Genomic DNA, 57,531 nt, shown 5'->3' with positions numbered 1-57,531 from the left:
GTAGAGGAAGGGGAGAGTGGACAGGCCCAGCAGGAAGGAGCCGATGGTCGAGACCGTGTTCAGCGCGGTGAAGCCGTCCTGGGCGAGGTAGTCGGCGTAGCGCCTGGGCATTCCCTCGGCTCCCAGCCAGTGCTGCACGAGGAAGGTGGTGTGGAAGCCGATGAAGAGGGTCCAGAAGTGGATGCGGCCCAGTCGCTCGTCGAGTAGCTTCCCGGTGAACTTGGGCCACCAGAAGGAGAAGCCCGCGAAGGTGGCGAAGACGACCGTGCCGAAGACGACGTAGTGGAAGTGCGCGACCACGAAGTAGGAGTCGGTGACGTGGAAGTCCAGCGGGGGAGAGGCCAGGATCACCCCTGTCAGTCCGCCGAGCAGGAAGGTCACGAGGAAGCCCACCGACCACAGCATCGGTGTTTCGAAGCTGAGCGAGCCGCGCAACATGGTGCCGGACCAGTTGAAGAACTTCACGCCGGTGGGCACCGCGATGAGGAAGGAGAGCAGGGAGAAGTACGGCAGGAGGACGGCGCCGGTGGCGAACATGTGGTGCGCCCAGACCACCACGGACAGCCCGGTGATGGTCATGGTGGCGCCGATCAAGGTGACGTAGCCGAAGACGGGTTTGCGTGCGAAGACGGGCAGGATCTCGGTGACGATCCCGAAGAACGGCAGCGCGATGATGTACACCTCGGGGTGCCCGAAGAACCAGAAGAGGTGTTGCCACAGCAGCGCTCCGCCGTTCTCGGCGTGGAAGACCGTGGAGCCGAAGCGGCGGTCGGATTCCAGTACCAGTAGGGCGGCGGCCAGTACGGGGAAGGCGAAGAGCACCAGAACCGAGGTGAAGAGCACGTTCCAGGTGAACACCGGCATCCGGAACATGGTCATCCCCGGAGCTCGCAGTCCGATGATCGTGGTCACGAAGTTCACCGCGCCGAGGATGGTGCCGAAGCCAGCCAGGGCGAGGCCCATGATCCACATGTCCGCGCCGAGTCCGGGACTGCGTTCGGTGCTGTTGAGCGGGGCGTAGGCGAACCAGCCGAAGTCGGCCGCGCCGTCCGGGGTGAGCAGCGAGCCGAGCACGATCAGGCCGCCGAAGAGGAACAGCCAGTACGAGAGCATGTTCAGCCGGGGGAAGGCCACGTCCGGTGCACCGATCTGCAGGGGCATGATCTCGTTGGCGAAGCCCGCGAAGGTGGGGGTGGCGAAGAGCAGCAGCATGATCGTGCCGTGCAGGGTGAAGGCCTGGTTGAACTGCTCGTTCGACACGATCTGGAGGCCTGGGCGGGCGAGCTCGGCTCGCATCACGAGGGCGAGGACCCCGCCGATCAGGAAGAAGCCGAAGGCGGTCACCAGGTACAGGTGGCCGATCCTCTTGTGGTCGGTGGTGGTCAACCATGCCACCATCACCCTTCCCGGCGTCCGGATGGGCCCCGGCTTCCCGGGCCTCGTGAAGCTCGTGGTGGTGTGCGTCCCCATCGGCTTCCCCTTCTCCACGGCCGCCCGCTCGGGTCCTTGCGGTGCCGATGCTCCCAGTCCGTTGGTGTGGAGTCGGCGTGGACGCGCCCGGATACCGCTGGACCGGGCTGATCTCGATGCGTGCTCGGATGTGTGGAAGGCGTGGAGGACGGGTGAAATGCCCGACGGTTGTGGGGGTCTTCTGTAGGCCGTGCCAGGATGCGCGGGTCGCCGAATTCCATGGCGAAACGTTCCTGGTTTTCAGGAGGTATTACCGTGCGGATTTCTCTGTGGGGCGAGGCGTGAAATACCTCTCCCGCAAGGCGGTCACAGGGCGTCAGGAGTTCTGGCGCGGGCAGGTCGAACCGAGCCCAGGACTGTCGACGTCCTGTGACACAAGCGTGATCGTTCGGGGACATTCATCGGGGTCGCCACTGCGCCGGCGGACATGGAGCGGGCCGGTGACGGTTGCGGGGGAGCGGGTGTGCGTACCGTTCCCCACGGCCGTCACCGGCCCGGAATGAGAGGTTGCGTCAGCTTCCGGTGACTGGCCGGACAGACGGGTTGCGTGCCGTGCGTTCACCGTGCGCTGGGCGTCGCCCGCCCGCCGCGGTGAGCGGGGGGCGCTCGCCGCGGACCTCGCCGCGGAGGTCGGCACGCACCAGGTGCGAGCGCGAGACGATGTGGACGCCGGGCCTCGGCCCAGCCGCCCGGCTGGTGCCGGAGGAACCGGCCGCTACCACCGCGACCTCTTCGGTGGAGAGAGTGCTCGGCCGCCGGACGTAGACCACGGGCGGTGCGGAAGTGGGCAGTACGGGCGCGCCGGGGGAGGCTCCGGTGGCACGCATCCGGGCGACCAGGGCGTCCCGGCGGCTGAGCACCAGCGCCTCGGTTCGGGTGATGAGAGGCTCGAACCAGGGCAGGGCCAGCAGGATCAGCAGGCCGGCGGCCCAGCCGAGCAGCACGTCACTGAGCCAGTGCGTGCCGAGGTAGACGGTCGTTGCCCCCACGCCCAGGGCCACCACGGCGGAGAGCACCGACAGGTTGCGTCGGGTGCGCGCAGTCGAGGCGAGGTAGGCCAGTATCCCCCAGGTCACCACGGCATTGGCGGTGTGTCCGGAAGGGAATATATCGCCGCCGCCGAAGAGTTCGGCCGAGCCGATCTGCGTGGCGTAGTGCGGTCCGAGCCGGCCGAGGCCGAGCTTGACGGCACCCACGGTCACGTTGAGCAACAGCAGGGCCACGCCCAGCGCCAGGAGCGGGCGCAGTGTGTGCTGACGCCAGGAGCGCCAGCCGAGCCACGCCGCCACCATCACCGCGGTCGGGCCGCGCTGGCCGAGTACCACGAAGTAGTCGAGGAAGGCGTGCAGTTGGGGCCACTGCTCGTAGGGCCGGAAGAACATCACCTGCCAGTCCAGCCGGACCAGCTGCGAGGTGGTCAGCACCGCTACGACGATGGCGAGGTAGAAGGCCAGGGTCGCCCCGAAGAGCACGACCCGGTGCCGACTCATCTGCGGTACTTGCAGATGGGTCGGTCGTTCCGGTTCACGGTCCAGGCGGGCGAACACCCGCTCCAGACGGGTGAAGATTTGATCGGTACGCACCCAATGGACGTTACAGCGCGTGAGTGCGCGACCCGCTCCAATCGGTCTCTTTGTGATGACGATGTGATGTGGAGTTGGTCTCAGCTGGGCCTTATTTCCAGCTGCGCGGCAATTCGTTCGAAATTGCTTGATCGACTTTTCGGGGGAGTGAAGGACTGTTTATAGGCTATTTCCTTGGAGCTTTATTTCTGTTGTTCGGCGAGGCTCCTGGAATTAATAATTCCGTCACGGTGGGCCGGAGCCGTTCAGCCAGAAGGCCCCGTACGCGGCGGAGCCGGCGACCAGGGGGGCCAAAACCGCCAGCGTCCGCCTCACCCGCCACCGGGCCAGGGCCAGGGCCACCGGTAGCAGGAGCGGGAAGGCGGGCATCAGCAGGCGGGGTTTGGAGCCGAAGTAGGCCGCGGAGCACAGGGCCAGGAGTACCACCACGGCGGTGTAGAGGAGCAGGGGGGCGGGCTGGCCCTGGCGCACTGCGAGCCGGTAGAGCCACAGCACCAACAGCACGCCCACGAGCAGGGCGATTCCGGCCGGGAAGGCCGAAGAGGTGAGCTTGTCCCCGATGAAGCCGGCGAAGGCCAGACCGAAGTCGAAGCCGTTGCCCCAACCGGCCTGCACCCGCAGGTAGCCCAACGGTCCCGCCCCGGTGTGCCACCCCACCCACAGCACATATCCGGCCGCGCCCAGCGGGGCCAGCAGTACACCCGTCACCAGTGCGGCCCGTGGCCTGCGCGGGTTCGCGGATATCCGCTGGGCCTGCCAGGCCGCGACCCAGACAGCCGCCACCACGGCCGCGCCCACCGGCCTGGTCAGCCCGGCGCACGCGGCCAGCGCACCGGCGGTCACCCAGCGCCCGGTCAGGCTGGCGTGCAGCGACCAGGCGGCCAGGGCCGTGAACAGGGACTCGCTGTAGGCCATCGACTGGACGACGCCGACCGGCAGTGCGGCCCACAACAGCACCAGGAGTGTCGCGGCTCGCCTTCCGTACAGGTGGTCGCCGACCGCGAAGATCCCCCAGGCGGCGGCCAGCGAGGCGGCCCAGGCCACCGCCAGCCCCGCGTCGGCGTGCGACAGCGGGGTCAGGGCCGCCAGGGCGCGTTCGCTCCAGGGCAGTAGGGGGAAGAAAGCCAGGTTGGAATGGACGTCGCCGTTCGGGAGCACCACCGCGTAGCCGTAGCCCGACTCGGCGACCCGCGTGTACCAGAGGGAGTCCCAGCGTCGGGCCAGCAAGGTGTGTGCGCTGCTGCCCGCGAGGGTCCCCCACAGAACGAGGGTGCTCACCCCCAGGAGCCGGATCGCCGCGTAGCCGAGCAGTGCGGGCGCGGCCCGCCGGGGAACAAGATCAGTCACGGCATGATTATCGGTGTCGGTCCGGCACCACAGGTGGTCACCATCCGTGCACGCGCGGGAAGTCGAGTGGCGTACGCCACACCGGGGGGTCGGGGCCGTGAGAGCTTGACCACGCAACGACGCCCCGAACTCGCGTACGCTGACCGTTCGCTCGCCTGTCGGTGTCGGACCCCGATCGGACGTCCTGGGAGTACGAGGAGTCAGACGTCAGCGCTGGTCCGCCGAGTGCGAGGGATCATCTGGGAGGTACGTACATGTCAGGGACGAACACGGCTGGCGACCGCCGGACCCCTTCCCCCTGGCACCCGCCAACGCTGCGGGCCCGGCTGATGACCGCGGCCGGCGGTGCGAACCGATGGGTGGTCCTGACGGTCCTGTGCGTCAGCCTGGTGCTCGTCGCGCTCGACGCCACGATCTTGCACGTGGCCGTTCCGGCCGTGACGGCCGATCTGCGGCCAGGCCCCATCGAGCTGCTCTGGATCGTGGACGCGTACCCGCTGGTCTGCGCCTCGCTGCTGATCCTCTTCGGCACCCTGGGCGACCGCGTCGGTCGTCGCCGGGTCCTGCTCCTTGGCTACGCGCTCTTCGGGGCGGCGTCGGCGGTCGCAGCGCTCGCCGACAACGCACAGGTGTTGATCGCTGCTCGGGCGCTGCTCGGGGTCGGCGGCGCAATGATCATGCCGGCCACCCTTTCCATCCTGCGGCAGGTCTTCCCCGACCGCCGGGAACGCGCCATGGCCATCGGCATCTGGACGGCCGTCGCCGCGGTCGGCGCCGCTACCGGGCCGGTCCTCGGAGGATTCCTCGTCGAGCACTTCTGGTGGGGCTCGGTCTTCCTCATCAACATTCCGCTGATGGCGCTGATCCTGCCGCTCGGCCGCTGGCTGCTGCCGGAATCCAAGGGGACGGGCGACGGGCCGTGGGACGTGGTCGGCGCCCTGATGGCCGCGGCCGGCGTCCTCGGTGTGGTCCTCGGCGTCAAGCGAGCCGGGGCCGACCAGTCGCTGCTCGACCCGCGTGCGCTGGCGCCGCTGGTGATCGGCGTCGCCTTGCTGACCCTCTTCGTACGTCGGCAACGCAACCGCCGGTACCCGCTGATCGACGTGCGGATGTTCGCTCGGCCAGCCTTCTCCACCTCGGTCGGCTGCATCGTGCTCGCCATGCTGGCTCTCGTCGGCCTGGAGCTGATCGCGGTCCAGTACCTCCAGCTGGTGCTCGGCCTGGGTCCCTTGGAGACCGGGCTGAGGCTGCTGCCGCTGACGTTCGCGGCGATGGCCGCTGGCGCCACCGGCTCGTGGACCTTGCACCGACTCGGTCCGCGCCTGATGGTTTCGCTCGGCTTCGCCCTGACCGCTGGCGCCGTCCTCTTGCTGACCCTGATGGGGATGCACGACCGCCCCCTGCTGCTCACCTCGGGTTTCGTGCTACTGGGCTTCGGTCTGCAGACGACGCTGTTCGCCGCCTACGAGTCGATGCTCAGCGAAGCGCCGGCACGCTCGGCCGGAGGCGCCGCCGCCATCGGCGAGACTTCCTACCAACTGGGCGCCGGCATGGGCATCGCGCTGTTGGGCAGTGTCATGAACGCCGCCTACGCGCCGGGCGTCGCCACGGTCGCGGGGGTCTCGGCGGCTGATCGAGCTGGCGCCGCGAACTCGCTGGGCGAGGCCTATGAGATCGCGCACCGGCTCGGTGGCACCGCCGGTGAGGCGCTCCAGGGCGCGGCTCGGCACTCCTTCGTGCAGGGACTGCACCTCACGCTGTTCGTCAGCGCGGGCCTCTTGCTGGCCGGTGCGGTGGCAGCGCTGCGGCTGCCTCGGGTGATGGAGTGCTCGACGGTGCAGGAGCCGGCCGTGGGGGCCCGGGAAGCGGAGTCCGAGGCCGCTTTGGCCGTGTCGGGGCGGCCCGCGGCGGTGGCTAAGGCAGGGGTGGCGGTACGGGGTGTGGCGGTGCCCGCGCCAGCGCGCCGGGGAGCGGCCGAGCCGGCCGCGTCTGGACGCGCGGGACACTGAGTCGTACCGTCCCGACAGGGAAAAACTGGCGCTGCTAGTTTTTGTCCCGCTGGTATTCCTGTGCCGCTCGTTCTCTCCACCGGGAGGCTCCACTGATGTCCGCCGTCAAGCCGCCGCCGTTCGATCCCGCAGATCCGCTCGGCATCGACGATCTGCTCAGCCCCGAGGACCTCGCGGTCCGCCACACGGTCCGTACCTGGGCCACCGACCGTGTCCTGCCGCAGATCGCCGAATGGTACGAAAACGGCGAACTGCCCGTCATCCGTGAGCTCACCCGGGAGCTCGGTGCGCTCGGCGCACTCGGGATGTCCCTCGAAGGGTATGGCTGCGCGGGCGCCAGCAACGTCCAGTACGGACTCGCCTGTCTGGAACTGGAGGCCGCCGACTCCGGCATCCGTTCCCTGGTCTCGGTCCAGGGCTCGCTCGCCATGTACGCCATCCACCGCTACGGCTCCGAGGAGCAGAAGCAGCGCTGGCTGCCGGGCATGGCCGCGGGTGAACTCATCGGCTGCTTCGGTCTGACCGAACCCGACCACGGGTCCGACCCGGCGGGCATGCGCACCTATGCCAAGAAGGACGGCACCGACTGGGTGCTGACCGGGCGCAAGATGTGGATCACAAACGGCTCGGTGGCGGCCGTGGCCGTCATCTGGGCGCAGACCGACGAGGGCATCCGGGGCTTTGCCGTCCCCACGGACACCCCTGGTTTCTCGGCTCCCGACATCAAGCACAAATGGTCCTTGCGCGCCTCGGTGACCAGCGAACTCGTCATGGACGAGGTGCGCCTGCCGGCAGACGCGGTGCTTCCGGGCGTCGTGGGCCTCAAGGGGCCTCTCAGCTGCCTGAGTCACGCCCGGTACGGGATCGTCTGGGGTTCGATGGGGGCGGCCCGGGCCAGCTTTGAGGCTGCGCTCGGCTACGCCAGGACACGTGAGCAGTTCGGCCGGCCCATCGGTGGCTTCCAGCTCACCCAGGCCAAACTCTCCGACATGGCGCTCGAACTACACAAGGGGATCCTGCTGGCCCACCATCTGGGCGTGCGCATGGATGCCGGGCGGTTGCGTCCGGAGCAGGTCAGCTTCGGCAAGCTCAACAACGTCCGCGAGGCCATCGAGATCTGCCGCACCGCGCGCACGGTCCTCGGCGCCAACGGGATCTCCCTGGAGTACCCGGTCATGCGGCACGCGACCAACCTCGAATCCGTACTCACCTACGAGGGAACGGTCGAGATGCACCAGTTGGTGCTGGGCAAGGCGCTCACCGGCCTCGATGCCTTCCGGTAGGCCGCCGGGGCGGTCCGGGGCCTGTCGGTGAGCGCCCTGCTCAGCTCTGGTTGAAGAAGCCGTCGACCGGTTGGCCGCCGGATTCGTTGACGATCTGGGTGTCGGCCGGGGTCAGGAGGAAGACCCTGGTCGCCACCCGCTCGATCGACCCGCGCAGGCCGAAGGTCAGACCGGCCGCGAAGTCGACGACCCGCTTGGCGTCGGTCGGATCCATGGACGAGAGGTTGACGATCACCGGCACGCCGTCCCGGAACAGCTCGCCGATGCTGCGCGCGTCCCGGAAGCCGTCAGGGGTGACCGTGGCGATCCGGCGTCCGTGATCGTTGGCGGTCTGGGAGGCAACCTTCACGCGCGGGTCGGTCACCCACTGGTCGCCTGCCCGGGATCCGTGCGGAGCCTCCGCGTACTCATCGTCGTAGTACCGCTCGTCGTCGTTGTCCTCGACGAGTCCCAGCCAGGCACTCGCCTTGCGCACCGAACCCATGGACGCCTCCTCTCACCGCGGTCTGTCTTCTGTTCCGCTGCCCCTATGGTCGACCATGATGCTGACAACGCGCCAAGTGGATAGTCGCCGCGCAGGGGTTTCGTGACGTGACTGGTGCAGAACTTCCGGTTATCCGTCAAGGTTCCGCATGGGTACGACTGCTGACTGAGTGAAAATACGATCAGCGCTGCCAAGCGGGTGATGTGACCGTCGTATGGGTGAACGAGATGGCCGGATACGAGCCCGAGCAATCGGTGAAATGTCACGGCGGGCTTTTTGTTCGGAATCATCGGGCCGTGTCGGCACGGCCTGGGAGGCCAGCTCGCCACGGATTGGATTGCCCATCTCTGCGGGCTTTGCCTGGCACTTCGCAAGGACCACGGCCAGTTCGCCTGGATCGTCACCCACTACGACGGCCTACTGGTATCGGTCCTGACGGAGGCTCAAATCAAGCGCACTCCCGCGGACCGGCGTACGGCCGGACCCTGCCCCCTGCGTGGCATGCGTACCGCGCCGGTCGCGCAGGGCAGGGGGCTCGGTTGGCCGCCGCCGTGTCGCTGGTGCTCGCCTCCTCGAAGATCCGTGACCACGTCACCGACCAGGACGGCCTGTTGGCCCGGGCGCCCCTGGCGATGGCGGCCCGGCGGATCGCCACCGCCTGGGACCGGGCCGGGGCGAAGGCGGGGGCTTCCCTGGGCTTCGACGCCGCCGCAGTCGTCGACGCCGTCGAGCGACAGCCGGACATTGAGGCTCTGGCCGGCCCCGGCGCCCCGCTGACCACCGTCACCGGTCCCACCGAGGCGGCCACCGCCGCGGCCTTCGCGCACACCGCCCTGCTCGCCGGCCGGCCCGCGAACATCGCGCCGCTCGCCGAGGTCGGAGGGCTCTTCGGGCGGCTCGCTCACCTGCTCGGCGCCGTGCAGGACCAGCGAGCTGACGCCGCGTCGGGTGCCTGGAACCGGTTGACGGCAACCGGCGCGGACCGGGGTGAGGCACACCGGCTCGCGGAGGACGCTGTACGGGATGCGGCTGGCCCTGCGGGAGGTCGAGTTCGTCGACGGCCGCCTGGCCCACCGGCTCCTGGTGCACGAACTGACGAATGGGCCCGATACGGACCCCGGCCGGGTGGAGGGGCGGGGGTTCCTGGCGGGCTGTGTCGCGGCGATCGGCCTCTTGTGTACCTGTCGGATGTGCTGCGCCGAGCAGTACGAGGGGCCCTGGTCGCGCAGGAGACGCGAAGGTATCTGCCGCGGCGGCACGGCCGGGCCGGCCGCACCGCACGGCTGACCACCACATCTGACGCCACGTGCCGGACCACCGGGTGTCATGGGACGGCCCTGGCCTGGCGGCGCTGCCGTACGGAGTACCGCGAGATGCCGGTTCGGGGCGATATGGAAGGCTTTGCGGTCATGAGTGAGGACGCGTCGGCCGCCGGGTGGCGGCGGCGAAGGTGGCGTGAACAGAACGCGGTGACGGCCCGGGGGTGTTGGTCCCTGACCCGTGGCCAGAGCTTCTGTGGTCATCCGGAAGAGCGAATTCCAGACCATCCGGGTCGGAGGCGCGCGGCCCGCGTCCTGACGTCCGTGAGGTCGTGGGCGGCCCGGTCGAACCCGAACCGCTCGCCATGCAGCGGCCGACCCCGCCTCGTCACCCGCGACCCCTGCCGTGCCCTCGCGGCACCCCCCGCCACCGGCCGCGCCGTGGCGACCCCCTACGCCTCGACCTCCTTCAGCCCCGGCGTCGGCTGAAAGATGCCCTTGTCGAGGGGTACTTGAAGACGTCAACATCCCGAGCAGCGCTTGTCAGGAGCACGGCCAGGACATCCGACTCCGCCCGGTCGGCGTCCCGCCCGTTCGCCTGGCTGCGCCTCACCCCGGCCCGACCCCACGAGGCCACCGATTCCCCCTGGGAGGAACGAGAAGTGAGGATCAAGCGCATCACCCCCCACACGGCCGCCGGCGGGCGCACCGCCTCCGGCCGTATTCGCCTGATCGCCGTATCCGCTGGCTTGCTGGCCGTGGCCGCGTTCACAGTTCCTGCGGCGAGCGCCGACGACCCCGCCCCCGCCGGTGACAGTGTCACCCGGCTCGCCCAGGCGCGAGCCTCCGTGCTGGAAGCGGACGTGGCAGGCACTGCCTGGCACGTCGACACCGACAGCGGAACCCTCGTCGTCACTGCGGACAGCACCGTTTCCAGCAGCGATCTCGCCCACATCAAAAAGACCGTGGGCACGAACGTCGGGGCCCTGCGCATCGAGCGCACGCCCGGCAAGCTCACCCGGCTGATCTCCGGCGGTGACGCCATCTACGCGGCCGACTGGCGCTGCTCCCTCGGTTTCAACGTACGCAGCGGGAGTACGTACTACATGCTCACGGCCGGCCACTGCACCGACGGCGCGGGCACCTGGTACACCAATTCCTCGCGCACCAACGCAGTCGGTCCCACCGTCGGCTCCAACTTCCCGGTCAACGACTACGGGCTGGTCCGCTACACCAACACCTCGGTCAGTCATCCCGGCACGGTCGGGAGCCAGGACATCACCAGTGCGGTGAACGCCACGATCGGCATGTCCGTCAGCCGTCGGGGCTCCACCACCGGTACCCACAGCGGCTCGGTCACCGGGCTCAACGCGACGGTGAACTACGGCGGCGGGGACGTGGTCTACGGAATGATCCGTACGAACGTCTGCGCCGAGCCAGGGGACAGCGGCGGCCCGCTCTACTCCGGCAGTCGGGCGGTCGGGCTGACCTCCGGTGGCAGTGGAAACTGCTCCGTGGGCGGAGTGACCTTCTTCCAGCCGGTCGTGGAGGCGCTCAACGCCTACGGCGTCGCCGTCTACTGATCCCGACGGCGCTCACGCTCCTCGCCGTGACCGCCGGTCCACCTCGCACTACCGCGAGGTGCGAGCGTCTGCCGTCTTCGGGCGGGCGCTCGCACCCGTGGTGGGCGGCCTTCTTCCCGCGCCGCCCCGGTCCTGGTCGGTCAGTCGCTCGGTTGGGGGGCCGCATCAGCGGCGGGGGCGGTCGCCCCGTCTGCGTTTCCGCGCCGGAAGGTGGCGCAGAGCAGGGTGATCGCGGCGCCCACCACGGCCCATGCGGCCAACACCAGCATCGGGCCGCCAGCGCCGTTGCCCCGGAAGTAGGCGATCGACCGGGCGGTGTAGGTGCCGGCGCCTGGTGGGAGGGCAGGGCCGATGGCCCGCCAGAACGGTGGCAGCAGCGGGTAGGGGTAGGCGCCGCCGGCGCTGGGGTTTCCGAAGACGACGACCAGCAAGATCGCCAGACCGATGCCCACCACACCCGCCAGTCCCTGGAGGGCGAGGGTCAGGGCTCCGACGGCGAAGACCAGGAGCGCGCCCAAGCCCCACAGGGCCCAGATGCTGCCCGGCAGGGCGCTCAGGATGGGGCCTGCGATCACGGCACCGAGGAGCCCGGCCACGATCGAGTAGGCGAGCAGTACGCCCAGCCGGATCACCGCGCGGGCGGGATTGGCCGGCCGCGCGCCGGCGCTGATGGCGAGGGCCGCGGCGCACAGGTATCCGCCCACGCACCAGCCGACGGCCAGGTAGAAGGACGAGAGGCCACGGGCGTCCCCCGGCGCTGACGGCGCCACGTCGATGATGCGCAGGGAGCGTTGCTGAGCGGCTTCCACCCGCCCGACGACCACTTCGAGTGCCTGGGAGAGCGCGGCACCCTCGCCGCTGGCCACCAGGAGCCGGTCGGTACTGCCGCGCGCGTTGACGATTAGTGCGCCATCCACCTCGCGGTTCCTGATCTGCTGGAGGGCCTCCTGTTCCCCGCTGACCGCCCTGGGGGACAGCGGGTCGCCGGGGAGCGTGGCGAGCTGCTCGACGGTCCGTTGGGCCAGCGGTTCGGTGGGGGCCACCACCGCCAACGGGATCTCGTGAGGGCTCGGCTGGTGGAACGCGCCGATGTACGAGGTGATGAAGGCCAGCTGGAGCGCCAGTACCCCGATGACCAGCAGTGCGGCCCGGGTGGTGACGGCGTCCTTGACCTCGGCGAGGAAGCTCATGCCCCCACGCTCGGCGCGTCGTGGAGCCGGCGCAGCGGGATTGGGCCGAACGGCCGAGTGGGCGGACGGTCCCGCTCGGCCCAGGGGAGTGGCTGGCGGCCCCGGCGGGCTGTTCGGGTGACGAAGCTCATTCCGCGGGGCGGATTCACCATGTTCTTCGTCTTGCCCGGCCAACTCCACCGCCAGGTGGGGCGGGTGACGGAGGGGCGGCTGACCGGACCTGCCTCGCCGACCACGAAGAGCAGATCGGGCGTTCGAATCGGCTCGCTGATCGGATGGGGTGAGGTTAAGGTATTCGAACTGGCGTACGATGAAGGTATCGGGCAAAAGGTTGAAAAGGGGTGGAGTGATGGAGGTGCGGCATGACGGGCTTTGTGCATGTGCACGTCGCGTCCGGTTACTCCATCCGCTACGGCGCAGCCCACCCCGAGCACCTTGTCCGGCGGGCGGCTGAGCGGGGCGCAACGGCGCTCGCGCTGACCGACCGGGACACGGTGACCGGAGTGGTCCGGTTCGCTCGCGCCTGCACCGCAGCAGACATCAGGCCGATCCTCGGCGTCGACCTGGCGGTGGGGGCGGTCTCACCCCAACCACCACGACAACGGGTTCGCACCCCGGTTCGCGGGGGCGCGCACGTGATCGAGCCGCCCCTACGGGTCGTGCTGCTCGCCCAGGACCGGGAAGGGTGGTCCCGGCTCTGCCGGATCACCTCGGCCGCCCATGCCGGTACCACCACCGGTACGGCACCGGAGGTCCCGTGGGAAGCGCTCCACGCGTACGGCGGCCCCGGCCTGACGGTGCTGCTCGGACCACTCTCGGAGCCGGTGCGAGCGCTGTCGACGGGCCGTGAGGAAGCGGCCACCAAGCTGCTCGCCCCCTGGCGGGAGGTCTTCGGGGAAGGGGTCCGGCTGGAAGCCGTCGCACACCGGCCTTCCGGTACGGGACCGGGGTCGCTCCGCCTCGCGGCCCGCACCCTCTCCCTGGCCGACCGCAGCGGCATCACCGCCGTGCTCTCCAACGCCGTCCGCTACGCCGACCCCGACCAGCACCGTGTCGCCGACGTCCTCGACGCGGCACGGTTGCTGCGCCCCATCGACCGCCGGAGCCTCGACGGCGGACACCGCTGGCTCAAGGACGGGGGGAAGATGGCGGGTATCGCCCGGAGCATCGCGGCATGCGCCGGAGTCGAGGGGCAGCGAGCGGACCGCCTCCTGAGGGACACCCTCACCACCGCGGCCGAGTGCGTCGTCGATCCCGTAGCCGACCTCGGGCTGGGCACACCGCACCTACCCGAACCCGAGGTACTCGGCGCCGGGCGCGGGGCCGGCGACGCGACGCGACTGCTGCGCATGCGGTGCGAGGACGGGATGTCCCGGCGCGGCCTGGCACGCGACCGGGCCGCGCTGGACCGGCTGGACGAAGAGCTCACCGTGATCTCCACGCTGAACTACGACCCCTACTTCCTCGCCGTCGGTCAGGTCGTCGCCGATATCCGGGCCAAGGGCATTCGGGTCGCGGCCCGCGGTTCCGGCGCCGGGTCGATGGTCTGTCACGCGCTGGGCATCGCCACGGCCAACCCCCTCGACCACCGTCTGCTGTTCGAACGCTTCCTCAGCGTACGGCGGGCCTCCCTGCCCGACATCGACATCGACGTGGAGTCCGCCAGGCGCCTGGAGTGCTACGACACCATCTTCGAGCGGTTCGGCAGGGAGCGGGTGGCCGTCACCGCGATGCCCGAGACCTACCGGGCGCGCCGCGCCCTGCGCGATACGGGTCTTGCGCTGGGGATCGCGCCGGCGGAGATCGACCGGATCGCCAAGAGCTTTCCGCACCTGCGGGCCTCGGACATCACCAGCGCCCTCACCGAACTGCCCGAGCTGCGGCAACTGGCGGCCGAGGCGCACCGGTACGGGGCGCTGTGGGAGCTCGCCGAAGGACTCGACTCCCTGGTCCACGGCATGGCCATGCACCCCTGCGGCGTGGTCATCAGCGATGCGACCCTCCTGGACCGGCTGCCGGTGCAGCCGACCCCGCAGGGGCAGTACCCCATGGCCATGGCAGCCAAGGAGGAGATCGAGGCACTGGGAAACATCAAGCTCGACGTCCTGGGCGTGCGCATGCAGTCCGCGATGGCCCACGCCGTCACCGAGATCGAACGGATGACTGGAAACCATCTCGACCTGGACGATCCGCAGCAGGTGCCGCTCGATGACATCCTCGCGTTCAAACTGATCCAGGAGAGCCGGACCCTGGGGCTGTTCCAGCTGGAGTCGCCCGGACAACAAGACCTACTGTCCCGGCTGCAACCCCGTGACCCTCAAGACGTCATCGCCGACATCAGCCTCTTCCGCCCCGGCCCGGTCGCCGGCGGCATGCCCGAGCGCTATATCGCCGCCCGCCACGGTGGCGCGCCGTCCTATGCCCACCCGGACCTCGAACCCGTGCTCGCCGACACCTACGGCGTGACCATCTGGCACGAGCAGATCATCGAGACGCTCTCGGTGATGACCGGTTGTGACCGGTCTCTCTCGGAAATCGCCCGGCGGGCGCTCGGTGACAAGAGCAGGCTGCCCGGGATCAAGGACTGGTTCCACCGCCAGGCGCGCGCCCGCGGCTACCACGCGGCCGTGCGGGACGAGGTCTGGAAGACCATCGAGGCCTTCGGCGCCTACGGATTCTGCCGGGCCCATGCGGTCGCCTTCGCCGTACCCGCCCTGCAAAGTGCCTGGCTCAAGGCGTACTACCCGGCCTTCCTGTTGGCCGGCCTCCTCGAACACGACCCCGGAATGTGGCCCAAGCGAGTACTCGTCGCCGACGCCCGCCGCCACGGCGTGCCAGTGCTGTCCGTCGACGTCAACTGCTCCAAGGCGGGGCACACGGTGGAACGGACCGACACCGGGCGATGGGGAGTGCGCCTGGCGTTGTCCGCGGTGCATGGCATCAGCGAGGAGGAGTGTGCCCGGATCGAGGTGGGGCAGCCCTACGGGTCGCTGTCGGACTTCTGGCAGCGGGCCAGCCCCGGCCGACCGGTGGCCGAACGCCTCGCGGAAATCGGAGCGCTGCAACCCCTCCATGACGGTCGCCTCACGCGGCGCGACCTGCTGCTACAGATCGCAGAACTCCACCGGACCTCCCGTACCCGGTCCGCGGGCAAGGGGCAGCTCCCCATCGACGCGGGCACCGCCGGCACGGTCGAGTCGAGCGGTTTGCCGGAAATGACCGGACGTGAAGCGCTGAACGCGGAACTGAGCACCCTCGGCATCGACGTCTCCAAGCATCTGATGGAGCATCACCACCGGCTTCTGCGGGAAATCGGCGCCACCGACGCGGCGCACCTGGCCGGCCTGCGGGCGGGGCAGCAGGTGCTCGTCGCTGGGGTCCGGGCCTCCACCCAGACCCCGCCGATCGCCAGCGGCAAACGTGTCATCTTCGTCACCCTGGAGGATGGTTCAGGCCTGGTGGACCTTGCGTTCTTCGAGGACTCCCACCCGGCGTGCGCCCACACGGTCTTCCACAGCGGACTGTTGCTGGTGCGCGGCACGGTCCAGGTGCGCGGCGCCCGCCGTACCGTGGTCGGCTCCGCGGCCTGGGACCTGGAGGAGATCGCCGCCGCCCGCCGTGACGAAGGCCCAGAGGCGGCACTGGCCCTCCTGGGCGCCGTCCGCCCGCACCCCACCCCCGCCCAGCCGCAGCGCACCCTGGTCAACGGGACCACCGGCGCCCGCCTGCACCCGTACGCCGACTTGCGGCCCGCCGGCAGTCGTTTTGCCGACCTGAAGAAGTTCGGCTACAGCAGCCCGGGGAGCGCGGGATGACAGTACGCCAACAACGCCACGTCGCCTGCCTCTACCTGCACGCCGAACTGACCGAGGAGCAACGCGAGGAGGCGGGTGAGCTGCTGGCTGGAATCACACCGCATGTGCGGGTACTCCCGCCCAACGTCGTGCAACTCGACCTGACCTCGGCGCTCCGGTACTTCGGCCTGTCCTCCTATGACGTGCTCCAACTGGCGAAGCTCCGGCTGAAGGCCCTGTACGGCATCGACAGCAGCGCAGGCCTCGCGAGCAACCTGATGCTGGCCGAAATGGCGGCCGACGCGTCCGCACCGGGTGAGACCACCTGGGTCCCTGCCGAGCGGGCGCCCGGCTGGCTTCGCCCCCGGCCGGTTGCCGCACTGCCCGGCGTCGGCCGCGCCACGGTGTCCGCGCTCAGCTCGTACGGCCTGCACACCATAGGCCAGGTCGCCGACCTGCCCGCGGTCACCTTGCAGCGGCTTCTCGGCGTTGGGCAGGCCAGGGTGTTGGCCGAACGTGCCCGTGGTCACGATCCGCGTCCGGTCAGCTCCGCGGAACCGGTGGCGCAACTGGTTGCCGACCTGGTGATGGAGCGGGACTGCCTCGACCCGACTCGCCACCATGGAGCCGTGTTGGGGCTCGCCCACCAGATCGGCGGGCGTCTGCGTGCCCAAGGTCAGGTCACCGGCCGCATCGCGCTCACGGTGCGGTACGCGGACCGGAGCTCCACCACCCGCACCCGGAGGCTGGCAGAACCCAGTGACCATTCGCCGGCTCTCGCCGCCGCAGCATTGGGGATGTTGATCGGCCTCGGTCTTCAACGGGCCCGCGTCCGAGCCTTCGTCGTTCGTGCCGATGACCTGATCCCCGTGGGAGCGGCTTACCACCAGCTCTCCCTGGATCCGGGTGAGGCTCGTGGGCGTGCCGCCGAAGCCGCCGCAGACCGAGCCCGTATACGTTTCGGAGCGAAGGCCGTGCGGCCCGCCGCCCTAGCGGGCGGCCGGCGGGAGGCAGGCCCCGAACGCGGCTGAGGGGCGGCCTCGCCGCTACCGACCGGACATGCCAGCCGACCTGGGACTCTCACCGCCGGACGCAAGCGCGAACCGAAGGCGGGATATCCAGCACCCTGTCAGTTGATGGTGCGATATCAGATGTCATAGCGGCGCGTGACATAACGCCCCAATACTCGTTCTGCAGTGGTGTCCCGCATTTTTTACTGACGCGTAACTTCCCACCGGTTGCTACTCACCCGTAATTTGGCGGGAACGCAGCGACCTTGTGATCCGGATCACGGGCCATCCCCTCATCGCATTCCCCTTGAGCCGCAAGGAGATCACCCGATGCTGCCCTGGAGACGACTACTGCTCCGCCCCCTCGCAGCCCTGGCCCTAGCCCTGGCCGCACTCACCCCCACCACCGCACATGCCGCGTCCGGCCCCACCAGCGGCTGGAACAACTACGCCTGCAAGCCCACCACGGCGCACCCGCGCCCCGTCGTGCTGGTTCACGGAACCCTCGGCAACTCCATCGACAACTGGCTCGGGTTCGCCCCGTACCTGGTCAACCGTGGGTACTGCGTCTTCTCGCTCGACTACGGCCAACTCCCCGGTGTGCCCTTCTTCCACGGCCTCGGACCGATCGACAAGTCGGCTGAACAGCTCGATGCCTTCGTCGACAAGGTGTTGAACGCAACCGGTGCAGCCAAGGCGGACCTGGTCGGCCACTCCCAAGGCGGCATGATGCCGCGCTACTACCTGAAGTTCCTGGGAGGCGCGCAGAAGGTGAACACCCTGGTCGGGCTGGCGCCCGACAACCACGGCACGACCCTGATGGGGTTGACCAAGCTCCTGCCTTACTTCCCCGGGGCCAAGGATCTGATCAGCGCAGCCACCCCGGGGCTGGCCGACCAAATCGCCGGCTCGGACTTCCTGACCAAGCTCAACGCCGGCGGGGACACGGTGCCCGGCGTCAACTACACGGTGATCTCCACCAAGTACGACCAGGTGGTCACTCCGTACCGGAGCCAGTTCCTAAGCGGCTCGAACGTACGCAATGTGGTGCTGCAGGACCTGTGCGCGGTGGACCTCTCCGAACACGTCCTGATCGGACTGACCGACCGCATCGCCTTCCATGAGGCGGCGAACGCCCTTGACCCGGCGCACGCGAAGCGGACCACCTGCGCGTCGGTGTTCGGCTGACGCGCGAGCGGTCCGCTGCGCGGGCCGCGCCTTCGGCCGTCAGCGGGCCCGGCTTCCGCCACCGCTGGCGGCCTTGCGGCGCGCGGTCGCGAACAGGACGGCCGCGCCGGCCGCGAGGGCTCCCGCGCCACCGAGAGCCATCATCGGGGTGGTACTGCTGCCCCCGGTCTCGGCGAGCCCGTCCCCACTCGCGAGGGGGCTGGAACTTCCATTGGGTTCCGGCTCGTTGGGAGCAGCGGCTTCGCTCGGCTCCGTGGTGGGTACGTCTGTGGCGTCGTCCAGGCCACCGGAACCGCCCGTGTTGCCGCCATCTCGCTCCGTGTCCTGGTCCGCGTCCTGCTCCGGTGACGGTCGGTCGGTCGGCGCTGCCGTGGTCGGCGTATGGTCGCCGCCGGTGCCGCCGGCGGTACCGGCACCGCCCGTACCGCCGCCGGTGCCGCCGGCGGTACCGGCACCGCCCGTACCGCCGGCGCCGTCGCCCTTGCCGAACACCACGTCCGAGCAGGTGTAGAAGGCCTCGGGGCTGTCGGAGCGTTGCCACACGCTGTATATGAGGTGGCGTCCGGCCCTGCGCGGGACGGTTCCGCTGAAGACGTAGTCGCCGCCCTCCATCTTGGGGTCGGTGACCTTCACGAAGGGCTGGGACTCCAGGTCCGACCACTTCAGGGGCTTCTTGGGGTCGTATCCCTCCTTGGTGAGGTACAGCTCGAAGGAGCCCCTGTGCGGGGCCGTGCCCTTGTACCGGAAGGTGTGCGTCCCGGCGGACATACGTGAGGCGGGCCAGTCGGCGCGGGGGAGGTCCAGTCCCTTGTACTTGGCTCTGCCCGCCGAGCAGAGTTTTCCGTCCGGGATCAGTTTCCGGTGCTTGCCTGCGGCGTCGGCGATGTTCACCTCGTTCCAGTCGTAGAACGCCTGGGTGCCGCTGGCTGCCACGGCCGCCTTGCAGGCCGCCGACTTCGGCGATTCCGGTCCCTCCGCATGGCAGGCGGCCACCCGGCTGACGGGATCGGTCATGGAGCCGTGTGCGAGGGCGCCTCCGGCAGCGAACGTGACGAGTGCGCAGGGCCCGGCTACGAAGGCGGTGAGGGCGACGGCCTTGCGACGAGCGGTCATCGGGGATCTCCTCAGGGCAAACGGATGGTTCGATTCCCCGTTCGGGGTGCTGGCTGTCGGGGGCGGGTGCGACGGGTCCGCCCCCGACAGCCAGCAAACTATCCGCTGGAATTGAGGAAAAGGCCTGGTTGGAGGGGGGGAACGCGATCTTTAGGGTGCTCTTAAGGCCGGCCTAAACCTCCGGTACGGGTGCACCGCGACAGGTCACGGTGCGAGCCGGGGCGAGAGCCCTGCCGCCCCGTGGAGACAGCCGGAAGAGCTCAGCCCCCACCGGGCGCATCTGCTGGAAAGGGCATCCCGTTCGAGCTGGGAGACTGCTCTGATGCACCCGGATACGACCACAGTCACGGCAGCCGGTTCCGGCACCTGGAAGCTCGGTGATCTCACCGTCAACCGGATGGGGCTCGGCGCGATGCGCCTGACGGGCAGCGGAACCTTCGACCAGGGCGAGCCCAGCGAGCGGGCCCGGGCCATCGCGGTGCTGCGCCGCGCGGTTGCGCTGGGTGTGAACCACATCGACACCGCAGCCTTCTACTTCTCCCCACTGCGTTCGGCCAACGAACTGATCAACCGGGCGCTGGCGCCGTACCCGCAAGACCTGGTCATCGCCACCAAGGTCTGGCCGGGCCGGGATTCCTCGGGGTCCTGGTGGTGGGCCGGTCCCGAGCAACTTCGCGGCCAGGTGGAGGAGAACATCCGTCAACTCGGCGTCGAGCACCTGGACGTCGTGTCCCTGCGCGTTCCACCGAGCATGAAGAACGAACCGATCGCTGACCACTTCGGTGCTCTGGTCGAGCTTCGGGAGGCTGGACTCATCCGTCACCTGGGTCTGTCACATGTCACTCCCGAGCAACTCGACGAAGCCCGGGCCATCGCACCGGTGGTCTGCGTGCAGAATCCATTCGGACTCGAATCGCCCACACAGGAGAGGGACTTCCTGCACTCCTGCGGCGAGAAGGGCATCGCCTACGTGCCGTTCTTCGCGATCGCCGGCGCGGGACGGGAGGCGGGTGCCGTTGCCGCGCCGCGTCCCGAAGTGCTCGCCGTGGCGGGGGAGCACGGGGCCACGCCGGCGCAGGTGCGGCTGGCATGGAGTCTTCACCAGGGGCCACACGTGCTGGCCATCCCCGGTACGGGCAACCCCGACCACCTGGTGGAGAACGTGGCCGCCGGCGCCCTGCGCTTGTCGGAGCGGGACCTCGTGCGCCTCGATACTCCGGCTGAAGGCGTCACGCCGGCCGAGCGCCCAGGTCCTTGACATGGCGGACCTCGGTCGCGCAGATCTCGTAGCCGAACCAGCGATTGACGGCAAACATCGGGGCGTTCTGCGCGTCATTGCTGGTGAAGGACTCCCATTGGCATCCTCCCCGGTCTAAAGGTCGGGGATTCGCGCCTGCTTCCACCGGATGGGTGAGGGCTTCGGGTGCCGCTGTCGTACGCAAGGCCGATACTGGCGGTGCCGATCGCCACCCCGTCCTCCTCGACCAGCAGCACGCAGTGTCGTCCGGCCGGGTTGGCGCTCTTCAGCGCGAAGGCGATTGCGGACGCGGTGGAGACCATGAAGGGGAGGGCGGCGTGCCGGATGTGCGCCACGCGGTGGTGGTCCTCGGGGCGCTCGGGAGCGCCCGGCGTACTTGGAGGGTCAGCCGTGTGACGCTACGTGGACACAGGGGTGGGCGCTCGTGGATTTCTTCCGGGAGAATCGGGGACGTGAACGCGATGAACCCCACTCTCGACCTCGACCTCGACGCTGCCGGGTCGGTGCCCGTCTACGAGCAGCTGCGGGCGCAGATCGCCGACCAGGCCCGGGGCGGGGGCCTTCCGGTCGGATTTCGACTTCCCACCGTTCGGGGGCTCGCCGAGGAACTCGGCATCGCTGCCAACACCGTGGCCAAGGCCTACCGTGCGCTGGAGGTGGACGGGGTGATCGAGACCCGTGGTCGTCACGGCACGTTCATCGCCGCGGTCGGAGGTTCGGCCATGCGTGAGGCGGCCGGCGCTGCCCAGGCCTACGCGGAGCGGGTGCGCCGGCTCGGCCTGGACCGTGAGGCGGCCCTCTCCCTGGTGGAGGACGCATTCCGGGCGCAGGGCGCCCCCTGAGGGCGCTCCCGCAGTCCTCGGCGGGCCCACGACGACAGCCGCGGCGCCTCGCCGGGCGTCGGATCACCCGCGTACTCCCGGCATGAGGACGCAGTTCCGCCTTGCGAGGTATCTCATCTGACGCCGCGCGCTGATCCACCGCGGACCACGGGAGGGCCCTCGGGGGCGCCATCGACGTGTAGGAACCGTTGCCGGGTGCTGACGGGTGACACGCCTATGTCATCCGTCAGACCTCAGTTGTCTATGTGCCTCGTGATGGGCGCGGTTCGCCGATCAGAACATCACAGATAGAGGCCGGAGTCCGCCGTGGAGGGCTGGGCGGGTACGGCGGCCGGACCGGTTCCGCGCCGTAGGGCGAACAACTCGGCCAAGGTGGCGCCCTCCCTGGCCACTGCCTCCTCGGTCCCGAGCCACTCCACGGACTCCTGGTAGGTCAGCTTGCCGACCTCGATCCGGGCCAGGCAACGCCCCGGCCGGACCACCGCGGGATGCAGTCGCTCCAGGTCCTCGTTGGTGGTCACGGCGACCAGGACGTTGCGGCCCTGGCCCAGCAGGCCGTCGGTCAGGTTCAGCAGCCGTGACAGAGCCTGGCCGGCGGTGTGGCGGGCTTCCCCGCGGATCAGTTCGTCGCAGTCCTCAAGGAGAAGGAGTCGCCAACGGCCCTTTGCGGAACCTTCGTCCTCGCCGATCGCGATGTCCATCAGGTAACCCACGTCGTTGAACAGGCGCTCCGGGTCCAGGACGCAGTCCACTTGGCACCAATCCCGCCAGGACCGTGCGAGGGTGCGCAGCGCGGAGGTCTTTCCGGTGCCCGGGGGACCGTGTAGGAGGAGCAGCCGTCCCGCGATGTCGTCCGGGGTGATCTTCATCAGCCGGTCCATGGCCTGGGCGACGGGGGCGGTGTAGTTGGGCCGTACCTCGGACCAGGTTCCTGCTGAGATCTGTCGGGTGGTCCGGTGGGGACCGCGGCGTGGGGAGACGTACCAGAATCCCATTGTCACGTTGTCGGGTTGGGGTTCGGGTTCGTCCTGGGCTCCTTCGGTGGCCTGGCCCAGTACGGACTCCGCGAGATCGGCGCTGACCGCGGTGACCGTGACGTCGGCGCCCCGGCTCCAGCGGGAGACGAGCAGGGTCCAGCCCTCGCCTTCGGCGAGGGTGGCGCTGCGGTCCTCGTCCCGGGCGCTGCGCAGGACCTTCGAGGACTGCGGTAGGAGGGTCGCGCCCGGTTTGACGCGTTCGATCGAAGCACTGTGTGAATAGGGCTGCTCGCCCGTGGCGAACCGCCCGAGGAACAGCGCATCGACGACATCGGCGGGGGAGTCGCTGTCGTCGACGTTGAGCCGGACCGGCAGTGCGTCTTCAGGCTTGGCGGACATGGCGCCCATGATCCGGCAAGGGGGCGCCCTTTGCACCCGTGTTTCGCCGGATCGTCCTGCGCGGCGGGACTCTGTTCGGCCGGCGCGCCGGGCACGTTGTCGACGGAGCCTCGCGTCGGGTGCAGGAACTGCCGTGCGACTGGTCGAACAAGCCCTCTGAGCAGCCGAGTTCGTTGAATTTTCTTGGCATGGACACTTCCAGATGTCCCGGGAGCTTGCTACGACGGTGAATGAGAAGGATTCAGCCTTCTTCCTGCTAAGGGAGGTTCCATGAAACGATCCCGCCTGGCCGTTCTCTCCTCCTCCTTACTCCTCGCCGCCTGCGCCGCCCTCTTCGGCGCAGCCCCAGCTCATTCGAGTGGGAACGCCCTCGCCGTCGACTACGTGGCGCTCGGAGACTCCTACTCCTCAGGGGTGGGCGCCGGAAGCTACGAGAGTTCGAGCGGCGGCTGCAAGCGCAGCACCAAGGCCTATCCACGCCTGTGGGCCAACGCCAACGCCCCGTCGTCCTTCAGTTTCACGGCATGCTCGGGTGCCCGAACGGGTGATGTTCTCTCCGGACAACTCGCACCCGTCAACTCCGGCACCGACCTCATCAGCATCACCATCGGCGGAAACGACGCGGGCTTCGCAGACGTGATGACAACCTGCGTGCTGTACTCCGAGTCGACGTGCCTGAACCGGATCGCCCAAGCCCGCTCCTACGTGGACACCACCCTCCCCGGCAAGCTCGACCAGGTGTACGCAGCCATCGACTCACGGGCTCCCCACGCCGAAGTCGTGGTCCTCGGATACCCCCGGTTCTACCGGCTGGGCGGAACCTGCGTGGCCGGCCTCAGCGAGCGCGAGCGCGCCGCCATCAACGACGCGGCGGACTACCTCAACGCGGCGACTGCCAAGCGAGCCGCAGACTTCGGCTTCACCTTCGCATCCGTCGTTCCCGCCTTCACCGGCCACGAGATCTGCGCCAGCGGGACGGCCTGGCTGCACAGCGTCAACTGGTGGAACATCGGGGAGTCCTACCACCCGACCGCTTCCGGGCAGTCGGGAGGCTACCTACCCACCTTCCGCAACGCCGTTTGATCCCTCGGGCTCCGTCCTCTCGGACACGTCCGCCTGCGTGCCCGAAGGTGAGGGGGAGGCTCCGCTCGACGGCTCCTCCCCCTCGCACGTCACCCAGAACTCCGCCCATCCCGAAGTCCCCCTCGCCGCCCCGCGCACCTGGAGGCTCATGGCGTCGTGGACGCTCTCACCGACGCGGTGGTACGACTCGGTGTGCTCCACCCGCACGGAAGTCGTGCCACCCGCCGGGAAGGTGTAGCTCGTCCAGCCGGCGGCGGAGGACCGGCCGCTGCGCGTCCACCAGCGGTACTCGATCGTCGCCGGCAGTCCGCCCACGGTGATGGTTCCGGCGAAATGTGGCGCGGCGTACCCCGGCGGCGGACAGGCGCCGGTGTAGCCGTCCCGTACTGCCTGGATGTGCACGCGGACCGTCTGGGCGGGCATCGTGGTGCCGTATCCAGCTGCAGGGGCGGTGGAATGGCTGGGGCTGGTACCGCTGGACGGTGACACCGCGGTATCACCTGCCGCAGTGTCACCCGTTGTGGTGTTCCCGGCGTTTGGCTGCACCGAGTTTCCAGGGCCGCTTGGGCTGGTCGCTGCCACCGGGGCACCCCCCTTGTCGTCGCCGGACTTCCCCCACAGCGCCCAGGCCAGCGCCCCGAATACCAGGACAAGCGCCAGGGCGCCCGCCACGAGCACCGCGGTCGCCCGCCCCCGCTTGGCCTCCCGGGCCTCCGGTAGCGGCTGGGCTCGCGTGGTCGGCGGCTGTGCGGCCATGCCAGCGGTCTGGATCGACGGTTCCGTCGCCGGGTGCGGCGCCATGACTGCTGGGCCGCCCATAAGGCCACCGGTGCCGGTACGGGGGTGTGCGGGACCACCCGCGGCGACCACCCTCAACAGGCGTTCCGTCTCCTCGGCGGCCATCCGCTGCGAAGGCTCCTTGCGGAGCAGGCCTTCGAGCACGGGGGAGAGGGAGCCGGCCCGCCGCGGCTCCGGCAGTTCCTGGTCGACCACCGCGCGCAAGGTGCTGAGCAGGGTGTCACGGCGAAAGGGGGAGCTGCCTTCCACTGCTGCGTAGAGCAACACCCCCAGGGACCAGAGGTCCGACTCGGGCCCGGGATCGCGTCCAAGTGCCAGCTCCGGTGCCAGGAACTCCGGGGAGCCGACCACTTCGCCGGTCATGGTCAGTGCGGAGCTGCCTTCCAGTCGGGCGATGCCGAAATCACTGAGAACCACACGGCCGTCATTGGCGATCAGGACGTTGCCGGGCTTCACGTCGCGGTGCAGGACCCCGGCCTCGTGGGCGCTGCGCAGTGCTGCGAGCACCTCACAACCGATCCGTGCCGTTCGCTGTGGAGACAGTGGCCCCTCGGCCTCCAGGGTTTCCGCGAGGGAGAGGCCGCGGACGAGCTCCATGACGATCCACGGGCGGCCGTCCTCGGTCACCACGTCGAACACGGTCACCACGCTGCGGTGCGAGATCCGGGCAGCTGCCCAGGCCTCCCGTTCCAGGCGTGTGTACATCCGGCGCACTTCCGCTTCGTCCAGCCCGGCGGGAGCGCGTACCTCCTTGACGGCGACTTCGCGCCCGAGGACTTCGTCCCGGGCCTGCCAGACCACCCCCATACCCCCTTGGCCGAGCGGTCCCAGGAGCCGGTACCGACCGGCCACGACCCGCTCCCCGTTGCCCTGTTGCCCATCCGGAATCCGTGTCACGCAGGCCTCCCCGTCCGTATCTGGGCGACTACTCCAAGTTAGCCGAGGTGGGCTGAATTGCGCCCCCGTGCGTTGCAACTCTCAAGCTGACCAAGCGTCTTGGAGTTGTCTACGCAGAGTAGTTGGCGGCTGCGTTGAGTGACCGTCAATTCCGTTGAATGGAAGGTCAATCACTCGAACCGGGATACCGGAGTGTGACGTAGGGGCGGTAGGGTTACCCTGCCCGGGCCGGGTGCGTCGAACGGGTGGGGAGAGTCATGGAACAGATAGCGATGCGCAGCAGGGCGCGAGTGCCTGCCATCACGTGCGGAAACACCGCGACGAGTAGACGTCTTGACCGCCATCTCGCGGTTCTTGGCGGTCCTGCTATGCCGCAGCGCGACGTGGCGGAGGCCACGTCGTTGATGCGTGAGCTCACCACGCGTGACACTGCTCACCCGCGCACCAGTAAGAGTGCCCGCGTTTCGCTCTTCGCCCCCCTGCGGCGCCTGCGCCGCTCCCTGTTCGGGAGTCGCGGCTAGTCCCGACGTGTCGTCGCCGGCCCGGCGCGTCCTCCTCAGCTCACCACACCTTTCTGACGCAGTGTGCTGATCCGTGCGTCCGTCATCCCCAGGGCGTGTAGTAGCTCGTTGGTGTGTTCGCCGAGCGCCGGGATCGCGCCCATGCGCGCCTGTGCGCCTCCCGGCAGTGTGATGGGGGGAAGGAGCGCCCGCAGCGGACCGACCGGTGAGTCGATTTCCCGCCACCGGTCACGTGCGGTGAGCTGCGGGTGGGTCGCCAGTTCGGCGACCCCGTTCAGTCGGGCGCAAGCGATCCCGGCCGATTCCAGTCGCTCGATCGCTTCGTCCGCGCTTAGTTGCAGCAGCACCCGGCCGACCGCCTCGTCGGTCTCCTTGCGGTTCTCCGTGCGTGCCGTGTTCGTCGCGAACCTCGGATCGTAGGACAGTTCTCCCTGCTCCAGGACCTGGTCCGCGAGCCTTCGCCACTCTCGGTCGTTCTGGACGGAGAGCAGCACCTGCCCACCGTCCGCGGTGTCGAAGGCGTCGTACGGGGCGATGACGGCGTGTGCCACACCCGTGCGCCGAGGAGGTGTTCCGCCGTGCATCGTCAAGTGGAGGGGGTGGCCCATCCACTCGGCCAGGGAGTCGAGCATCGAGATTTCCACGGGGCCTCCGCGGCCAGTCACCCCGCGGCGCACCAGAGCTGCGAGTACGCCGGAGTAGGCGTACATCGCCGCGGCGATGTCGGCGGCCGGGATTCCCGCCTTCGCGGGCTGTTCCGGGGTTCCGGTGACCGAGGTGAGGCCCGCTTCGCACTGCACGAGCATGTCGTAGGCGCGCTTGTGGGCGTACGGCCCGTGCGCGCCGTAACCGGAGATGTCCACGGCGATGAGGCGGGGGTGGTTGGCGCAGAGCGAGGCGGCGTCCAGGCCCAGGCGGGCCGCTGAGCCCTGGGCGAGGTTCTGGACGAACACGTCCGCCTCGGCGATCAGGCGCCTTACGATCTCCAACCCCTGTGGGTGCTTCAGATCCACGGCGATCGATTCCTTGCCGCGGTTGGCCCAGACGAAGTGGGAGGCGAGCCCGCCGGCCGCGGTGTCGTAGCCGCGGGCGAAGTCCCCGCCGTCCGGCCGCTCGATCTTGATCACCCGGGCTCCCAGGTCGGCGAGCTGCCGGGTGGCGAACGGTGCGGAGACCGCCTGTTCGACGGCGACCACAGTGATCCCCGAAAGGGGAGGGGGGTCGGTGGGGCGATGCTGGTTGTCCACGGACTCTGCCTATCTGATGTGGTGTGCTCCTGTCACCCTCCGGTGCCGGGTCGGGGCCGGTTGCGGGGTGTTCGAACCCCATGGCCGTCCCCGCTGGAGGTCGCGGGCCCGTCGACTCTGCTGCGCAATTGGGGCGGGTGAGCGTCGAGGGTGCGGCATGATCGCTTCTGTGGTCCTGGTCGCGTCGTGGGCCACAGAGGGGGAGCCCGTGTCGTTACAGCCGAAGGAGTTCCACGAGACCTCGGCCGATGCCCCGGCCGAGCAGGCCACGAAGACGTGAAAGACCAAATACGCACTCCGCGCCGGAATCGAGGGCATCATCAAGCAGGCCCTCGACGTCACGGGCCTCCGCCGGGCCCGCTACCCGGGGCCTGCCCAAGGTCCGCCTAAACCACGCCTTCTCCGCCACCGCCGTCAACGTCATCCGCCTCGACGCCCACTGGAACCCAACCACCTTTCACACCCCGGACCAACAGACTCACCCGGCTCAGCCACCAACTCACGGCCCGAACCCGAAAGGCGCAGCTCCGGCTCAGCGGCAGGCCGCGGAATAATCGGCTGCAACCGAGGCTGGCCCGCCCATATGATCCCCGTTCGAGGCGTCGGCATGGCGCCCAGCCGACAGCTAGCACTCAACGGACCGAGGATGCGTGGCGCAATGAGCAGCCGACTCTTCGCAATCTACTTCGACGCGCACCAGCCCGAGCGCCTAGCGTGTTTCTGGTCCGGTGTCCTGGGCTTGGAGAGAGCCGACGACTCTTACGACGGCGTCGCCCTGCTGTCCGGGAACGACGCCGGCTACCACCTCGGCTTCCGTTCCTCGCAGGCGCACAAGCTCGCCCAGAACCGGCTGCACTTCGACCTGACCAGTTCCTCTCTGGAGAACCAGCAGGAGATCGTGGTCAGGGCGCTCGACCTCGGCGCGCAGCATGCTGACATCGGCCAGGGACCGGACGTGTCCCATGTGGTGCTCGCCGACCCCGAAGGCAACGAATTCTGTGTCCTTGAGCCGGGCAACAATTTCCTTGCCGGCTGCGGCCCCATCGGAGCGCTCGCCTGCGATGGTTCGCAGGCCGTGGGCTATTTCTGGAGCGAGGTGCTGGGCTGGCCGTTGGTCTGGGACCAGGACAAGGAGACCGCCGTCCAGTCACCGAACGGCGGTACGAAGATCACGTGGGGCGGGCCGCCGCTCATGCCGGACCCCGGCAAGGACCTGCACTTGGACCTCGTCCCGGACGGCGATCAACAAGCAGAGGTCGAGCGTCTGCTCTCCCTCGGGGCGAAGCATCTCGGCTCCGCCCACGGCAGGGACGGCGCGGTGCTGCTGGCCGACCCAGACGGTAACAAGTTCCGCGTGCTCACGCGCCGGTGAATCCGGAATCAAGGGAGCCGCAGTAGGCGGTTGTTGCAGGAAGCGCAGCTGAGAGTCGACAGGCCCCCCGTCGCCAAACGGACAGCTCAACGCGTCCCGCGAGGGGAGAGCCACACCCAACCTCGAGAATCAAGCAGCAGAGTCCCCGTCCCGTTCAAAGCAGCGCGAACTGGCCGTCCGGTCCCTCTTCCCGGTGGTCCAGTACTGAGGCCGGGCGGCGGGCGGTTTGCGGTGTGGGCAGCAGGCCGGCCTTGTGTAGCTCCTCGGCCGTGATGCCGGGCTCATCTGTCAACTCTGCTTGTTTAGGTGCTAGTTCGGCCAGAAGGGTCAAGGTCGAGATGAGATTGAGGAGCTGTGAGGTCCATTCCTGTGGCCACTGTGCGGGGGCGATCGCGGCGAGTCCGTCGGCCCGCCGGTGGGCGGTTCGCGAAGCGAACCAACGTTCCAGCACCCGCACTCCGGACACCTGGAAGTCCCAGGCCGCCGCCGCTACGGGGGAGACGCGGCCGGAGCCGAGGTGGAGCGTCTCCTCCGCGGCTACGTAGTGCAGGCCCTCGGGGTGGGCCGGGACGGCCTCCCGGACGTAGGGCCGTCGACCGCCCGGCAGTCGGGGGCGCTCCTCTCCGGCTGCTCCGCCGAGGTGGACGGCGAGCAGTCGGTGGCCCAGGACCACCCCCTGGCGCCAGTGCTCGGAACGGCGTGGCAAGGGGACGGCACAGCCCGCCGGGCCGAAGCGGGCGGCAGCGAGCACCCATGACATCACAGCAGCGGGTGTGACATCGCAGCCGTACCTCGCACTGAGCCAAGGCATCAGTCCTGGCAACACATTGGGCTCCACGCCGCCCGGCCGCCGGAAAAGGGGTCGGATGCGCCCGGGGCGCCCGCCCGGCGATGCCCCTTGCGGTAGCAGCGCACTGGCGGCGACGGCGGGCCCTGTCGGCCCGCGGCCAAGTCCGTGCTCGATCAGGAACACCTGTTGCTCGCCCCGCACCCGCCACAGCTCGGGCCTGGCCTGGTCGATCACCCGGTGGTCCGGCAGGATCCACTGTTCGTCGAAGGGCTCGTGCAGCACCCGCACGGGTTCCGGGCAGGGCCCGGATAGCTGGGCGAAGCCTCGGGTGACGGTGGACTGGCCAGGAAGGGCCACCACCGCTGTGTGCGGCGTCCTACTGCGCGAGGGGGCGAAGAGACGGTCGCGTTCCGCTGGTTGCGCCCCCGCCAGAGCTGCCCAGCGGGCCCGTAGCGTTCCCGGTTCTGGAGCCACTACCCAGGGGCGACCCAGCCTCAGCGCGGGCACTGACCACGGCATCAGATCGTCGAGCAGCGGCATCTGCTCGGTGGGCATGTCCTCGATCCGCGATGTCTCGCTCACCGTACGCATGCTAACGGCGCGAGTCGAAGGTCGGGCTCGACGGGCTGCCAGGGCTGCGGGGAGCCCTTGCTCGGCGGTGAGCGGGCGCCGGGATCGGGGTCCTCAGCCGTCCGCGTCCACCGTCACGGTGAAGGAGAAGCGATCGCCCCGGTACCGGATCCGGGCGACGTCCGCCACCCGCCCTTCGGTGTCATAGGTGACACCCGTGTAGTGCAGGATCGGGCTGAGGAGCGGGACGTCCAAGAGGTCCGCGGTGACCGGATCGGCCAGGCGCGCTTCCACGGTGTCCGTGATGCGACTGATCTTGACGCCCACCACGTCGCGCAGCACCTTGGTCATCGGCCAGCGCTCCAGATCGCGTGGATCGAGGACGTCGGCCAACTCCGGTCGGACCGCGTTCTCCGCCCAGTTCGTGGGTTCGCCCGTTTCCTTGTCCCGTCTCAGGCGCCGATAGGTGACCACTTCGGTCAAGCCGTGGAAGTAGTCGGCGAGTTCTCCGGCCACCGGCCCGCGTTCGCATCCCAGCACCGTCGTCGGTTCGCCCGACTGCTGGGCGACGATGGCGTCCACCGAGCCCAGCAGCCGCACCGGTGAACCGCGCCGCGCTCCCGGCTCGATGAAGGTGCCGCGACGTCGGTGTCTGGTGATCAGGCCCTCCTGCTCCAGTTCCTTGAGGGCTTGGCGCATGGTGAGCACGCTGACCCCGTAGTGCTCGGCCAGTTGCTCCTCGGTGGGTAGTCGCAACGAGGTTTCCGGGGAGCGGCCCAGTATGGAGGCCCGCAGTGACTGGGACACCTGGTACCACAGCGGCAACTTCCGGTTCAGTACCAGTGAATCGGGGGCGAAGGCGGTCACGCGGGATCTCCGTACATGGTTGCTACGGGCGGAAGTGGCGCTGGAGACCCTGCCATACGTCGTCGTAGCCGCGTTGCAGGTGGTCCGCCGAAGCGGCCTGCGAGGTGGCCGTGACGGGCCAGCGAGTTTCGAACATGAAGGCCAGGCCGTCGTCGATCCTCTGCGGGACCAGCTCCGCCGCACTCGCCCGGTCGAAGGTCTCCCGGTCCGGTCCGTGCGCGGACATCATGTTGTGTAGGGACCCGCCTCCCGGGACGAACCCTTCCGCCTTCGCGTCGTAGGCGCCCTCGATCAGCCCCATGTACTCGCTCATCACGTTGCGGTGGAAGTACGGCGGGCGGAAGGTGTCCTCGCCCACCAGCCAGCGCGGTGCGAAGACCACGAAGTCGACGCCGGCGAGGCCGGGCGTGTCGGAAGGGGAAGTGAGCACGGTGAAGATCGACGGATCGGGGTGGTCGTAGCTGATCGAGCCGATGACGTTGAAGCGGCGCAGGTCGTAGACGTAGGGGACGTGGTTGCCGTGCCAGGCGACGACGTCCAGCGGGGAGTGGTCGTAGAGGGCGGACCAGAGGTTCCCGCAGAACTTGTTGACCACCTCGACGGGGGCCTCGACGTCCTCGTACGCCGCGACCGGGGCTAGGAAGTCCCGGGCCGCGGCGAGTCCGTTGGCGCCGATCGGGCCGAGGTCGGGGAGGACGAAGGGCTGCCCGTAGTTCTCGCAGACGTAGCCGCGGGCCGTGTCGTCGAGCAGCTCGACCCGGAACCGGACGCCGCGCGGAATGAGCGCGACATGGCCCGGTTCGGCACGCAGCAGGCCGAGTTCGGTGCGCAGCAGGAGGCCGCCGCGTTCGGGGACGATGAGCAGTTCGCCGTCGGAGTTGCTGAACACCCTTCGGGTCATGGAGGCATTGGCCGTGTACAGGTGGATGGCCATGCCGGTGCGCTGGGTCGTGTCGCCGTTGCCGCCGAGGGTCCACAGGCCGGCCAGGAAGTCCGTGCCGGGTGCCGGCTCGGGCCGTGGGTTCCAGCGCAGCCGGTTGGGGTCCGGTACGGACTCGGTGAAGGGGGCGCTGCGCAGGGCGCCGTTGTCGATTCGGGTGAACGGCGGGTGTGCGGCGGAGGGGCGGATGCGGTAGAGCCAGCTGCGTCGGTTGTGTGCCCGGGGCTCGGTGAAGGCGCTGCCGCTCAGCTGTTCGGCGTACAGGCCGAGAGGGGCGCGCTGCGGGGAGTTCCGGCCGGACGGCAGGGCCCCGGGGATGGCCTCCGAGCCGTGTTCGTTGCCGAAGCCGGTCAGGTACTCCAAGCCCTGTGCCGTCTTCCTCGCCTGCTCGACGCCATTTTGGCCGCTCATCTGCCTGCTCCTGGTCTACCGAAGAAATCCTATGGTCGACAGTAGGATTCTCTGGCTTCCGAGTCAACGAAACATTTGGCCGTCCCGGGGGCTCTCAAAAGATGAACATTGCTCTACTCTCTCGCGCATGTCGTGGATCCGCAGGTTCCCTGCCGTGCCCGTGGCGCTGGCTGCCGTACTGACGGCCTGCCTCGTCGTCCTCCTGTTCGCGCCGGCTGCCCAGGCCCATGAGGAGCGGCCCGTCACCTTCCCCGACGGCTCGGGGTCGGTTCCGACCTACCGGAGCGGGGAACCCGATCTGCTGGTCTGCAAGAGAGATCGCGCTGCCTTCGAGCGACGCATCGCCGGCTTCCCCGAACCCCTGCGCACCCGGAACCTGGCGCTCTTCGAACGCTGCGCCGAGAACGGTTTCCGCCACCTCCAACAAGCCGTCGACGCCGTTGACCGGCCCGGAATGAACATCGCGATCCTGCCCGGCCTCTACGAGGAGGAGCCCTCCTTGCCCGAACCGGCCGGCGCCTGCGCCGACCTCAAGGCACCCCGGTCCGCGCTCGGCTACCAGATCCTCACCTACGAGCAGCAACGCCAGTGCCCGCACAACCAGAACCTGATCGCCATCCTGGGCAAGGAAGACCTCCAGATCGAGGGCACCGGAGCCACCCGCACCGACGTGGTCATCGACGCCCGCTACCGCAAGCTCAACGCACTACGGGCGGACGGTTCCGACGGGGTCTACTTCCGCAACTTCACCGCCCAGCGCACCACCTTCAACTCGCTGTACGTACTGGCCGTCGACGGATTCGTCATCGACGACGTGCTGACCCGGTGGAACGACGAGTACGGCTTCCTGACCTTCGCCAGCGACCACGGCCTCTACAAGGACTGCGAGTCCTACGGAAACGGCGATTCGGGCATCTATCCCGGCAGCGCGTCGAACATCAACGACGGGCGCGGCTACCAGGTCCCGCGCTACTCGATCGAGATCACCGGCTGCCGCAGCCACCACAACATGGTCGGCTACTCCGGCACCGCCGGCGACTCCGTCTGGGCGCACGACAACGAGTTCGACCACAACATGGGTGGCGCCTCCATGGACAGCGCCTTCCCCGGCCACCCCGGGCTTCCACAGAACCACGCCCGCTTCGAACGAAACCTCATCCACGACAACAACGCCGACTACTACCGCTACGTCGCTGACGGCACCTGTGCCAAACCCCCCATCGAGCGCGGCTACGAACGGGGCGTCGTCTGCCCCCAGATCTCCATGCCGCCCGGCACCGGCATCATCACCGCCGGCGGGAACTGGAACGTCTACGAGGACAACTGGGTGTACGGGCACCAGCGCGCCGCGTTCTTCCTCAGCGCCGTGCCCGCCTTCATCCGCGGCGAGGACTCCTGGGCGAAGCAGGCGGACACCTCCCACCACAACCGCTACGCCAACAACCACCTGGGGACCGACAAGTCGGGAACGCCCCGGCCCAACGCCATGGACGTGTGGTGGGACGGGCAGGGCAAGCAGAACTGCTGGCAGGACGGTACGGGCGGTTCCACACCGCGCGTACTGCCGCGGTGCGGCCGGGCCCCCGGAGCGGTCCTTGGTGCCTCCGCACGGTGGGTGGGGGAGCCGGTCAAGCTGGTGCAACTGCTCGTCTGCGCCGACTACAGCGTTCAGGCCCGCCGCCTCCCCGCGGGCTGCGACTGGTACGGGGCACGCGGGATAGAGCGGGTGGAGACGCAGCTGGCACTGGCCGTGGCGCTGGTCCTGGGCCTGGTGGGATCGCTGTTGTGGTGGCGCAGGCTGCGGCACCACCGGCTGGCGACGGCGGCTTCGGCACTGGGGCTCGCCGGGCTCGCGCTGGACGTCGCCGGATCGACCACCGCCCTGGTGTCCACCCATGTGCCGGCCCTGGCGCTGCTGTTGACCGGGCTCTGGTGGACCGGAGTGGGACTCGCGCTGCGCCCCACCCGTCGCTGGCTGGCCTGGACCACCGTGGCGCTGGGCGCGCTGACCCTGCTCGACGCCTTCGACAAGGCAGTTGTGATGATCCCCTGGATCCCGCTCAGCCCGGCCTGGGTGCGCGGTCTCCTGGCCGTGGGCTGGGTGCTGTGGGCGGTGGTCGCTGCCGCCGGCACGGGACGGTCCGACAGCGAACCCGCGCACCCGGGTCAAGACGACCGCGCGGACCGGGACCCCGGCGCCGGCGATCCCTCGACCACAGTGGCCGGCGGGGGTGCCGCGTGAAGGGGAGCCGACGCGCAGCCGGCCGTGGCCATCTTCCCCCCGTCGCGGGCGGCCGGTGGCCGGGCGATCGCGCCGGAGGGCCCGGCCCCTGGCCACTCCTCCTGCTGACGGTGTTGCTGATCGGTGGCGGAGCCGGCTGTGGTGGGCGCGCCACCACCCACCACAAGCCGGGTACCGGTCACGAACAGGCCAGCGGCGGCGCGGGCACCCTGCTCGCCACCGAAGACGAAGGCGGACACCGGTTGCGTCAGGTACCCGCGGCGGACGCCCCGCAGGTTCACCTGGCCCTCAGGCCCGACACCGAGGACGGCTGGAACCTGGAACTTGAGGTGCAGAACTTCCGGTTCACCCCCGACAGCACCGGCGGTGCAGCCGTCGAGGGCGCTGGCCACGTGCACCTGCTCCTCGACGGGCGCAAACTCGCCCGCGTCTACGGCCCCTGGTTCCACCTGCCCTCCGCACAGGTGCCCCGCGGCCCACACACCCTCACGGCCAGGTTGTACGCCGACGACCACACCGCCTGGGCCGTCGAAGGCAAACCGGTGCAGGACCAGTCGTCACTGACCGCCACCGCGGCCCCGCCCCACAGCGAGGACCACGGCCACGGTGAGCAGCCTCCCGCCGGCCGGCCCATCACGCCGACCCCGAGCGGTACAGGTCCCCAAGGCACGCAGCCCGCGGCGGATTGCACCTTGACCCTCGGCATCAGCCGGGGCCAGGTGGACCCCCCGCTGCGACGGTACGAGTGCGGGCGCGGCGGACGCATCACCCTGCGCGTCACCAGCGACCGGGCGGACACCCTGCACGTCCACGGCTACGACCGGGAGGTCGCCCTGTCCACCGGGAAGGCCACCACCTTGACCTTCACCGCAGACCGGGTCGGCCTGTTCGACGTCGAAACACACCGTTCCGCACTGGTCCTCGCCCAGCTTCTGGTCCGCTGAGCCGGCCGCCGATGGCCACGCTCGCCCACGGCATCGGGTCCGTACATGACCTGCCGGTCTCCGCCTTCTACGCCTTCGCCGGAGCGTTCACCGCGCTGTTCGTCTCCTTCCTTGCCCTCGGCCTGCTGTGGTCGACCTCCCAACTCCGCGGAGACCGAGCCGGCCACCCCCTCCCCGCGGTGCTGCAGAGGTTCGCCGACGCCCGAGTCACCCGACGGGCGCTGTCCGCTGCCGGACTGGCCGCCACCGTCCTGGTGCTGCTGCACGCCCTCCTCGGACCCGACGACCCCGACCGAAACCCCGCTCCCGGGGCGTTCTACGTCCTGCTCTGGGTCGGCCTGGTCCCCGCCTCGCTGCTCCTCGGCCCGCTCTGGCGGCTGCTCAACCCACTGCGGACCGTGTACCGCGCCTTCCGCCGCTGGCTCCCCTCTCCTGCCCGAACGCCCCCGGCCCGGCTCGGCCTCTGGCCGGCCGCCGCCGGACTGCTCGGCTTCACCTGGCTCGAACTCGTGGTGCCCGAGCCCGCGGCCACGGCCACCGTGCTGTGGGCGCTTGTGCTCTACGGCACGCTCCAACTGTGCTGCGCCATCCGGTACGGCGAGGGCTGGTTCGCCCAGGGGGACGCCTTCGAGGTGTACTCGACCCTGTTGGCCAGACTGTCCCCGCTGGGCCGCCGCGCCGACGGCAGGCTCGTGCTCCGCGCCCCCCTCCACGGGCTGGACGGCACCCCTGCCGTGCCCGGGCTGGTCGCCACCGTCTGCGTCCTGCTCGGCTCCACGGCCTACGACGGCTTCTCCGGCGCCCCCTCCTGGATCGGCCTCCTCCAGACGAACCCGCTCGGGCGCGTCCCGGCGGCCACCCTCGGGCTGCTGGGCTCCGTCGCGCTCGTCGCGGCCCTGTACTGTCTCTGCGCGGCTGCCACCCGCCTGCTATCCGGCCCCCTGCCGCACCCTCTGGCCGCCTTCGCGCACACCCTTGTCCCGATCGCCCTCGGCTACCTCACTGCGCACTACTTCTCACTACTGGTCACCGAGGGACCGCGGACCTTCGCCATGGCGGTCGGTGTCGAGGATCCGCCCGCCCCCGCCCCGCTGCTCGGTCCCGGCGCTCTGGCGGTGCTCCAGGTGTCCGCCGTCGTGCTTGGCCACGTGCTCGCAGTGTTCGCCGCCCACGACCGTTCGGTGCGTCTCTTCCCTCCGTCCAAGGCAGTGGTGGGGCAGCTGCCGATGCTGGTGTTGATGGTCACCTACACCGTTGGCGGGCTCAGTCTGCTCCTGACCTGAGGAGGTCCGGTGGCTGCCCGCCTCCGGCCCGTGAACCCTCCGGCACCGGCGGTCCAGCGATCTCCGGGAGCGGCATGATGGACCCCGTGTCTCCTGCCAACTCACTTCGCCGCACGCCGGTCCAGCAGCGCAGCGCCGAGCGGCTCACCCGCATCCTCGACGCCTGTGCCGAAGTACTCGACGAGAGCGGATACGAGCAACTGAGCACCCGCGCGGTCGCGCAGCGCGCCGGTGTCCCCATCGGCTCCGTCTACCGGTTCTTCGGCAACAAGCGCGCCATGGCCGACGCCCTCGCCCGCCGCAACCTCGACCAGTACGCGCGAGTCGTCTCGGAGCGTTTCGCGGCCCTGCCGGCCGGCGACTGGAGGCTCGCCGTGGACGTCGTGCTGGACGAGTACATCGCGATGAAGCGCAGCCTCCCGGGCTTCGGGCTGGTCGACTTCGGTGTTCCCGCCCCGCCGCAGAGCCCCGGCGCCGATACCAACCTGGTGGTCGCAGCGCGCCTCGCCGAGCTCCTGTGCCGTCATCTGGGCCGCGCGGGGGACGCCCGGCTCAGCCGAGCGGTCCTGGTCGCGGTCGAGGCGACCGACGCGCTGCTGCAACTCGCCTTCCGCAGCGATCCCGACGGTGACCCCGCTCTGATCGGGGAGACCCGCTCCCTGCTGCACGCCTACCTGGCCCGCACCCTCGACTGAACTCCGCGTCTTCGGGAGCTCTCCTGCCTGGTCTCCCTCACCCCTGCCGCAACGTGCCTACCGGTCGGTATGCTCGCCCTGCCCAGCGAGTCGCAGCTCACCGCCGTCGCCCGCCGCCCCGGGGAGGACCCGTGTCCACAACGCCCGTACCCGCATCCCGCACCGCACTGCGCATCTGCCCGCTCTGCGAGGCCACCTGCGGGCTCAGTCTCACTCTCCAGGGAAACCGGATCACCGCAGTGCGCGGGGACCGTGCGGATGTCTTCAGCAAGGGGTTCATCTGCCCCAAGGGAGCGGCCTTCGGCGAAGTCGACGCCGACCCCGACCGGCTGCGCGGCCCGCTGGTGCGCGAGGCGGGCGTGCTGCACGAAGCCACATGGGAAGAGGCCTTCGAGACGGTCGCCGCCGGCCTGCGCCCCCTGATCGAGCGGTACGGGCCGCACTCTGTGGGCGTCGCGCTGGGCAACCCCAACGTGCACACCGTGGCGGGCGCCTTGTACCCACCCCTGTTGCTCCGGGCCCTGGGAACCCACAACTTGTTCAGCGCCAGCACCCTGGACCAGATGCCCAAGCACGTTTCCAGCGGTCTGCTCTACGGGGACCCGCTGGCCATCGCGGTCCCCGATCTCGACGGCACCGACCATCTGCTGCTGCTCGGCGCCAACCCCGTGGAGTCCAACGGCAGCCTGTGCACCGCCCCCGACTTCCCGGGCCGGCTCAAGGCCCTGCGTCGACGCGGCGGGACGCTCGTCGTCGTCGATCCGCGCCGTACCCGCACCGCCCGACTCGCCGACCGGCACCTTGCCATCCGGCCCGGCTCCGACGCCCTCCTACTGGCCGCGCTCGCCCATGTACTGCTGGCCGAGGGGCCGGCCGGCCCTGGGGAGCTCGCCGAGCACCTGAACGGTTTCGAAGAACTGGCCTCGGCGATGGCCCCGTTCAGCCCGGAAGTAGTCGCCCCCGCCTGTGACCTGGAAGCCTCTGAGATCCGGCGGCTCGCGAGGGAACTCCGAGCCGCGCGGAGCGCCGCCGTCTACGCGCGCATCGGCAGTTGCACGGTCGAGCACGGGACCCTGGCCAGCTGGCTCGTGGACGTGGTGAACATCCTGACCGGCAACCTGGACCGCCCCGGCGGCTCCCTCTTCCCGCTGTCCGCCACCGGCCGCCCACTTCGACCGGCGGGCCCCGGCAAGGGCTTCGTCCTCGGGCGCTGGCGCAGCCGGGTCTCCGGTCACCCGGAGGCCAAGGGCGAGCTGCCCTACACCGCGCTGCGGGAGGAGATCGAGACGCCGGGGGAGGGGCGCGTACGGGCCCTGGTGGCCATCGCGGCGAATCCCGTGCTGTCGGCACCCGACGGCCGGGGCTTGGACCGGGCACTGGCCGGGCTCGACTTCATGGTCAGCGTCGACCCGTACCTCAACGAAACCTCCCGCCACGCCCATGTGGTGCTGCCCCCGCCGCCTCCGTCGCAGAGCGCACACTTCGACTTCGCCTTCAACGCCCTCGCCGTGCGCAACCAGGTCCGCTACACCCGCCCGGCCGTCGCCCTCCAGCCCGGTCGGCCGGACGAGGCCGAGATACTGGCCCGACTCGTCCTGGCGGTCTCCGGGATGCACGGAGCGGACCCCTCGGTCGTCGACGACATGGCTATCGACGCCACCTTGGCCAAGGCGGTCACCGACCCGCGTTCCGTCGTGTACGGCAGGGACGCCGCGGAGTTGGCCGCCCGGCTCGGCGGGCGGAACGGGTGCGAGCGTCGTCTGGACCTGATGCTGCGCCTGGGTCCCTACGGGGCGGGTTTTCCGCAGGCGGCCGGTTGCGCGGGTGGCCCGGTCGTCCCGGCCGAGGCGCGGCCTGCCGAAAGGGAAGGGTCCGTGACCTCCCCGCTCAGCCTCGACGTGCTGCTCGACCAGCCGCACGGCATCGACCTCGGCCCGTTGCGTCCCCGCGTCCCGGAGGTCCTCAACACCCCCAGCGGCAAGATCGAGCTGCTTCCCGCACCGATCGCGGCCGATCTGCCCAGGCTCGGGCGCGCCTTGGCCGAGCGGCCCGCAGCCCTGGTCCTGGTCGGGCGCCGGCACCTGCGGTCCAACAACAGTTGGCTGCACAACGTGCCGGTGCTGACCGGAGGCTCCAACCGCTGCACCCTTCAGGTCCATCCCGAGGATGCGACTCGCCTGGGGCTGACCGAGGGTGGCCGGGCCCGGGTGCGCGGTGACGGGGGAGAGGTCGAGGTCCCCGTCGAGGTCACCGATGCGGTGCGCCCCGGTGTGGTGAGCCTGCCGCACGGCTGGGGGCACGACCGTGCCGGAACCCGCTTGGCGGTGGCGTCCAAGGAACCGGGGGCCAACGTCAACCAACTCCTGGACGGCAGTCGACTCGACCCGCTGTCAGGAACGGCTGTGCTGAACGGGTTCCCGGTGCAGGTCACCCCGTTGACCGCGGCGGTGCGAGCCGTCGACTGAGTGGGCGGTGCGGGTCGGTCCGGGCCCGGTCCGGTGGCCGGTGCCTGGGAACCAGCCACCGGCCAAAAAACTATCGCCGCTAGTTTGTAGGCTGGCGACGGCAGCACCGAACGGGCTCGGGAGGGCACCATGAAGGCACACGACGGGATGTACATCGACGGGGCATGGCGACCCGCCTCCGGCGGGGAAAGCATCGCGGTGGTCAACCCCGCGGACGAGCAGCTGCTCGGGCACGTTCCCGCCGGTACGGCCGAGGACGTGGACGCGGCGGTGCGGGCCGCTCGGGCCGCATTCCCCGGCTGGGCGGCCACCGCGCCCGCCGAACGGGCCGCCCGTCTGACGGCCCTACGCGACGTGCTGCTCGCCCGCCGGGAGGAATTCGCCGATCTCATCACCGACGAGCTCGGCTCCCCGCGAGCCTTCTCCCACCTCGTGCACGCCGGTGCACCCATCGCCGTGTCCGGTTCCTACGCGCAACTCGCCGCGGAGTTCGCCTTCGAGGAGCGGATCGGAAACTCGACCGTGTACCTCGAACCGGTGGGAGTGGTAGGCGCGATAACCCCCTGGAACTACCCCCTGCACCAGATCGTGGCGAAGGTGGCACCGGCTCTTGCCGCCGGCTGCACCATCGTCCTCAAGCCCGCCGAGGACACCCCGCTCACCGCACAGCTCTTCGCCGAGGCCGTCGACGAGGCGAGGCTCCCCGCGGGCGTGTTCAACCTGGTGACCGGCACGGGTGTGGTCGCCGGACAGGCCCTGGTCGAACACCCGGGCGTGGATCTGGTCTCCTTCACCGGATCGACAGCCGTCGGACGGCAGGTCGGCGCCACCGCGGGGGCCGCCATCAAGCGGTTCGCGTTGGAGTTGGGCGGCAAATCGGCCAATGTCATCCTGCCCGGAGCGGACCTGCCCAAGGCGGTGCGCGCCGGAGTGGCGCACGTGATGAACAACGCGGGCCAGAGCTGCAACGCGCTCACCCGGATGCTCGTCCAGCGGGACCGGTACGAGGAGGCGGTCGAACTGGCCGCCGCGGCAGCCGCCGAGTACCCCACGGGTGACCCTCGGCGCGAGGGGACCCGGATCGGCCCGCTCATCAACGCCCGCCAACAGAGCCGGGTTCGGGAGTACATCGCCAAGGGCGTCGAGGAGGGTGCCCGTCTCGTCACCGGCGGCACCGAAGCTCCCGCTGGCAAGGGCTACTTCGTGGCGCCCACGATCTTCGCCGATGTGACTCCCTCGATGACCATCGCGCAGGAGGAGATCTTCGGCCCGGTGCTCGCCATCTTGGCCTACGAAGACGAGGAGGACGCCCTGCGCATCGCCAACGGCACCTCCTACGGCCTGGGTGGCGCGGTCTGGGCGGCCGACGAGGAGACGGCAGCCGCCTTCGCCCGACGGATGGAGACCGGGCAGGTCGATGTCAACGGCGGCCGGTTCAACCCACTTGCGCCCTTCGGCGGGTACAAGCAGTCGGGGGTCGGCCGGGAACTGGGCCGGCACGGACTGACCGAGTACCTACAGACCAAGTCGCTGCAGTTCTGAGCCGCGGCCCGGAGTCCCGCCCGCGACACCGCAACACCCCCGCCGTCCCCGAACCACAGGAGAGACCGATCGTGGTCCGCGCCGCAGTCCTGCCAGCCATCGGCTCCTCGCTGGAGGTCACGGAGATCGAACTTCCGGCACCAGGCCCCGGGCAGGTCAGGGTCCGCCTGGCCGCCGCCGGCGTCTGTCATTCCGACCTCTCCCTGGCCGACGGCACGATGCGGGTACCGGTTCCCGCAGTCCTTGGCCACGAGGGCTCGGGCACCGTGGTGTCGGTCGGCGAAGGCGTCACGCACCTCGCCCCCGGCGACGCGGTGGTCCTCAACTGGGCTCCTTCGTGCGGCAGGTGCCACCACTGTGGGATCGGTGAGGTCTGGTTGTGCGAAAGGGCCCTGGCCGGTGTGGGCGAGGTCTACGCCCGAACTGTGGACGGCCGGGCGCTGTATCCGGGGCTCAACGTGGCCGCCTTCGCCGAGGAGACCGTCGTATCGGCGCGGTGCGTGGTACCGGCGCCCGAGGGCGTCCCCCTCGCCGAGGCCGCACTGTTGGGCTGCGCCGTACTCACCGGCTACGGGGCGGTACACCACTCGGCGCGCGTCCGGGCAGGCGAGTCGGTGGTCGTCTTCGGCGTGGGCGGGGTCGGTCTCGCGGCCCTGCAGTCCGCCCGGATCGCGGAGGCCGGACCGATCATCGCCGTGGACGTCTCCCCCGACAAGGAGGAGCTGGCCCGCGCCGCCGGCGCCACCGAGTTCCTGCTGGCCGGCGAGGACACGCCGAAGCAGGTCCGCTCCCTGACCCAGGGGCGGGGTGCGGACGTAGCGGTGGAATGCGTGGGGCGGGCCGCGTCCATCAGGGCCGCCTGGGACTGCACCCGCCGGGGCGGGCGCACCACGGTCGTCGGGATCGGTGGCAAGGAACAGCAGGTCTCCTTCCACGCGCTGGAGATCTTCCACTTCGCCCGTACGCTCACCGGTTGCGTGTACGGCAACTGCGATCCGGCCCGGGACCTCCCGGTGCTGGCCGAGCACATTCGCGCCGGGCGGCTGGACCTCGCGGCCATGGTGGGCGACCGGATCGAACTGGACGGCATCCCGGCCGCCTTCGAGGCGATGCTCGCTGGCAAGGGAGCCCGAGCCCTGGTCGTCTTCTGAACCGGCCCGCCCGTCGGGCGCGCGGGCGAGACCACGCGCCCGGTCCTGGTTCCGGCGCGCCGGAGAGGAACCGGGTGGGGCGAGTTCTCAGTCCGGTGGCGGAGCCAGTTGCGCGTACTGCACCGAGAGCCCGTCGATCAGGGCCCGCAGGCCGGTTTCGAAGGCGCCCTCGTCCACCTGTTGTTGGTGGTCGGCCAGGAGGTGCGCTCGGCCGAGGTGTGGATAGTCCGCCGGGTCGTAGGCTCGGGCGTCGTCGACGAACCCTCGGGCGAAGGAGCCGAGGGCGGAGCCGGTGACGAAGTAGCGCATCAGCGCCCCGATGTGGGTGGCCTGGGCGGGGGGCCAGCCCGCCTCGGTCATGGCGCCGAACACGGCGTCGGCGAGCCGGAGGCCGGCGGGTCGCCTGCCGGGCCCGCGGGCCAGTACCGGCACGATGTTCGGGTGCGCGGCCAGTGCACGCCGGTAGGACACGGCCCAGTCGTGGAGCGCGGTGCGCCAGCCCCGGCCGTCCTCGAACATCGACAGGTCCACTTGTCCGCTCACCTCGTCCGCCACCGCCTCAAGGATCTCCTCCTTGTTGCGGAAGTGGTTGTAGAGGGAGGGACCGCTGACGCCGAGCTCCGCCGCGAGCCTGCGGGTGGACAGTGCCTCAAGGCCCTCCGCGTCCACGAGGGAGCCGGCCGCTTCGATGATGCGGTCCCTGCTGAGGAGGGGCTTGCGGGGTCTGGCCATGCGGCACATCGTAGGGCCTGCCCCCTGAAAACTAGCGACGCTAGTTGATACGAGGCCCATGGGATCGGAGCTCAGCGACCCCCGGTCCGCGGCGCGCCTGCCGACCGAGGCTTCGCTGACGGCGAGCAGGCACCTGGTGTGGCGCAGTGGAGGTCGGATCGGCAGCGCGCACCGTGTGCACCTTGCCTGCCGAGGAGCAGCCGTCCGCCTGCGGTCGGCGGGTCGATGTGAATAGGTCATCGGTCCCCGCGTCTGAGTACCAGCGCGGATGGGTCGGGCGCGCTCACCGAAGGATGCTGGGGCCATGAGCGAGACATCGGTACGACCACAGAACACGGCCGCGTACTTCGTGCAGGCAGCTGCTTCCTTCGCCATCGCGTTGGGCTCCGTCACCATCGGGATCTACAGACTGGACGCCGATGCCTGGGTGCGTGCCTTCCTCGGTATCGCCGTGCTGTACCTGACCACCTCGGCGTTCACCCTGGCCAAGGTGGTGCGGGACCGGGAAGAGGCCGGTCAGATCGTCAGCCGGGTAGACCAGGCTCGATTGGAGAAGCTGCTCGCGGAGTACGATCCCTTCCGGGCCGACGGGCTCCCGCCCAAGAGCTGAACGGTTCCGGCGAGCTTCGCGGCCGGGTGGCCGGGCGCCCGGGGCTGCGCCGCGGGTCCGGTCGGCCGCAGCTAAGCTAAGCGCTTGCTCACCCTCGGGTAGGGTGGCTGCCCTGCCGCGCATGGGCAAGCCCTGCGCGCACCGCGGAAAGGGCGAGCGATGGAGAGCGCGGAGATGGAGGCGGAGTTCCGGGCCTGGGGCGAGGTGACCCCCGAAGCGGCCAGGCGGCTGCTGGTCGCGGCCGTCGAGGCCTTCGCCGAGCGCGGGTACCACGCGACGACCACCCGAGACATCGCCAGCCGTGCGGGCATGAGTCCGGCGGCCCTGTATATCCACTACAAGACCAAGGAAGAACTGCTCCACCGGATCAGCCGGATCGGCCACGACAAGGCCCTGGAGATCCTGAGGACGGCAGCGTCCCGGCCGGGCACCGCGGCGCAGCGGTTGGACGCGGCCGTGCGCTCCTTCGTTCGATGGCACGCCGGGCACCATATGACGGCCCGCGTGGTCCAGTACGAGCTCGACGCCTTGGGCGAGGGGCATCGGGCCGAGATCGTGGGCCTTCGTCGGCAGAGCGACGCGGTCGTTCGGGGGATCCTCGATCAGGGGGTCGAGGCCGGCGAGTTCGACGTACCGGACGTCCCTGGCACCACGGTCGCCGTGTTGTCGTTGTGCATCGACGTCGCCCGCTGGTTCAACGTGGAGGGGCGCCGTACGCCCGAAGAGGTCGGGGCGCTCTATGCCGACCTGGTGTTGCGGATGGTGGGCGCGGTGCGCGTCGGCGCGGAAGCCTCCCGGGCAGAGCCCGCCCCGTAGCCTCCCCGGTAGTCGGGGCGGGTCAGAAGTAGTAGCGCGATACGGACTCCGCCACGCACGCCGGCTTGTCGCCGCCCTCCCGTTCGACGGTGACGGCGGCAGTGACCTGGGCACCGCCGCCCACCTCGGTCACCTCTTTGATCACCACGGTGGCGCGCAGTCGCGCGCCCACCGGTACGGGAGAGGGGAAGCGGACCTTGTTGACGCCGTAGTTGATGCCCATGCGGATCCCGTCCACCCGCATGATCTGGGGGACCAGGCTGGGGAGCAGCGACAGGGTGAGGTAGCCGTGCGCGATGGTCGAGCCGAAGGGGCCGGTGGCCGCGCGTGCGGCGTCCACGTGGATCCACTGGTGGTCTCCGGTGGCATCGGCGAAGAGGTCGATGCGCTTTTGGTCCACCTCCAGCCAGTCGCTCGGGCCCAGTGGTTCACCGACCCCGGCGCTGAGTTCCTCGATGGACGTGAAGATCCTCGGCTCGGCCATGCCTTCGCCTTCCGTGACGGGAGCAGTGCTGGAACAAGCGCTTGCTCAGCATGCTCGGAGCGGGCAGCTCTGTCAACGGACGCCGCCCCCGTCCACCCGGACGCCCCACTAGTCTTTCAAGGGTGCCCCAGATCCCCGAGAAGGTTCACGAACTCACGGTCGGTCAACTCTCCGCGCGCAGCGGGGCCGCAGTCTCCGCGCTGCACTTCTACGAGTCCAAGGGGCTCATCAGTAGCCGCCGGACCCACGGCAACCAACGCCGCTACAGCCGTGACGCGCTGCGCAGAGTGGCATTCATCCGCGCCGCCCAACGCGTGGGCATCCCGTTGGCCACCGTCGGTGAGGCGCTCGCACACCTTCCGGAGGGTCGTACTCCCAACCACGAGGACTGGGCCCGGCTTTCAGAGTCCTGGCGGGCTGAGCTGGACCAGCGCATCGTCCAGCTCAGCCGGCTGCGGGACCATCTGACCGACTGCATCGGCTGCGGCTGTCTGTCCCTGGAGACCTGTGTGCTCTCCAACCCCGATGACATTTTCGGATCCAAACTCACCGGCTCTCAGTTGCTCGCCGAACGCCGCCGCCGGACCAGCTGAGGGCGAGGCGCCACCGCGCCGCACCGACCGGGACCGCGGCGCCCAATGCCCGGCTTCCCCGCCTTGGGTGCGCTCAGCTGATGCGGCCAGCCGCGAGCACCACCCGCGCCAACTGTTCGTGGCAGATGTCGCTGTGGGCACCGGAGGGTGGCCCGCCGCGCCGCACCACTGCCGAGGCGTCCACGCTCACGCAGCCACCCGGTGGCAGGGCGCCGGCCCGCAGAGCCTCGCGGAGGTCGAGCTGCAACGTCTGATCGACTCCCAGGATCCCGTCGTGACCCATGGCCCCCCATCGCGCATCGAAACCCGCGAAACCCGAGGAGTCCCGCGCCATGCGAGAAGCCAGGGGGTAGAAGACCCGCAGCGCGGCGTCATGGGTCGAGTAGCAACACACCACTGGTCCGTCCACGCGGTGCTGGAGCCCGCACAGGGCACCGGCGGCACTCCGCTGGTGCGGCAGGTTCCTCGCGAACGCGTAGTGGGAGAAGGCGCCTTGGAGCAGGGTCAGTGACTTCACGCCGTGTGCGCTGTCGGCAAGCCCGCGGAGGGCGAAGGCCACCAGCCGTGCGCCGAAGCTGTGACCGATCAGATGGATGCGCACGCCGGGCCGTGACTGGCTCAACTGGGACAGTGCCGGGCCCAGTCCACGCTCCCCGACCACCCCGGCTCGCTTCTTCATGGTGTAGTAGGTGACCTGCCGAAGGAGTTCCTTGGCGCCGCGCCACGCACTGCGCAGCCCACCCCCCACGGAGAAGGTAGCCCCATCTGGAGCGGCGCCGGCCTCAATCAGGGCCTCCGTCAACAACTGGCAGACCATCAGGGTGTCTTCGGTGAGGAGAAGCGGCTCGGCTTCCGTGACGTCCTCGGCCACCAACGCGATCTCGTTCCCCGCCGCCCGGGCGGCGGGCGTCGCCACTGCGGCCAGTTGTCGCACCAGTGCGCCGAACTCTTCGAAGGCCAGGGGGGAGTCGGGTCTGGTGCGTAGCAACTCCTCTAGACGTTGGAGTGCTTGAGGGTGCTCCGGCCAGAACGCCGCTAACGCCAGACTCGTGGCCGGGTCCAGTTCCGTCGCGGTCGGTTCGGGACTGATCGCCTGCGGGGGATCGAAGTCGGGGATCGGCTCGTCGGCAAAACGCATCGAGGGCCAGTGCACTCCGACGTAACCGAGCCGTACCCCTGTCTCATCGGCCACCAGCCGGGGGAAGGGCTCGAAGAAGCGACGGTAGAGACGGTTGGCGACGGGTCGGTCGCTGTTCCACCCGTGCGCGAAGACGAGTAGGTCGGTGGCGCCCATGCGCGCCAGCGCCTCGCGTTGCCCGGGCTTGAGATCGCCCTGGGCGTCAAAGGTGAGTTCGGTGTAAGGGTCGACTCCCACATCCGACATGTCAGTTCCCCTCAGCCCTGCCGAGCACCGGCCCCCAGCATCTCGCTGCCCGATGCAAGCCGCCAGGGTCGCGACGCGGGGAACAGCCGTGCAGCGGCCGTCCGCCGCGCCTTTGGAGCCTCGCAGCCACCGTGCCGCAACGGTGGGAGGTCGACGCCACCGCCCGGCCCGGCGGGCGGTGGCCGGTGCACTCCTTCGGGCTCCCTCGCGGCGTTCTGCGGCGGTGGGGCGGAGTTGCTCCCCTTCCACAGTCACATACCGACTGGTTAGTCTGCTCCTTGTCCGGGATTCGCGCGCACCACCGGTCGCAAGCCGGTCGCAGCAAGGGAAGGACGTGCCCATGGGACAGTTCGAAGGTGCACACGTGGTGGTCACCGGCGCAGGCGGGGGCATCGGGGCAGCGATCGCCCGCCGGTTCGCCGCCGAGGGCGCAACACTGGTGATCAACGATCTGGTTCCGGACAAGGCCGAGGCGGTCGCGGCCGAACTGGGTGCCATCGCGGTCCCGGGGGACGCCAGCGCCGTGATCGAGGACGCCCGCGCCGCGCTCGACGGCACCGTGGACGTCTACTGCGCGAACGCGGGGTTGGCCTCCGCGGGGGACGTCTTCGCCGAGGAACAGGTCTGGGAGGCGGCCTGGGACGTGAACGTGATGTCCCACGTACGCGCCGTGCGTGGGTTGCTCCCACAGTGGTTGGAGCGGGGGCGCGGGCGTTTCGTTTCGACCGTCTCCGCCGCCGGACTGCTGACGATGATCGGTGCGGTCCCTTACAGCGTGACCAAGCACGGCGCCTACGCCTTCGCCGAGTGGCTCTCCCTGACCTACCGCCACCGCGGGCTGGACGTCCACGCGATCTGCCCTCAGGGCGTGCGCACGGACATGCTCAGCGCCACCGGGTCCGCGGGCGAGCTGGTGCTCGCCCCCAGCGCCATCGAGCCGCACGACGTGGCCGAGGCGCTCTTCGCCGGCATGGCCAAGGGCGCCTTCCTGGTACTTCCGCATCCTGAGGTCGCGCGCTTCTACACGACCCGGGCGAGTGACCCCGAGCGGTGGCTTGGCAGCATGAACCATCTGCAACGAACGTGGGAGGGCCAATGAAGCAGTCGCCGGTACCACCTGGGTCCACCGCCCGGCGGGGCGAAGCGGGACCGGGCGGGCGGGCGGGCGCCGAGAGCCTGCCGGCCGAAGCGGGCTCCCGGTACGCCGACATGCCCTGGCTCGGGCGTCTGAGCGCGGCCCAGCGTGCCCCCGTGGCGCCGGAGCAGAGCGTGGTTCACGCCTTCGCAGCGGCCGTGCGTCGAGCTCCGGACCGGGTCGCGCTCGCCTACTTCGATGTCAGGTTGACCTACCGTGAGACCGATGCGCTCAGCGATTCCCTCGCCGGGCACCTGGCTGCCGCCGGGCTCCTGCGGGGGGAGCGGGTCGCCGTCATGCTCCAGAACTCTCCGCATTTCGTGGTGGCGCTCCTCGGTGCATGGAAGGCCGGGTTGATCGTCGTTCCGATCAACCCGATGTACCAGAGTATTGAGGTGTCACATGTCCTGCGTGACGCTGAGGTATCGGCCCTCATCTGCGCCGACCATGCCTGGGAGGACGGGCTGCGCCGGACGGCAGCCGGATCATCCGTCCGCCTGGTGCTCACCGCCGACGAGCTCGGCCTCCAGAGCCGCGACGACCCCCGGGTGCCAGTACCCCGCCGGTTGACCGTCCCTTCGCAGGACACCGAGGACCTGATGACGGTGGCCCGCCGAGGTCTGCCAGCACCGGCGGATCGCACCCCGGCCGCCACGGACATCGCGTTGATCAGTTACACGTCCGGGACCAGCGGCACCCCGAAGGGCGCTCTGAACCCCCACGGTGCGATCACGTACAACGCGGAACGGCAGCGTCGCGCACACCCGGTCCCTGAAGGCGCCTGCTACTTCGCCCTCGCACCCCTCTTCCACATCACCGGCCTCGTCTGCGAGCTCGCCACCTGCTTCACCAACGCCGGCACCCTCGCCCTCACCTATCGCTTCGAGCCCGGTACGGTGCTGGACGCCTTCCTCGAACACCGCCCCGCCTACACGGTGGGACCGGCCACCGCCTTCATGGCGCTCGCCGCCCATCCGGCCGCCAGCGAGGACCACTTCAGCTCGTTCTTGATCATCTCCTCCGGCGGTGCACCGTTGCCCCCGGCGCTCGTGGAACGCTTCCGCGCCGCCTTCGGGCACTACCTACGCAACGGGTACGGCCTTACCGAGTGCACGGCGCCATGCGCCAGCGTGCCGCCGCACCTCGAAGCTCCCGTCGACCCGGAGTCCGGCACCCTGTCGGTCGGTGTTCCCGGGCCGCAGACCGTCGTCCGCATCCTCGACGAACAAGGGTGCGAGGTCCCCTTCGGCGTGCACGGTGAGATCGTCGTGCGAGGGCCGCAGGTCGTGCCCGGCTACTGGAGGCTGCCGGATGCCACCGCGCGCACCTTCCCGAAGGGCGAGCTACGCACCGGGGACGTCGGGTTCATGGACCCGGAGGGCTGGCTCTACGTGGTCGACCGCAAGAAGGACATGATCATCGCTTCGGGTTTCAAGGTCTGGCCACGGGAGGTGGAGGACGCCCTCTACCGTCACCCGGCAGTACGCGAGGCCGCGGTCGTCGGCGTGCCCGATCCGTACCGCGGCGAGAGCGTGAAGGCGTACGTCAGCCTCCGTCCCGGAACGCACGCGCGGCCCGAGGAACTCCTCGCCCACTGCGGGGCGGCGCTGGCGGCCTACAAGCGCCCTCGTGAGGTGGAGGTCCTGCCCGACCTGCCCAAGACGACCAGTGGGAAGATCCTCCGGCGGAACCTGCGCGACCGAGGCGCGACCGACCAACGGCCGGGGCTTTCGCACCGGCACGACCAGTGAGATCGACAGCACGTGCACAAGCACCAGAGCGCGAACCCGAAAGGGCAGGTGGCGGCATGAATCCGACGACGGAGGAAGAGACCCCGGTCCCGCAGCGGCTGCTGGCCGCCGCCACCCGGCTGTTCGCCGAGCGGGGTTACGACCGCACCTCAGTACAGGAGATCGTCGAGGCGGCGGGGGTCACCAAGGGCGCCCTGTACCACTACTTCGGGTCAAAGGACGATCTCCTGCACGAGGTGTACGCGCGGATGCTCCGCCTCCAGCAGGAGCGGCTCGACGCCATCGCCGATTCCGACCTCCCGATCGAGGAGAGGCTGCGCGCCGCCGCAGCCGATGTGGTGGTGACCACCATCGACAACCTCGACGACGCGCTGATCTTCCTCCGGTCGATGCACAGCCTCAGCCCGGAGAAGAACAAGCAGGTGAGGGCTGAACGGCGGCGATACCACGAGCGGTTCCGCGCGCTCATCGAAGAGGGGCAGCGCGAGGGGGTCTTTGCCACCGCCACCCCTGCCGACCTGGTGGTCGACTACCACTTCGGCTCGGTTCACCATCTGGCCAGCTGGTACCGCGCGGACGGTCCGATGGCCCCCCAGGAGATCGCTGACCATCTCGCCGACCTGCTGCTACGAGCTCTTCGTGAGTGAAGGCAACCGGGCTCACCCCTCGGGCCGCACCGAGGCGCTGGCGTCAGCTGTGAGCCCGTAGTTCACGGCGTGCCAGCGACCGCTGGTGCACCTCGTCCGGGCCGTCGGCCAAGCGCAGGGTGCGGGCAGCGGCCCAGAGCTCGGCCAGCGGGAAGTCCTGGCTTACCCCACCGGCGCCGTGCAGTTGCACGGCGTCGTCGAGGATCTTCAGCACTGCCCGAGGCGTGGCGATCTTGATGGCCTGGATCTCGGTGTGCGCGCCGCGATTGCCGACCGTGTCCATCAACCAGGCCGTCTTCAGAACCAGTAGCCGCAGTTGTTCCACGGTCACCCGGGCGTCCGCGATCCAGTTCTGCACCACGCCCTGGGCGGCGAGCGGTTTGCCGAACGCGGTCCGGGCCACCGCCCTGCGGCACATCAGCTCGATGGCCCGTTCCGCCATGCCGATCAGGCGCATGCAGTGGTGGATGCGGCCGGGCCCGAGCCGCGCCTGGGCGATGGCGAAACCACCACCCTCGTCTCCGACGAGGTGCGTGACAGGTACTCGTACACGGTCAAAGGTCACCTCGGCATGGCCGCCGTGCGCATGGTCCTCGTACCCGTAGACCTGCATCGCCCGGCGGACCTCGACCCCCGGCGCGTCCCTGGGCACCAGGACCATCGACTGCTGGCGCCGAGGGTCGGCGCCGTCCGGGTCGGTCTTGCCCATGACGACGAACAGCTTGCAGTCGGGGCTCATGGCACCGGAGATGTACCACTTGCGGCCGGTGATGACGTACTCGTCGCCGGTCCGCTCGATGCGCGTCTCGACGTTCGTGGCGTCTGAGGACGCCACCTCCGGCTCGGTCATCGCGAAGGCCGAACGGATCTCGCCGGCCAGCAGCGGGACCAGCCACTGCTTCTTCTGCTCCTCGGTGGCGAACTCCGCGAGCAGTTCCATGTTCCCGGTGTCAGGGGCCGAGCAGTTGAGGGCGGTGGGTGCCAGCTGGGGGCTCCTGCCGGTGATCTCCGCCAACGGCGCGTACTGCAGGTTCGTCAGCCCGGCCCCGTGCTCGGCATCGGGGAGGAAGAGGTTCCACAGGCCCTCCCGGCGCGCTCTTGCCTTGAGCTCCCGCACCACCGCAGGGGTCTCCCACGGGCTGCTCAGAGCAGCCCGCTGTGCCAGAGCGACAGGCTCGGCCGGGTATACGTGGTCCTCCATGAAGACGAGCAGTTTGGAACGCAGTTCCTCGGTCCGCTGGTCAAAGGCGAAGTCCATGGTCCTAGCTCTCCTGAAGGGTCGACAGGCCGTTTTCGATGAAGAGGGGCACGAGCTCGCCGATCCGGTCGAAACCCGCCCCGACCGTCTGCCCCAGCGTGTAGCGGTGGTGAATCCCTTCGAGGATCACGGCGAGCTTGAACCAGGCGAAGGCGGTGTACCAGGAGATAGCCGAGGTGTCCCGGCCGGAACGGCGGGCGTAGCGCTCGATCAGTTCCGCGGGGGACGGATGGCCCGGAGCGCCGCTCGTGGTGCTGACGGCGGTCTTCCGCAGGCCCAGATCACAGCTGTACATGGCCAACAGGCCCAGATCGGTCAGGGGGTCTCCGAGCGTTGACATCTCCCAGTCCAGCACCGCCTTGATCTCGTCGTCGGCTCCGACCAGCACGTTGTCGAGCCGGTAGTCGCCGTGGACGACCGTCGGGGCGGGAGAGCGGGGCAGCCCGCGGCCGAGCACCTCGTGCAGTTCGTCGATTCCTGGCAGTTCGCGACCGCGGGAGGAGTCCAGTTGTTTCCACCAACGGCGCAACTGCCGTTCCAAGAAGCCCTCGGGACGGCCGAAGTCGCCCAGTCCCACGGCCTCGGGATCCACCGCGTGCAGATCGACCAGGGTGTCCACCAGGCCGAGCACGGTAGCCCGGGTCCGGTCCGGTCCGAGGGCGCTGAGTTGCTCAGCGGAGCGGTAGGGAACCCCGTCGACGTATTCCATGACGTAGAAGGGAGCGCCGATCACCGCTTCGTCCTCACACAGCAGCAGCGGCGCCGGTACCGGTACGGCCGTACCGTGCAGGGCCTCGATCACCCGGTGCTCGCGCTTCATGTCGTGTGCGGTGGCCAGGACGTGGCCGAGTGGGGGGCGGCGGACCACCCAGCGCACACTGTCACCGGTGACGCGGTAGGTGAGGTTGGAGCGCCCACCCTCGATCAGTTTCCCGTGAAGCTCTCCGTCGACCAGACCAGGTCGCTCCTGCTCCAAGTGGTTCTGTAGTCGGCGCAGGTCGAGGCCGGGGGGATCGGCTGACGTCATGGTGCGCACCTTTCGTGAGAAGCCGTCGGGTGTACCCGCGCCCATCATGCCGACCAGTCGGTATGTCGTCCAGAGGGGCCAGTGCATCCGCCTCTCGGAAACCGGAGTCGAGGGGCCGGCAACGGCAGGCAGGTCACGGGAACTCCCGCGGTTCAAGGCGGCCATGTAAGAGAGCACCGTGACCGCGTCCAGCACCGAGCCGGGCGGTTGTCCGCGCAACTCCGTGTCGGCCCGGCCCGGCCCGGTCCGGATCGGCCGCCAGCCGCCAGCCACTCGCGCGGAGCCGCCGCGGATGCGCCCCCCGGGGTGCCTCACCTGCACCTCGGCCCCACCCACGTACGGGTTCGGGCGCTTGCTTCCCGCCGGGGTGGGCGGTGGGGCGATGTGATCGCCGCTCCGCGTCCAGAACGGTCGCGCACAACGGCCGCGCCCGTCGTTCGGTCGCGGCCGTCTCGAAGAGGAGGGGCTGGTCCCCGCCACCGGCGCCGAGAGCGTTGTGGGGGCACCGGCCGCCGTGGGGGAAACGTTGGCGTTCTGGTGCGAGTCGCGCGGGTGCTTGGCCCACCAAGGGGCGCCGACTCCGACGGGATTCCACCTCATGTCGGCAGGGGTCCCGCGAGGGGGCTCACGGGGATCGGGGGAGCCCTCACGGGGTGGCGCGTAGGTGGTGGGGTGATGGGGGCCCTCAGTGGTCGTCCCAGTGTCCGTCGTGGGCGGCGTGCCGGTGTCCGTCGTGCAGGTAGTCGAGGTGGTCGCCGTGGATGACCGCAGGGTGCCCGCAGTCCTCGCGATGGGTGTGCTCGTGCCCCTCGTGCCTGAGGTGGCCACCGGGCTCGCATTCGTCCCAGTGGCCCTCGTGCTGTCGGTGTAGGTGTCCGTCGTGGGCGTAGTCGACATGATCGCCGTGCGGGACCTGTGGGTGGCCGCAGTCCGGGCCGTGGGCGTGGCGGTGGACGGAGTGTTCCCGATGTTCGACGGTCAAGGAGATCACCTTCCGAGGGCGTGCGGAGCGGCCTCAGCGTAGTGCGAAATAACACAATACCGGGTGATATGTCACACGCATCAAGAAAGACTGATCGTCACGCCATGGGAGACGCTCAAAGGATCAACAGCACTGCCAAGAACGCGAGGGCAAGTACGCACAGGGCCACAAGCCGCGCCGACACCGCATCGAGCGACGGCGGTCGGGCCGTCGACAGCTCGAGAATCCTCCGATGCGCCATCGCCAGGAAGCCGATCCACACCAGCGCGACCAGGCTCACCCCGGCCAGCTCGACGACCGAGCCCGAACCGTGCAGGGTCTGTTTGACTGCCAGCACCGCGACCACCGTGCAGGCCAGCGTGGTGCGGCGCCACGCCAGCCGGGTGCGTTCTGGCTGAAGGCCGGGATCGCGTGCGGACTCCTCACCCGTCGCCGTCACCGGGCGGTCCAGCCCAACACCACCACCACCATCATCATCACCGCGACCACTGCCACCCCGGCGCTCAACAGGGCGGGGAACCGTGACATCGGCAGATCCTGCCCTCGTCGCATCGCACGCTCGCACCGCACCCAGTGGTTCACTGCCCGCAGCGCGCACAACGTGCCGGCCGCGAGCAGCGCGAGTGCCATTGCGATCCGCACCCCCCAGCGCAGGTCGGGAAGGAACTGGTCCACCGCGAACCCGCCACCGACCAGGGCGAGCGCGGTCCTGATCCAGGCGAGGAAGGTCCGCTCGTTGGCCAGCGAGAAACGGTAGTCGGGGGTTTCTCCCTCGCCGCGGATCCGCTGCGGGGCGAACCACAGACGTAGGTCCTTCACGAAGTCGCTCACAGTGCGCAATCTAGATCACCGAGTCCGCCGGCCGGGCCTCGGCCCGGCGGAGGCAGTGCGCTACCGGGCGAACAACAGCCGGTAGGCCTCAAGGCCGTCCGGGACCCACTCCCACTCGCCGATCCGCTGGGCGAGCTCGTCCTGCGTCAAGAAGTCGTACCAGTCGATCTCCTCCGGTTGCGGGGCCACGGGCAGCGCGCAGCGCACCTCGTACACCCACGACCACCAGCTTCCGCCGGCCTGGCCCTGTGAGCCGTCGCCGTCGCCCTCGTACAGGAACTTGAGCAGCCGGGTCGGACTGTCCAGACCGGTGACCCCGAGCTCCTCCTCCGCTTCCCGCAGCGCCGCCGCGTCATAGTCCTCTCCGGCGCCGACCACCCCGCCCACGAACATGTCGTACCGGGAGGGGAACACCAATTTCCCGGGGGTGCGACGGTGGACGAACACCCGCCCCTGGGGGTCTCGCACCAGCACGAAGACGCAACGGTGGCGAAGGCCACTCGCGTAGGCCTCGCCGCGCTTCGCCCTGCCGACCACGCGGTCGGCCTCGTCGACGACGTCCAACAGCTCATCCGCACTCATGGGCCCATCCAATCACCGGATATCGGCTTGGTGGCGCTGTTGACGGGTTACCACGCGGTACGGAGGATCGGTGCCAGGCCGTATCTGCCGCCTTCTGTGAAGCGAGGATGGAAACCATGGCTTTCGACGCTGACGTCATCGTGATCGGGGCCGGGCTCGCGGGCTTGGTGGCCACGGCCGAACTCCTCGACGCGGGCAAACGGGTCATCCTGCTTGACCAGGAACCGGAGCAGTCGTTCGGTGGCCAGGCGCACTGGTCCTTCGGCGGCCTCTTCTTCGTGGACTCCCCCGAACAGCGGCGCCTGCGCATCCGTGACAGCCATGACCTCGCCCTCCAGGACTGGATGGGCAGTGCCGGGTTCGACCGCGACGAGGACCACTGGCCGCGCCGTTGGGCCGAGGCGTACGTGGATTTCGCGGCGGGGGAGAAGCGACCCTGGCTGCACGCCCAGGGGGTGCGGTTCTTCCCGGTGGTGGGTTGGGCGGAACGGGGCGGCTACGACGCGAGGGGGCACGGGAACTCCGTGCCGCGCTTCCACATCACCTGGGGCACCGGGCCGGGCTTGGTCGCGCCCTTCGAACGCCGGGTGCGAGAGGGCGTCGCCCAGGGGCTGGTGCAGTTGAAGTTCCGGCACCGGGTCACCGGGCTCTCGCGCAGTGCAGGGTCACTCGACACGGTCACCGGTGACATTTTGGAGCCCTCGTCGGTCGAACGCGGGGCCGGCAGCAGCCGAGAGGTCACCGGAGCCTTCGAGTATCGCGCCCAAGCCGTGATCCTCGCCTCCGGCGGTATCGGCGGCAACCACGACCTGGTGCGTGCCCACTGGCCGCGGCGGCTCGGCACCCCGCCCGAGAAGCTGCTTTCCGGAGTGCCGGCGCATGTCGACGGACTCCTGCTCGCAGTCGCCGAGTCGGCCGGTGCGCGCCACATCAACAAGGACCGGATGTGGCACTACACCGAGGGCATCGAGAACTGGAACCCCATCTGGGCCAGGCACGGCATCCGCATCCTGCCCGGACCTTCCTCCCTGTGGCTGGACGCCGAGGGCAAGCGCCTGCCCGTGCCGCTCTTTCCCGGGTTCGACACCTTGGGCACGCTCGAACACATCATGCGCTCGGGCCACGGCTACACCTGGTTCGTCCTCAACCAGCGCATCATCGGCAAGGAGTTCGCGCTCTCCGGCTCCGAACAGAACCCCGACCTGACCGGCAGGTCCGTGCGCGAGGTGATCGACCGGGCACGCCAGGACGTCCCCGCCCCGGTCCGTGCCTTCATGGAATACGGCCCCGACTTCGTGGTGGAGAAGGACTTGGGGAGTTTGGTGCGCGGTATGAACGCCTTGACCAAGGAGGCCCTCATCGACGAGACAGCCCTGCGCGAGGAGATCACCGCGCGGGACCGGGAAATCGCCAACCCCTACACCAAGGACCTCCAGGTGACGGCCATCCACGGCGCCCGCAGGTACCTCGGCGACCGACTGATCCGGACCGCCGCACCCCACCGCATCCTGGACCCCGGGGCAGGGCCGCTGATCGCCGTACGGTTGAACATCCTGACCCGCAAGTCGCTGGGCGGGCTGGAGACCGACCTCTCCTCACGGGTGCTCACCGCCGATGGCCGGCCGTTGGCCGGTCTCTACGCGGCGGGCGAGGCAGCCGGGTTCGGCGGTGGCGGTGTTCACGGCTACCGGTCGCTGGAGGGAACCTTCCTCGGCGGCTGCATCTTCTCGGGACGCAACGCCGGGCGAGCGGCTGCCCGCGCCGTCGGCTGAAGCGGGCAACCGTGGCGGGCTGCCTGGTCAGCTAATTCGCCAACCGCCCGCGCATGACGGTCATGAGGGCGTCGTCGTCCGACAGGAGGGTCGGGGCGACCGGCACTTTCAGTGTCTCGCGGTCATGCCGGCAAGGGGTGTGGGCCGCTCGCCGGGGAGTACCGACGCATGGCCCGCGCCCTTCTTGAGGTTGCGCTGCAAGCCGACTTCGCGAGAGGGCTCCCCCTAGTACTGCAACCGCATGTGGGGGTCGTGGCCTCGGCGTTGGTAGTGGCATCGGCGGGCTCGGGCCTGGCTGCGGCGTCGGAAGTGTGACCAGT

General features: G+C 69.7%; 46 protein-coding genes and 2 pseudogenes (1 of these 48 only partly in view). 26 read left to right on the top strand and 22 right to left on the bottom strand.

The annotated features are described in order from the left end of the window. The 3 genes from ctaD to ACFYMC_RS17625 form a co-directional block, all read right to left on the bottom strand. Nucleotides 1–1,470, bottom strand: partial view of a cytochrome c oxidase subunit I gene (gene ctaD, locus ACFYMC_RS17635; protein WP_388525564.1) — the 5' portion only. Its footprint begins 216 nt before the window's first position; the window shows 1,470 of its 1,686 coding nt (coding positions 1–1,470); its start codon is at nt 1,468–1,470; its stop codon lies beyond the left edge, outside the window. A gap of 512 nt (nt 1,471–1,982) precedes the next feature. Continuing rightward, the gene (locus ACFYMC_RS17630) at nt 1,983–3,053 is read right to left on the bottom strand and encodes a phosphatase PAP2 family protein (protein ID WP_388525562.1); all 1,071 of its coding nucleotides are present in this window, start codon (nt 3,051–3,053) and stop codon (nt 1,983–1,985) included. Nucleotides 3,054–3,278: 225 nt separating this feature from the next. Continuing rightward, nucleotides 3,279–4,400 (bottom strand): hypothetical protein, encoded by a 1,122-nt coding sequence (locus tag ACFYMC_RS17625; protein ID WP_388525559.1) that lies wholly within the window; start codon nt 4,398–4,400, stop codon nt 3,279–3,281. Nucleotides 4,401–4,654: 254 nt separating this feature from the next. Here ACFYMC_RS17625 and ACFYMC_RS17620 point away from each other — a divergent pair, with 254 nt between their 5' ends. Continuing rightward, complete coding sequence (locus ACFYMC_RS17620; RefSeq protein ID WP_388525557.1) at nt 4,655–6,409, top strand: MFS transporter; 1,755 nt, start codon at nt 4,655–4,657, stop codon at nt 6,407–6,409. Nucleotides 6,410–6,504: 95 nt separating this feature from the next. Beyond that, on the top strand, nt 6,505–7,692 hold the full coding sequence (locus ACFYMC_RS17615; protein WP_388525554.1) for an acyl-CoA dehydrogenase family protein: 1,188 nt from the start codon (nt 6,505–6,507) through the stop codon (nt 7,690–7,692). 40 nt (nt 7,693–7,732) lie between these two features. On the opposite strand, the gene ACFYMC_RS17610 is transcribed toward ACFYMC_RS17615, so the two are convergent. Further along, nucleotides 7,733–8,176 (bottom strand): cell division protein SepF, encoded by a 444-nt coding sequence (locus tag ACFYMC_RS17610; RefSeq protein WP_388525551.1) that lies wholly within the window; start codon nt 8,174–8,176, stop codon nt 7,733–7,735. 276 nt (nt 8,177–8,452) lie between these two features. Here ACFYMC_RS17610 and ACFYMC_RS17605 point away from each other — a divergent pair. Next, a pseudogene (locus ACFYMC_RS17605) lies at nt 8,453–9,463 on the top strand (DUF5685 family protein). Nucleotides 9,464–10,097: 634 nt separating this feature from the next. After that, complete coding sequence (locus tag ACFYMC_RS17600; RefSeq protein WP_388525549.1) at nt 10,098–11,018, top strand: S1 family peptidase; 921 nt, start codon at nt 10,098–10,100, stop codon at nt 11,016–11,018. Between the two features lie 140 nt (nt 11,019–11,158). Here the strand turns inward: ACFYMC_RS17600 and ACFYMC_RS17595 are convergent, their stop codons facing one another. Then, a complete protein-coding gene (locus tag ACFYMC_RS17595) occupies nt 11,159–12,208 on the bottom strand; it encodes a DUF3533 domain-containing protein (RefSeq protein ID WP_388525546.1) in 1,050 nt (349 codons plus the stop codon). A gap of 362 nt (nt 12,209–12,570) precedes the next feature. Here ACFYMC_RS17595 and ACFYMC_RS17590 point away from each other — a divergent pair, with 362 nt between their 5' ends. The 3 genes from ACFYMC_RS17590 to ACFYMC_RS17580 all read left to right on the top strand — a co-directional run bounded on the left by ACFYMC_RS17590 (nt 12,571) and on the right by ACFYMC_RS17580 (nt 18,200). After that, nucleotides 12,571–16,023, top strand: a complete 3,453-nt coding sequence (locus ACFYMC_RS17590; RefSeq protein ID WP_388525543.1) for a DNA polymerase III subunit alpha — start codon at nt 12,571–12,573, stop codon at nt 16,021–16,023. Beyond that, a complete protein-coding gene (locus ACFYMC_RS17585) occupies nt 16,020–17,033 on the top strand; it encodes an ImpB/MucB/SamB family protein (RefSeq protein WP_388525540.1) in 1,014 nt (337 codons plus the stop codon). Before ACFYMC_RS17590 ends, ACFYMC_RS17585 begins: the two co-directional genes overlap by 4 nt. Before the next feature lie 309 nt (nt 17,034–17,342). Next, complete coding sequence (locus ACFYMC_RS17580; RefSeq protein ID WP_388525537.1) at nt 17,343–18,200, top strand: esterase/lipase family protein; 858 nt, start codon at nt 17,343–17,345, stop codon at nt 18,198–18,200. 39 nt (nt 18,201–18,239) lie between these two features. On the opposite strand, the gene ACFYMC_RS17575 is transcribed toward ACFYMC_RS17580, so the two are convergent. After that, a complete protein-coding gene (locus ACFYMC_RS17575; RefSeq protein WP_388525534.1) occupies nt 18,240–19,313 on the bottom strand; it encodes a lytic polysaccharide monooxygenase in 1,074 nt (357 codons plus the stop codon). 322 nt (nt 19,314–19,635) lie between these two features. Here ACFYMC_RS17575 and ACFYMC_RS17570 point away from each other — a divergent pair, with 322 nt between their 5' ends. Beyond that, complete coding sequence (locus tag ACFYMC_RS17570) at nt 19,636–20,571, top strand: aldo/keto reductase (protein WP_388525531.1); 936 nt, start codon at nt 19,636–19,638, stop codon at nt 20,569–20,571. Here ACFYMC_RS17570 and ACFYMC_RS17565 read toward each other — a convergent pair. Beyond that, a pseudogene (locus ACFYMC_RS17565) lies at nt 20,543–20,665 on the bottom strand (GNAT family N-acetyltransferase); the annotation flags it as partial. The gene ACFYMC_RS17570 and the pseudogene ACFYMC_RS17565 sit on opposite strands and share 29 nt — an antisense overlap. A gap of 367 nt (nt 20,666–21,032) precedes the next feature. On the opposite strand from ACFYMC_RS17565, the gene ACFYMC_RS17560 reads away from it, so the two are divergent. Further along, entirely contained in the window at nt 21,033–21,413 is a 381-nt protein-coding gene (locus tag ACFYMC_RS17560; RefSeq protein WP_388525671.1) for a GntR family transcriptional regulator, read from the top strand. Nucleotides 21,414–21,694: 281 nt separating this feature from the next. Here ACFYMC_RS17560 and ACFYMC_RS17555 read toward each other — a convergent pair whose 3' ends face one another. Further along, nucleotides 21,695–22,789, bottom strand: coding sequence for a DUF5925 domain-containing protein (locus ACFYMC_RS17555; protein ID WP_388525528.1), 1,095 nt, complete (start codon nt 22,787–22,789; stop codon nt 21,695–21,697). 270 nt (nt 22,790–23,059) lie between these two features. On the opposite strand from ACFYMC_RS17555, the gene ACFYMC_RS17550 reads away from it, so the two are divergent. Further along, nucleotides 23,060–23,872, top strand: coding sequence for an SGNH/GDSL hydrolase family protein (locus ACFYMC_RS17550; RefSeq protein ID WP_388525526.1), 813 nt, complete (start codon nt 23,060–23,062; stop codon nt 23,870–23,872). Here ACFYMC_RS17550 and ACFYMC_RS17545 read toward each other — a convergent pair. After that, nucleotides 23,846–25,567 carry a protein kinase gene (locus tag ACFYMC_RS17545; protein ID WP_388525523.1) on the bottom strand — a complete coding sequence of 574 codons (1,722 nt, stop codon included), beginning with the start codon at nt 25,565–25,567 and terminating at the stop codon, nt 23,846–23,848. The genes ACFYMC_RS17550 and ACFYMC_RS17545 overlap by 27 nt on opposite strands. 257 nt (nt 25,568–25,824) lie before the next feature. Between ACFYMC_RS17545 and ACFYMC_RS17540 the strand changes: the two genes are divergently transcribed. Continuing rightward, nucleotides 25,825–26,088: a hypothetical protein gene (locus ACFYMC_RS17540; protein WP_388525520.1), complete on the top strand. Its 264-nt coding sequence runs from the start codon at nt 25,825–25,827 to the stop codon at nt 26,086–26,088. Between the two features lie 35 nt (nt 26,089–26,123). On the opposite strand, the gene ACFYMC_RS17535 is transcribed toward ACFYMC_RS17540, so the two are convergent. Then, nucleotides 26,124–27,335 (bottom strand): CaiB/BaiF CoA transferase family protein, encoded by a 1,212-nt coding sequence (locus tag ACFYMC_RS17535; RefSeq protein WP_388525517.1) that lies wholly within the window; start codon nt 27,333–27,335, stop codon nt 26,124–26,126. A gap of 658 nt (nt 27,336–27,993) precedes the next feature. Here ACFYMC_RS17535 and ACFYMC_RS17530 point away from each other — a divergent pair. Then, complete coding sequence (locus tag ACFYMC_RS17530; RefSeq protein WP_388525515.1) at nt 27,994–28,707, top strand: VOC family protein; 714 nt, start codon at nt 27,994–27,996, stop codon at nt 28,705–28,707. Between the two features lie 154 nt (nt 28,708–28,861). Here the strand turns inward: ACFYMC_RS17530 and ACFYMC_RS17525 are convergent, their stop codons facing one another. From ACFYMC_RS17525 to hmgA, 3 genes are all read right to left on the bottom strand, one after another. Continuing rightward, entirely contained in the window at nt 28,862–30,088 is a 1,227-nt protein-coding gene (locus ACFYMC_RS17525; RefSeq protein ID WP_388525512.1) for a type ISP restriction/modification enzyme, read from the bottom strand. Nucleotides 30,089–30,181: 93 nt separating this feature from the next. After that, a complete protein-coding gene (locus tag ACFYMC_RS17520; protein WP_388525509.1) occupies nt 30,182–30,934 on the bottom strand; it encodes a GntR family transcriptional regulator in 753 nt (250 codons plus the stop codon). Between the two features lie 22 nt (nt 30,935–30,956). Continuing rightward, nucleotides 30,957–32,285 (bottom strand): homogentisate 1,2-dioxygenase, encoded by a 1,329-nt coding sequence (hmgA, locus tag ACFYMC_RS17515; RefSeq protein WP_388525507.1) that lies wholly within the window; start codon nt 32,283–32,285, stop codon nt 30,957–30,959. 127 nt (nt 32,286–32,412) lie between these two features. Between hmgA and ACFYMC_RS17510 the strand changes: the two genes are divergently transcribed. From ACFYMC_RS17510 to ACFYMC_RS17480, 7 genes are all read left to right on the top strand, one after another. Next, nucleotides 32,413–34,527, top strand: coding sequence for a hypothetical protein (locus ACFYMC_RS17510; protein ID WP_388525504.1), 2,115 nt, complete (start codon nt 32,413–32,415; stop codon nt 34,525–34,527). A gap of 101 nt (nt 34,528–34,628) precedes the next feature. Continuing rightward, nucleotides 34,629–35,471 (top strand): hypothetical protein, encoded by an 843-nt coding sequence (locus ACFYMC_RS17505; protein WP_388525668.1) that lies wholly within the window; start codon nt 34,629–34,631, stop codon nt 35,469–35,471. An 11-nt stretch (nt 35,472–35,482) separates the two neighbouring features. After that, entirely contained in the window at nt 35,483–36,754 is a 1,272-nt protein-coding gene (locus tag ACFYMC_RS17500) for a hypothetical protein (protein ID WP_388525501.1), read from the top strand. A 77-nt stretch (nt 36,755–36,831) separates the two neighbouring features. After that, nucleotides 36,832–37,449 carry a TetR/AcrR family transcriptional regulator gene (locus ACFYMC_RS17495; RefSeq protein WP_388525665.1) on the top strand — a complete coding sequence of 206 codons (618 nt, stop codon included), beginning with the start codon at nt 36,832–36,834 and terminating at the stop codon, nt 37,447–37,449. 131 nt (nt 37,450–37,580) lie between these two features. After that, nucleotides 37,581–39,914, top strand: a complete 2,334-nt coding sequence (locus tag ACFYMC_RS17490) for a molybdopterin-dependent oxidoreductase (protein WP_388525498.1) — start codon at nt 37,581–37,583, stop codon at nt 39,912–39,914. Between the two features lie 129 nt (nt 39,915–40,043). Next, complete coding sequence (locus tag ACFYMC_RS17485) at nt 40,044–41,456, top strand: aldehyde dehydrogenase family protein (RefSeq protein ID WP_388525495.1); 1,413 nt, start codon at nt 40,044–40,046, stop codon at nt 41,454–41,456. Nucleotides 41,457–41,527: 71 nt separating this feature from the next. Continuing rightward, a complete protein-coding gene (locus tag ACFYMC_RS17480; protein WP_388525492.1) occupies nt 41,528–42,607 on the top strand; it encodes a Zn-dependent alcohol dehydrogenase in 1,080 nt (359 codons plus the stop codon). A gap of 87 nt (nt 42,608–42,694) precedes the next feature. Here the strand turns inward: ACFYMC_RS17480 and ACFYMC_RS17475 are convergent, their stop codons facing one another. Further along, the gene (locus ACFYMC_RS17475) at nt 42,695–43,339 is read right to left on the bottom strand and encodes a TetR/AcrR family transcriptional regulator C-terminal domain-containing protein (protein WP_388525490.1); all 645 of its coding nucleotides are present in this window, start codon (nt 43,337–43,339) and stop codon (nt 42,695–42,697) included. A gap of 304 nt (nt 43,340–43,643) precedes the next feature. Here ACFYMC_RS17475 and ACFYMC_RS17470 point away from each other — a divergent pair, with 304 nt between their 5' ends. Next, nucleotides 43,644–43,949: a YiaA/YiaB family inner membrane protein gene (locus tag ACFYMC_RS17470; protein ID WP_388525487.1), complete on the top strand. Its 306-nt coding sequence runs from the start codon at nt 43,644–43,646 to the stop codon at nt 43,947–43,949. A gap of 159 nt (nt 43,950–44,108) precedes the next feature. Further along, on the top strand, nt 44,109–44,765 hold the full coding sequence (locus tag ACFYMC_RS17465) for a TetR/AcrR family transcriptional regulator (RefSeq protein WP_388525484.1): 657 nt from the start codon (nt 44,109–44,111) through the stop codon (nt 44,763–44,765). A gap of 22 nt (nt 44,766–44,787) precedes the next feature. On the opposite strand, the gene ACFYMC_RS17460 is transcribed toward ACFYMC_RS17465, so the two are convergent. Further along, nucleotides 44,788–45,249 (bottom strand): MaoC family dehydratase, encoded by a 462-nt coding sequence (locus ACFYMC_RS17460; RefSeq protein WP_388525481.1) that lies wholly within the window; start codon nt 45,247–45,249, stop codon nt 44,788–44,790. A gap of 122 nt (nt 45,250–45,371) precedes the next feature. Between ACFYMC_RS17460 and soxR the strand changes: the two genes are divergently transcribed. After that, nucleotides 45,372–45,842, top strand: a complete 471-nt coding sequence (soxR, locus tag ACFYMC_RS17455) for a redox-sensitive transcriptional activator SoxR (RefSeq protein ID WP_388525478.1) — start codon at nt 45,372–45,374, stop codon at nt 45,840–45,842. 73 nt (nt 45,843–45,915) lie between these two features. Here the strand turns inward: soxR and ACFYMC_RS17450 are convergent, their stop codons facing one another. Further along, on the bottom strand, nt 45,916–47,226 hold the full coding sequence (locus tag ACFYMC_RS17450) for a serine-threonine protein kinase (protein ID WP_388525476.1): 1,311 nt from the start codon (nt 47,224–47,226) through the stop codon (nt 45,916–45,918). 340 nt (nt 47,227–47,566) lie between these two features. Here ACFYMC_RS17450 and ACFYMC_RS17445 point away from each other — a divergent pair, with 340 nt between their 5' ends. The 3 genes from ACFYMC_RS17445 to ACFYMC_RS17435 all read left to right on the top strand — a co-directional run bounded on the left by ACFYMC_RS17445 (nt 47,567) and on the right by ACFYMC_RS17435 (nt 50,759). After that, on the top strand, nt 47,567–48,325 hold the full coding sequence (locus ACFYMC_RS17445; RefSeq protein ID WP_388525473.1) for an SDR family oxidoreductase: 759 nt from the start codon (nt 47,567–47,569) through the stop codon (nt 48,323–48,325). A gap of 110 nt (nt 48,326–48,435) precedes the next feature. Continuing rightward, nucleotides 48,436–50,112: a class I adenylate-forming enzyme family protein gene (locus ACFYMC_RS17440; protein WP_388525662.1), complete on the top strand. Its 1,677-nt coding sequence runs from the start codon at nt 48,436–48,438 to the stop codon at nt 50,110–50,112. 56 nt (nt 50,113–50,168) lie between these two features. Then, the gene (locus ACFYMC_RS17435; protein ID WP_388525470.1) at nt 50,169–50,759 is read left to right on the top strand and encodes a TetR/AcrR family transcriptional regulator; all 591 of its coding nucleotides are present in this window, start codon (nt 50,169–50,171) and stop codon (nt 50,757–50,759) included. A 43-nt stretch (nt 50,760–50,802) separates the two neighbouring features. Here the strand turns inward: ACFYMC_RS17435 and ACFYMC_RS17430 are convergent, their stop codons facing one another. The 6 genes from ACFYMC_RS17430 to ACFYMC_RS17405 form a co-directional block, all read right to left on the bottom strand. Then, entirely contained in the window at nt 50,803–52,017 is a 1,215-nt protein-coding gene (locus tag ACFYMC_RS17430) for an acyl-CoA dehydrogenase family protein (protein ID WP_388525467.1), read from the bottom strand. 4 nt (nt 52,018–52,021) lie between these two features. Continuing rightward, complete coding sequence (locus ACFYMC_RS17425; RefSeq protein ID WP_388525464.1) at nt 52,022–53,044, bottom strand: phosphotransferase family protein; 1,023 nt, start codon at nt 53,042–53,044, stop codon at nt 52,022–52,024. A 685-nt stretch (nt 53,045–53,729) separates the two neighbouring features. Next, entirely contained in the window at nt 53,730–54,026 is a 297-nt protein-coding gene (locus ACFYMC_RS17420; protein ID WP_388525461.1) for a hypothetical protein, read from the bottom strand. A 115-nt stretch (nt 54,027–54,141) separates the two neighbouring features. After that, nucleotides 54,142–54,465: a DUF202 domain-containing protein gene (locus ACFYMC_RS17415; protein WP_388525459.1), complete on the bottom strand. Its 324-nt coding sequence runs from the start codon at nt 54,463–54,465 to the stop codon at nt 54,142–54,144. Continuing rightward, nucleotides 54,462–54,857 carry a YidH family protein gene (locus ACFYMC_RS17410; protein WP_388525456.1) on the bottom strand — a complete coding sequence of 132 codons (396 nt, stop codon included), beginning with the start codon at nt 54,855–54,857 and terminating at the stop codon, nt 54,462–54,464. Before ACFYMC_RS17410 ends, ACFYMC_RS17415 begins: the two co-directional genes overlap by 4 nt. 60 nt (nt 54,858–54,917) lie before the next feature. Continuing rightward, a complete protein-coding gene (locus tag ACFYMC_RS17405; protein ID WP_388525453.1) occupies nt 54,918–55,439 on the bottom strand; it encodes an NUDIX domain-containing protein in 522 nt (173 codons plus the stop codon). Nucleotides 55,440–55,555: 116 nt separating this feature from the next. On the opposite strand from ACFYMC_RS17405, the gene ACFYMC_RS17400 reads away from it, so the two are divergent. After that, on the top strand, nt 55,556–57,211 hold the full coding sequence (locus tag ACFYMC_RS17400; RefSeq protein ID WP_388525450.1) for an FAD-binding dehydrogenase: 1,656 nt from the start codon (nt 55,556–55,558) through the stop codon (nt 57,209–57,211). Nucleotides 57,212–57,531 lie beyond the last annotated feature (320 nt).

This window comes from Streptomyces sp. NPDC006879, from assembly GCF_042869595.1.
Taxonomy (GTDB): Bacteria; Actinomycetota; Actinomycetes; order Streptomycetales; family Streptomycetaceae; genus Streptomyces.
This window is presented reverse-complemented; position numbering and strand designations above follow the sequence as displayed.

Coding starts and splice junctions, on each gene's coding strand:
- ACFYMC_RS17620 (WP_388525557.1), top strand. CDS start 4,655: ATGTCAGGGACGAACACGGCTGGCGACCGCCGGACCCCTTCCCCCTGG.
- ACFYMC_RS17615 (WP_388525554.1), top strand. CDS start 6,505: ATGTCCGCCGTCAAGCCGCCGCCGTTCGATCCCGCAGATCCGCTCGGC.
- ACFYMC_RS17610 (WP_388525551.1), bottom strand. CDS start 8,176: ATGGGTTCGGTGCGCAAGGCGAGTGCCTGGCTGGGACTCGTCGAGGAC.
- ACFYMC_RS17595 (WP_388525546.1), bottom strand. CDS start 12,208: ATGAGCTTCCTCGCCGAGGTCAAGGACGCCGTCACCACCCGGGCCGCA.
- ACFYMC_RS17590 (WP_388525543.1), top strand. CDS start 12,571: ATGACGGGCTTTGTGCATGTGCACGTCGCGTCCGGTTACTCCATCCGC.
- ACFYMC_RS17585 (WP_388525540.1), top strand. CDS start 16,020: ATGACAGTACGCCAACAACGCCACGTCGCCTGCCTCTACCTGCACGCC.
- ACFYMC_RS17580 (WP_388525537.1), top strand. CDS start 17,343: ATGCTGCCCTGGAGACGACTACTGCTCCGCCCCCTCGCAGCCCTGGCC.
- ACFYMC_RS17575 (WP_388525534.1), bottom strand. CDS start 19,313: ATGACCGCTCGTCGCAAGGCCGTCGCCCTCACCGCCTTCGTAGCCGGG.
- ACFYMC_RS17570 (WP_388525531.1), top strand. CDS start 19,636: ATGCACCCGGATACGACCACAGTCACGGCAGCCGGTTCCGGCACCTGG.
- ACFYMC_RS17560 (WP_388525671.1), top strand. CDS start 21,033: ATGAACCCCACTCTCGACCTCGACCTCGACGCTGCCGGGTCGGTGCCC.
- ACFYMC_RS17555 (WP_388525528.1), bottom strand. CDS start 22,789: ATGTCCGCCAAGCCTGAAGACGCACTGCCGGTCCGGCTCAACGTCGAC.
- ACFYMC_RS17550 (WP_388525526.1), top strand. CDS start 23,060: ATGAAACGATCCCGCCTGGCCGTTCTCTCCTCCTCCTTACTCCTCGCC.
- ACFYMC_RS17540 (WP_388525520.1), top strand. CDS start 25,825: ATGGAACAGATAGCGATGCGCAGCAGGGCGCGAGTGCCTGCCATCACG.
- ACFYMC_RS17530 (WP_388525515.1), top strand. CDS start 27,994: ATGAGCAGCCGACTCTTCGCAATCTACTTCGACGCGCACCAGCCCGAG.
- ACFYMC_RS17525 (WP_388525512.1), bottom strand. CDS start 30,088: ATGCGTACGGTGAGCGAGACATCGCGGATCGAGGACATGCCCACCGAG.
- hmgA (WP_388525507.1), bottom strand. CDS start 32,285: ATGAGCGGCCAAAATGGCGTCGAGCAGGCGAGGAAGACGGCACAGGGC.
- ACFYMC_RS17510 (WP_388525504.1), top strand. CDS start 32,413: ATGTCGTGGATCCGCAGGTTCCCTGCCGTGCCCGTGGCGCTGGCTGCC.
- ACFYMC_RS17500 (WP_388525501.1), top strand. CDS start 35,483: ATGGCCACGCTCGCCCACGGCATCGGGTCCGTACATGACCTGCCGGTC.
- ACFYMC_RS17495 (WP_388525665.1), top strand. CDS start 36,832: ATGGACCCCGTGTCTCCTGCCAACTCACTTCGCCGCACGCCGGTCCAG.
- ACFYMC_RS17485 (WP_388525495.1), top strand. CDS start 40,044: ATGAAGGCACACGACGGGATGTACATCGACGGGGCATGGCGACCCGCC.
- ACFYMC_RS17475 (WP_388525490.1), bottom strand. CDS start 43,339: ATGGCCAGACCCCGCAAGCCCCTCCTCAGCAGGGACCGCATCATCGAA.
- ACFYMC_RS17470 (WP_388525487.1), top strand. CDS start 43,644: ATGAGCGAGACATCGGTACGACCACAGAACACGGCCGCGTACTTCGTG.
- ACFYMC_RS17465 (WP_388525484.1), top strand. CDS start 44,109: ATGGAGAGCGCGGAGATGGAGGCGGAGTTCCGGGCCTGGGGCGAGGTG.
- ACFYMC_RS17460 (WP_388525481.1), bottom strand. CDS start 45,249: ATGGCCGAGCCGAGGATCTTCACGTCCATCGAGGAACTCAGCGCCGGG.
- ACFYMC_RS17450 (WP_388525476.1), bottom strand. CDS start 47,226: ATGTCGGATGTGGGAGTCGACCCTTACACCGAACTCACCTTTGACGCC.
- ACFYMC_RS17445 (WP_388525473.1), top strand. CDS start 47,567: ATGGGACAGTTCGAAGGTGCACACGTGGTGGTCACCGGCGCAGGCGGG.
- ACFYMC_RS17440 (WP_388525662.1), top strand. CDS start 48,436: ATGCCCTGGCTCGGGCGTCTGAGCGCGGCCCAGCGTGCCCCCGTGGCG.
- ACFYMC_RS17435 (WP_388525470.1), top strand. CDS start 50,169: ATGAATCCGACGACGGAGGAAGAGACCCCGGTCCCGCAGCGGCTGCTG.
- ACFYMC_RS17430 (WP_388525467.1), bottom strand. CDS start 52,017: ATGGACTTCGCCTTTGACCAGCGGACCGAGGAACTGCGTTCCAAACTG.
- ACFYMC_RS17425 (WP_388525464.1), bottom strand. CDS start 53,044: ATGACGTCAGCCGATCCCCCCGGCCTCGACCTGCGCCGACTACAGAAC.
- ACFYMC_RS17405 (WP_388525453.1), bottom strand. CDS start 55,439: ATGAGTGCGGATGAGCTGTTGGACGTCGTCGACGAGGCCGACCGCGTG.
- ACFYMC_RS17400 (WP_388525450.1), top strand. CDS start 55,556: ATGGCTTTCGACGCTGACGTCATCGTGATCGGGGCCGGGCTCGCGGGC.